46 protein-coding genes and 3 pseudogenes (2 of these 49 only partly in view) are annotated in these 57,671 nt (G+C 63.4%); 21 read left to right on the forward strand and 28 right to left on the reverse strand.

Annotated features, from left to right (window positions below; genetic code table 11):
* The 8 genes and pseudogenes from ACFRJ8_RS15480 to ACFRJ8_RS15515 form a co-directional block, all read right to left on the reverse strand.
* On the reverse strand, positions 1-1,350 hold the 5' portion of the coding sequence (locus ACFRJ8_RS15480; protein WP_377987038.1) for an FAD-binding oxidoreductase. Its footprint begins 57 nt before the window's first position; the window shows 1,350 of its 1,407 coding nt (coding positions 1-1,350); it begins with the start codon at positions 1,348-1,350; the stop codon falls past the left edge of the window.
* 75 nt (positions 1,351-1,425) lie between these two features.
* Entirely contained in the window at positions 1,426-4,692 is a 3,267-nt protein-coding gene (locus ACFRJ8_RS15485) for an ATP-binding protein (protein WP_377987039.1), read from the reverse strand.
* 549 nt (positions 4,693-5,241) lie between these two features.
* A complete protein-coding gene (locus ACFRJ8_RS15490; RefSeq protein ID WP_377987040.1) occupies positions 5,242-5,787 on the reverse strand; it encodes a heme-degrading domain-containing protein in 546 nt (181 codons plus the stop codon).
* Between the two features lie 65 nt (positions 5,788-5,852).
* Positions 5,853-6,521, reverse strand: coding sequence for a substrate-binding domain-containing protein (locus ACFRJ8_RS15495; RefSeq protein ID WP_377987041.1), 669 nt, complete (start codon positions 6,519-6,521; stop codon positions 5,853-5,855).
* 320 nt (positions 6,522-6,841) lie between these two features.
* Positions 6,842-7,196 (reverse strand): annotated as a pseudogene (locus ACFRJ8_RS15500) (nucleoside deaminase).
* Between the two features lie 537 nt (positions 7,197-7,733).
* Complete coding sequence (locus tag ACFRJ8_RS15505) at positions 7,734-7,994, reverse strand: hypothetical protein (RefSeq protein WP_377987042.1); 261 nt, start codon at positions 7,992-7,994, stop codon at positions 7,734-7,736.
* 321 nt (positions 7,995-8,315) lie between these two features.
* A complete protein-coding gene (locus ACFRJ8_RS15510) occupies positions 8,316-9,764 on the reverse strand; it encodes an SLC13 family permease (protein ID WP_377987043.1) in 1,449 nt (482 codons plus the stop codon).
* A gap of 12 nt (positions 9,765-9,776) precedes the next feature.
* Positions 9,777-10,895 (reverse strand): PrpF domain-containing protein, encoded by a 1,119-nt coding sequence (locus ACFRJ8_RS15515; protein WP_377987044.1) that lies wholly within the window; start codon positions 10,893-10,895, stop codon positions 9,777-9,779.
* 240 nt (positions 10,896-11,135) lie between these two features.
* Between ACFRJ8_RS15515 and ACFRJ8_RS15520 the strand changes: the two genes are divergently transcribed.
* The gene (locus ACFRJ8_RS15520) at positions 11,136-12,074 is read left to right on the forward strand and encodes a LysR substrate-binding domain-containing protein (protein ID WP_377987045.1); all 939 of its coding nucleotides are present in this window, start codon (positions 11,136-11,138) and stop codon (positions 12,072-12,074) included.
* A 146-nt stretch (positions 12,075-12,220) separates the two neighbouring features.
* The gene (locus ACFRJ8_RS15525) at positions 12,221-12,640 is read left to right on the forward strand and encodes a Crp/Fnr family transcriptional regulator (protein ID WP_377987046.1); all 420 of its coding nucleotides are present in this window, start codon (positions 12,221-12,223) and stop codon (positions 12,638-12,640) included.
* Positions 12,641-12,656: 16 nt separating this feature from the next.
* Here the strand turns inward: ACFRJ8_RS15525 and ACFRJ8_RS15530 are convergent.
* The 3 genes and pseudogenes from ACFRJ8_RS15530 to ACFRJ8_RS15540 all read right to left on the reverse strand — a co-directional run.
* Positions 12,657-12,842, reverse strand: a pseudogene (locus tag ACFRJ8_RS15530) (FAD-binding protein); the annotation flags it as partial.
* 223 nt (positions 12,843-13,065) lie between these two features.
* A complete protein-coding gene (locus ACFRJ8_RS15535; RefSeq protein WP_377987047.1) occupies positions 13,066-13,443 on the reverse strand; it encodes a hypothetical protein in 378 nt (125 codons plus the stop codon).
* 77 nt (positions 13,444-13,520) lie between these two features.
* A complete protein-coding gene (locus ACFRJ8_RS15540; protein WP_377987048.1) occupies positions 13,521-13,946 on the reverse strand; it encodes an Hsp20/alpha crystallin family protein in 426 nt (141 codons plus the stop codon).
* Positions 13,947-14,054: 108 nt separating this feature from the next.
* Between ACFRJ8_RS15540 and ACFRJ8_RS15545 the strand changes: the two genes are divergently transcribed.
* Positions 14,055-14,375, forward strand: coding sequence for a MerR family transcriptional regulator (locus ACFRJ8_RS15545; protein ID WP_377987049.1), 321 nt, complete (start codon positions 14,055-14,057; stop codon positions 14,373-14,375).
* 437 nt (positions 14,376-14,812) lie between these two features.
* Here the strand turns inward: ACFRJ8_RS15545 and ACFRJ8_RS15550 are convergent, their stop codons facing one another.
* The 6 genes from ACFRJ8_RS15550 to ACFRJ8_RS15575 form a co-directional block, all read right to left on the reverse strand.
* Positions 14,813-15,115, reverse strand: coding sequence for a hypothetical protein (locus ACFRJ8_RS15550; RefSeq protein ID WP_377987050.1), 303 nt, complete (start codon positions 15,113-15,115; stop codon positions 14,813-14,815).
* 125 nt (positions 15,116-15,240) lie between these two features.
* Positions 15,241-16,104 (reverse strand): amino acid ABC transporter permease, encoded by an 864-nt coding sequence (locus ACFRJ8_RS15555; RefSeq protein WP_377987051.1) that lies wholly within the window; start codon positions 16,102-16,104, stop codon positions 15,241-15,243.
* Positions 16,101-16,745: an amino acid ABC transporter permease gene (locus ACFRJ8_RS15560; protein ID WP_377987052.1), complete on the reverse strand. Its 645-nt coding sequence runs from the start codon at positions 16,743-16,745 to the stop codon at positions 16,101-16,103. The genes ACFRJ8_RS15555 and ACFRJ8_RS15560 overlap by 4 nt, the downstream gene beginning before the upstream one ends.
* Positions 16,746-16,754: 9 nt before the next feature.
* Complete coding sequence (locus tag ACFRJ8_RS15565; protein WP_377987053.1) at positions 16,755-17,618, reverse strand: glutamate ABC transporter substrate-binding protein; 864 nt, start codon at positions 17,616-17,618, stop codon at positions 16,755-16,757.
* Between the two features lie 53 nt (positions 17,619-17,671).
* The gene (locus tag ACFRJ8_RS15570; protein ID WP_377987054.1) at positions 17,672-18,436 is read right to left on the reverse strand and encodes an amino acid ABC transporter ATP-binding protein; all 765 of its coding nucleotides are present in this window, start codon (positions 18,434-18,436) and stop codon (positions 17,672-17,674) included.
* Between the two features lie 78 nt (positions 18,437-18,514).
* On the reverse strand, positions 18,515-19,483 hold the full coding sequence (locus ACFRJ8_RS15575) for a Bug family tripartite tricarboxylate transporter substrate binding protein (RefSeq protein ID WP_377987055.1): 969 nt from the start codon (positions 19,481-19,483) through the stop codon (positions 18,515-18,517).
* Between the two features lie 157 nt (positions 19,484-19,640).
* Between ACFRJ8_RS15575 and ACFRJ8_RS15580 the strand changes: the two genes are divergently transcribed.
* The 3 genes from ACFRJ8_RS15580 to ACFRJ8_RS15590 all read left to right on the forward strand — a co-directional run bounded on the left by ACFRJ8_RS15580 (position 19,641) and on the right by ACFRJ8_RS15590 (position 23,823).
* Positions 19,641-21,203: an ATP-binding protein gene (locus ACFRJ8_RS15580; RefSeq protein ID WP_377987056.1), complete on the forward strand. Its 1,563-nt coding sequence runs from the start codon at positions 19,641-19,643 to the stop codon at positions 21,201-21,203.
* Positions 21,200-21,874 carry a response regulator gene (locus tag ACFRJ8_RS15585; RefSeq protein ID WP_377987057.1) on the forward strand — a complete coding sequence of 225 codons (675 nt, stop codon included), beginning with the start codon at positions 21,200-21,202 and terminating at the stop codon, positions 21,872-21,874. The genes ACFRJ8_RS15580 and ACFRJ8_RS15585 overlap by 4 nt, the downstream gene beginning before the upstream one ends.
* A gap of 980 nt (positions 21,875-22,854) precedes the next feature.
* On the forward strand, positions 22,855-23,823 hold the full coding sequence (locus ACFRJ8_RS15590; RefSeq protein WP_377987058.1) for a hypothetical protein: 969 nt from the start codon (positions 22,855-22,857) through the stop codon (positions 23,821-23,823).
* Positions 23,824-24,362: 539 nt separating this feature from the next.
* Here the strand turns inward: ACFRJ8_RS15590 and ACFRJ8_RS15595 are convergent.
* A complete protein-coding gene (locus tag ACFRJ8_RS15595) occupies positions 24,363-24,803 on the reverse strand; it encodes a CBS domain-containing protein (protein WP_377987059.1) in 441 nt (146 codons plus the stop codon).
* 195 nt (positions 24,804-24,998) lie between these two features.
* Between ACFRJ8_RS15595 and ACFRJ8_RS15600 the strand changes: the two are divergent.
* A pseudogene (locus tag ACFRJ8_RS15600) lies at positions 24,999-25,183 on the forward strand (carbonic anhydrase); the annotation flags it as partial.
* 14 nt (positions 25,184-25,197) lie between these two features.
* On the opposite strand, the gene ACFRJ8_RS15605 reads toward ACFRJ8_RS15600, so the two are convergent.
* The 3 genes from ACFRJ8_RS15605 to ACFRJ8_RS15615 all read right to left on the reverse strand — a co-directional run bounded on the left by ACFRJ8_RS15605 (position 25,198) and on the right by ACFRJ8_RS15615 (position 27,055).
* On the reverse strand, positions 25,198-25,755 hold the full coding sequence (locus ACFRJ8_RS15605) for a putative immunity protein (RefSeq protein WP_377987060.1): 558 nt from the start codon (positions 25,753-25,755) through the stop codon (positions 25,198-25,200).
* 695 nt (positions 25,756-26,450) lie between these two features.
* Positions 26,451-26,624, reverse strand: a complete 174-nt coding sequence (locus ACFRJ8_RS15610) for a hypothetical protein (protein ID WP_377987061.1) — start codon at positions 26,622-26,624, stop codon at positions 26,451-26,453.
* Positions 26,625-26,800: 176 nt separating this feature from the next.
* Positions 26,801-27,055: a hypothetical protein gene (locus ACFRJ8_RS15615; protein WP_377987062.1), complete on the reverse strand. Its 255-nt coding sequence runs from the start codon at positions 27,053-27,055 to the stop codon at positions 26,801-26,803.
* Positions 27,056-27,600: 545 nt separating this feature from the next.
* Between ACFRJ8_RS15615 and ACFRJ8_RS15620 the strand changes: the two genes are divergently transcribed.
* Entirely contained in the window at positions 27,601-28,392 is a 792-nt protein-coding gene (locus ACFRJ8_RS15620; protein WP_377987063.1) for a ZIP family metal transporter, read from the forward strand.
* A gap of 719 nt (positions 28,393-29,111) precedes the next feature.
* Positions 29,112-29,771, forward strand: a complete 660-nt coding sequence (locus ACFRJ8_RS15625; RefSeq protein WP_377987064.1) for an SDR family oxidoreductase — start codon at positions 29,112-29,114, stop codon at positions 29,769-29,771.
* A gap of 228 nt (positions 29,772-29,999) precedes the next feature.
* Here the strand turns inward: ACFRJ8_RS15625 and ACFRJ8_RS15630 are convergent, their stop codons facing one another.
* The 3 genes from ACFRJ8_RS15630 to ACFRJ8_RS15640 form a co-directional block, all read right to left on the reverse strand.
* Positions 30,000-32,579 (reverse strand): ATP-dependent Clp protease ATP-binding subunit, encoded by a 2,580-nt coding sequence (locus ACFRJ8_RS15630; RefSeq protein WP_377987065.1) that lies wholly within the window; start codon positions 32,577-32,579, stop codon positions 30,000-30,002.
* Between the two features lie 523 nt (positions 32,580-33,102).
* Positions 33,103-34,125 (reverse strand): helix-turn-helix domain-containing protein, encoded by a 1,023-nt coding sequence (locus tag ACFRJ8_RS15635; protein WP_377987066.1) that lies wholly within the window; start codon positions 34,123-34,125, stop codon positions 33,103-33,105.
* A gap of 309 nt (positions 34,126-34,434) precedes the next feature.
* Entirely contained in the window at positions 34,435-35,706 is a 1,272-nt protein-coding gene (locus tag ACFRJ8_RS15640) for an ROK family protein (RefSeq protein WP_377987067.1), read from the reverse strand.
* Between the two features lie 253 nt (positions 35,707-35,959).
* On the opposite strand from ACFRJ8_RS15640, the gene ACFRJ8_RS15645 reads away from it, so the two are divergent.
* The 11 genes from ACFRJ8_RS15645 (at position 35,960) to ACFRJ8_RS15695 (ending at position 48,396) form a co-directional block, all read left to right on the forward strand.
* Positions 35,960-37,096, forward strand: a complete 1,137-nt coding sequence (locus tag ACFRJ8_RS15645) for a Gfo/Idh/MocA family protein (RefSeq protein WP_377987068.1) — start codon at positions 35,960-35,962, stop codon at positions 37,094-37,096.
* Positions 37,093-38,136, forward strand: coding sequence for a Gfo/Idh/MocA family protein (locus ACFRJ8_RS15650; RefSeq protein WP_377987069.1), 1,044 nt, complete (start codon positions 37,093-37,095; stop codon positions 38,134-38,136). Before ACFRJ8_RS15645 ends, ACFRJ8_RS15650 begins: the two co-directional genes overlap by 4 nt.
* Before the next feature lie 26 nt (positions 38,137-38,162).
* Positions 38,163-39,320, forward strand: coding sequence for an ABC transporter permease (locus tag ACFRJ8_RS15655; protein ID WP_377987070.1), 1,158 nt, complete (start codon positions 38,163-38,165; stop codon positions 39,318-39,320).
* Between the two features lie 81 nt (positions 39,321-39,401).
* Positions 39,402-40,397, forward strand: a complete 996-nt coding sequence (locus tag ACFRJ8_RS15660) for a sugar ABC transporter substrate-binding protein (protein WP_377987071.1) — start codon at positions 39,402-39,404, stop codon at positions 40,395-40,397.
* An 84-nt stretch (positions 40,398-40,481) separates the two neighbouring features.
* Entirely contained in the window at positions 40,482-41,333 is an 852-nt protein-coding gene (locus ACFRJ8_RS15665) for a TIM barrel protein (RefSeq protein ID WP_377987072.1), read from the forward strand.
* Positions 41,326-42,180: a sugar phosphate isomerase/epimerase family protein gene (locus tag ACFRJ8_RS15670; protein WP_377987073.1), complete on the forward strand. Its 855-nt coding sequence runs from the start codon at positions 41,326-41,328 to the stop codon at positions 42,178-42,180. The genes ACFRJ8_RS15665 and ACFRJ8_RS15670 overlap by 8 nt, the downstream gene beginning before the upstream one ends.
* Positions 42,177-43,673 (forward strand): sugar ABC transporter ATP-binding protein, encoded by a 1,497-nt coding sequence (locus tag ACFRJ8_RS15675; protein ID WP_377987074.1) that lies wholly within the window; start codon positions 42,177-42,179, stop codon positions 43,671-43,673. Before ACFRJ8_RS15670 ends, ACFRJ8_RS15675 begins: the two co-directional genes overlap by 4 nt.
* Positions 43,674-43,700: 27 nt before the next feature.
* Complete coding sequence (locus tag ACFRJ8_RS15680; RefSeq protein WP_377987075.1) at positions 43,701-44,714, forward strand: sugar phosphate isomerase/epimerase family protein; 1,014 nt, start codon at positions 43,701-43,703, stop codon at positions 44,712-44,714.
* A gap of 990 nt (positions 44,715-45,704) precedes the next feature.
* On the forward strand, positions 45,705-45,923 hold the full coding sequence (locus ACFRJ8_RS15685) for a hypothetical protein (protein WP_377987076.1): 219 nt from the start codon (positions 45,705-45,707) through the stop codon (positions 45,921-45,923).
* A 296-nt stretch (positions 45,924-46,219) separates the two neighbouring features.
* Positions 46,220-47,554, forward strand: coding sequence for an EAL domain-containing protein (locus tag ACFRJ8_RS15690; protein ID WP_377987077.1), 1,335 nt, complete (start codon positions 46,220-46,222; stop codon positions 47,552-47,554).
* 146 nt (positions 47,555-47,700) lie between these two features.
* Positions 47,701-48,396, forward strand: a complete 696-nt coding sequence (locus tag ACFRJ8_RS15695; protein WP_377987078.1) for a hypothetical protein — start codon at positions 47,701-47,703, stop codon at positions 48,394-48,396.
* Between the two features lie 133 nt (positions 48,397-48,529).
* Here the strand turns inward: ACFRJ8_RS15695 and ACFRJ8_RS15700 are convergent, their stop codons facing one another.
* From ACFRJ8_RS15700 to ACFRJ8_RS15715, 4 genes are all read right to left on the reverse strand, one after another.
* Positions 48,530-49,576, reverse strand: coding sequence for a helix-turn-helix domain-containing protein (locus ACFRJ8_RS15700; protein WP_377987079.1), 1,047 nt, complete (start codon positions 49,574-49,576; stop codon positions 48,530-48,532).
* Positions 49,577-49,935: 359 nt separating this feature from the next.
* Positions 49,936-51,045 (reverse strand): hypothetical protein, encoded by a 1,110-nt coding sequence (locus ACFRJ8_RS15705; RefSeq protein ID WP_377987080.1) that lies wholly within the window; start codon positions 51,043-51,045, stop codon positions 49,936-49,938.
* A 295-nt stretch (positions 51,046-51,340) separates the two neighbouring features.
* Complete coding sequence (locus ACFRJ8_RS15710; protein ID WP_377987081.1) at positions 51,341-52,969, reverse strand: PucR family transcriptional regulator; 1,629 nt, start codon at positions 52,967-52,969, stop codon at positions 51,341-51,343.
* A gap of 623 nt (positions 52,970-53,592) precedes the next feature.
* A complete protein-coding gene (locus ACFRJ8_RS15715; RefSeq protein ID WP_377987082.1) occupies positions 53,593-55,362 on the reverse strand; it encodes an FAD-dependent oxidoreductase in 1,770 nt (589 codons plus the stop codon).
* An 845-nt stretch (positions 55,363-56,207) separates the two neighbouring features.
* Here ACFRJ8_RS15715 and dnaK point away from each other — a divergent pair.
* Positions 56,208-57,671, forward strand: partial view of a molecular chaperone DnaK gene (gene dnaK / locus ACFRJ8_RS15720; RefSeq protein ID WP_377987083.1) — the 5' portion only. It continues 435 nt past the right edge of the window; 1,464 of the gene's 1,899 nt are visible here — the first part of the coding sequence; the start codon lies at positions 56,208-56,210; the stop codon falls past the right edge of the window.

Below are 57,671 nucleotides of genomic sequence, written 5' to 3' on the forward strand. Positions count from 1 at the left end.
GTTCTTCAGTTCCACGAGCCGCCGGTATGTATCCGCCGGGTACGACGCCCGGACGAGCGTCGTATTCGCTTCCCCCGTGAAATTCACGTAGGCCGCCACATCCGGACCGAGCGCGGACGTCACGCCTCGGGCCCATTCGACGACATCCGCGAAGCCTTCCGCCGTCGGCGTGCGCGCAATAACATTGACGATGAATTCTTGGTCGCGGAGTGCGAAGGCCGTTGCTTCGGCAGGAACCCGGCTTACCGCGCCGCCTAGGTGGTGCAGGTGAATTTCCGTCATGGCATTGGGCGATGCTGCAAACGAGTTCAGTAGCACGCGCACGGACGCGTCGTCGGCGGCGCGCAGAAATGCCGAGCGGAAATAGTTGTGCACGCCCCGCGGGTACAGCGGATCGAGCGCCTGCTGCCACCCCGCGTACGGGTTGGCCGCGAACACATCGGCGATGACCGTGCCCAATGACCGGAAGGGCGCGGTGGCGGCCTCGCCGGCATCGAGATCGCCGGACCAGCACCCTCCCACAGCGATGACCGGCTTGCCGTGCACTGATTCTGGCAGGAACGGGACCGGCGGCGCCGTGGTCATGTTGACCAGCGTGGTCAGCTCATCGGGGGCCGCCGCACAGGCTGCCCGATAGCCGCGCAACACCTGCTCTGCCTCTTCTGCGGGGTAGAAAACCAGGCCGGAAAGGACGATGGGCCCCACTTCGTGCAATTGATAGTCGAAGGACGTCACCACACCGAAATTGCCGCCGCCGCCGCGCAGTCCCCAAAACAAATCGGGGTGCTCGTCGGCACTGGCATGAATAAACTGCCCGTCAGCGGTCACGACGTCGGCGCCGACCAGGTTGTCGCTGGCCAGCCCGAGCTTGCGCACGAGCCAGCCGATGCCGCCGCCGGTGGTGAAGCCGGCGACGCCAGTCGAGGACACCAGGCCGCCGGTCACCGCAAGCCCGAATTGCTGGGTCTCTGCATCCACGTCCTTCCACGTACACCCTGCCTGTGCCGCCACGCGGCGGCGGGCAGGGTCCACCTGGACCCCCTTCATCAGCGAAAGGTCCAGCACGATACCGTCGTCGACGGTGGAAAACCCGGGGATCGAATGGCCACCGCCGCGAACCGACAACGGCAACCCCTCGCTGCGCGCGAGATCGACCGTGCGGATTACATCTGCCACACCCGCACAGCGTGCGATAAGCGTCGGGCGGCAGTCGTGGGCCCCGTTCCAGATGCTGCGTTCGCGGTCGTAGTCCGCGTCCCCTGGCCGGACGACCGTGCCGCGCAGGCCCGCGGCGAACTCGGCGATGGTGGCCTCACCGATGCGGGTCGGCCCAGTCTGCGTCGTTGTCACGATGCGTTCCTCCTGATTGCTGTTTGTTTGTTAGATCCATTTGCCAGATCCAGGAATAACGCTAGTGAACCGTCCTCAACGAGCACTCAACGCCGACTCAACATCATCATCCGAGTCCCGCCTGCGCAGTGCGGCCAGCCGCTGACCGGCGATGAGGCATCTCGTTCGGTCGAAAATCGCCCCTGCCCTGTCAATTTCGCGGGCCGCCCGATGTGGATCGCGGAGCTCGTTGGATAGTTCTGCCACCATCAACCGCTGCCAGCCAGTGTGTCGCCACCAGGGGGCGACTCTTTCCGCTGCCTGCCTGTACATTTCCCGCGCCGCCCGGACCTCCCCGGAGATCAGTTCGGCGGCGCCGAGAATGGTCAGCGTGGCGCCCATCCCCACCTGATCTCCCGCGGACTCGAACCCTGAAAGGCAAAGCCGAGCGTCTTTCAGGCCGCGGTCGATGTCACCACCCATGGCGCGGAGCAAGGCGATATTAATCTCGGTCAGCAGCTCGCCGCGCCGGTCGCCCAGGCCGAGCCGAAGCTCCCGCGCCAAGGACAGGGCCTCATCGGCCGCGCTGTAGTCGCCACAATCGCGCAGAATGCAGCCAAGTTGGTGAAGTGTTTGCGCCCTGGCCAGGTCATCTCCTAAGTCGGCGAAATGTTCGGCTGCATCCGTGATGACGGATATTGCAGACTGCGTGTCTCTCGAAAGCCTGGCCGCGTAGCCGATCGCGGACAGCACGTAGCCTTTGGCTTGGACGACGCCAACCCGCCGGCCCAACAGCAGGGTCTCCTCGACGCAGGGGACCAACCGTCCGGCGATCGGGACCAGTTGCAGGCTGGGCGTGATCACCGGCAGGAAGGGTGGAGCGCTGGTGTCAGACTGTGCGAGTTCGCTCAGGCAGGTGTTTAGGTGACGGGCGGCGAGTGGCCCGTCCTCCCGGGACAACGCACACTGGCCGAGCAGCCAACTGCTGGCAGCGCAATGTTCGGGTCTGCCACCCTCGACTGCCTCGGTGTGCACGTCGGCTGCCAGCTGTTCGGCCTCTTCCAAGTCGAAAGTGCTCCAGGCGAGCGAGGTCTCAATGAGCCGGGCCATCGCCACCTCGTCGGGGTTACCGATCTCCCGCATAATTGCCAGGGCCTCCGCGCCGAGCGCGCGATGCCGATCTGCGCGGCCCTGCCGGCTGTCCAGTCCGGTCAGGCCGATCAGGGCGGCCGCGCGGGGCCGGGTCGGTTCGGGAGCCACCGCCAAGGCACGCTCGACCCAACGGGCTCCCTCGACCGCGTGACCGCGGACGAACCAGAACCGCCACAGGCTGGCGGCGAGCCGGAGCGCGGTCTCGGGCTCGCGGGCGCACGAGAAGCGCAGCGCAGCGCGCAGGTTGTCGTGCTCGCGGTCGAGCACCTTCGGCTGTTCGATGACCACACCTGTGGCCCGTTCGGGATTGTGGGATTCGGCGACGGCAAGGAAGTAGGCGCAATGCGCAGCCGCCAATTGAGCAGCCTCACCTGCATGATCGAGATTCTCGTGGCCAAACTGGCGGACCGTCTCCAATTGCCGGTATCGGGTCCCGGCGCCCCTCCTTTCGGTGACCACCAAAGACTTGTCCACCAGCTTCGCCAACAGGTCAAGCATTTCGATCTGCTGGAGGGGCACGTCGGCGCAGACTGCGACCACAGCGTCGAGGGTGAAACCACCCGCGAACACAGACAGCCGGCGCAGCAGAACCTGCTCCGGTTTGGTCAGCAGTTCGTGGCTCCATTCCAAAGTGCCACGCAGCGTCTGGTGCCGCGTGACGCCGCTGGTTCCCCCGCCGAGCATGGACAAAGCATCGCCCAGTCTCTGGACGATCTCGGCGGGTTCGAGTACGGCGGTTCTGGCCGCGGCCAATTCCAGGGCCAGCGGCATCCCGTCGAGCCGTCGGCACAACTCTGTCACCCCCTGCGCGTTGTCGGCGTCGAGCGCGAAACCCGGCCGGACTTGCGCTGCCCGCTCAACGAAAAGCCGGACAGAGGGCATACGGCCCAGCACGGCCAGGTCGAGAGCATCGGTCCGCAGGGGCGGGGGCAGGGGCAACGACGGCACCCGGTAGGTGTACTCCCCGTCGGCATGGAGTGGCTCCCGGCTGGTGGCCAGCACTTTAACCCCAGGGGATCCGTCGAGTAGCGCGACGGCGAGTTGTGCACAGGCCGCGAGCAGGTGTTCGCAGTTATCCAGCACGAGGAGCAGCGAGCGTCGCCGCAGTTGGTCGACCAGTGCTTGCACGCGGCTTGGTGCCGCGCCGGAATCCAACCCGATGACCTCGGCTACGGCATCGGCCACCAGCAGCGACTCCCCAACGGCCGCGAGGTCGACGAACCAGACTCCGTCCGCGTACTCAGGACGAACTGTCTTCGCGGCCTCCAATGCCAGTCTGGTCTTGCCGCTGCCGCCAGCCCCGGTGAGGGTGAGTAGGCGAGCATGGCCCATCAGCCGCTCGACGTCGACGAGCTCACGCTCGCGCCCGATGAAACTTGTCAACGGGGATGGCAGATAACCGATTGCATCGTCTTTGCCGGTCACACCGGCGGGCTGGTGGAGGCGCTCCTCGGGCGGCGAGCCGGTCAACAACTCGCGAAACAGCCCCATCGTCCGGGTGTCCGGGTCGGTCCCGAACGCGTCGAGGAGTTCGTCGACCAGCCGCTCATATCGGGCCAATGCTTCCGACCGCCGGCCCATTCCCGCCAGCACCTCCATCTGCGCGCGCACGGCTCCCTCGTGAACGGGATCGGATTCGAGCGCATGGGTGAGGATGACCAACGCTTCCTCCGGTGCGCGCTGCGCCACCATGGACGCCAGTTTCACCAGTACTTCGCGATAGATTTCCCGGAGCTCATCGCGGCGTGTCGTCAGCCAATCCGCATCCGGCAGTTCCGGCAGAAGATCACCACTGTACAAGTCAGTCGCATCGCGCAGGCTTGCCTCGACACCTGCAGCCAACGCTGCCACGGCAGAACGCTCGAACTGCAGGACATCGACATCGACCGGGCCCGTGTCATCCAGCACGACCACTTCACCGCGGATGGCGAGCAGCCCGTCGCTGCCGGCTCCAGCGCCAGCGAGCGTACGGCGGGCTACGTACAGGGTCTGATGCAGATTCCGTGCGGCGGCCACCGGCTCCATGTCAGGCCACAGGCGGTCCAGTACCTGCTCGCGACGGCCACGCTGACCACGCTCCAAGGCCAGCATCGCCACCACGGCCTTTGCCTTCTGCAGCCGCCAGCGGCTGTTCTCGACGGCGTTCCCGTTGACGTACACGATGAACGAGCCGAGAAGCTGGATGCGCAACCCGCTTTGGGTAGGCTTCATGGTTCTTCAGTATCCGCTCGCCAACCGGCGTTGTCGAACAACGAAATTTCCCGCACGCTAGCTGCCTTGGCTGCCCACCAGCCGCTGGACGACGGTCTATAGCTAAGGCAAACGTCCGCAAGCCGAACGGCGGGCGCTTCCGAACGAGGGGCATATCGTCGCAGCGCAGGAAGGGCCGGATCCGACGCCGATACGAACGACGGCTCGGGGGACGCCTGAGGGCGACGCAGGGGAGCCGCCTCGCAATCCGACGAACCTCGACGCGCAAGGAGATAGATTGCCGCCAGAGATTGCTGCAACACCCTGTTCGCTGTGCTGTCTCACAAGATGCTGATCCGCCGACCTAACGACAGCGCGTTACGAGACAGAGCCAGCCTTGTCACCGCTGGGATCCATCACTCCTAATTTCTGGTGACTTCGTCAGGGAGGCACCAGCCGCTGAGACAAGTCGGCCGAGCGAGTACCGCCTTGTTGGGGCGCTTGTCCCCGGGCTCAAGCGTGTGGGCTTAGGCCAACACGGGCCTGGATTATTGGCTGGCGGGTGCCTTCTCAGGCCTTGTTGCGGTCCCGGATCAAAGTCAGGGCCTCCACGACCAGGTCGTGGTCGGCTTTTTGCGGGAGTCCGGACACGGTCGCTGTGGCGACATGCCCGGTGTCCTTCACATATATCGGGAAGGCTCCGCCGTGCGAGGCGAAGCGTGTCTGGTCGAACCATCCGTTGTCTTCGAGGCGTCCGCCGCCGAGCCGGCCCTTAAGGCCCACAAGGAGTGACGGTTCGGCGTACCGCTCCGTTGTACTGCTCTTTCTCTGAACCCAGATGTCATTGTCGGGAGTCGCTCCAGGCAGAGAGACGTGAAAGAGGATGTGACTGTTTCGGCGGATATCGATGGCGACCGGGAGGTTCCTCTGTGTGGCAAGGTCAACGAGCAGGAGACCCAGCGCGAGAGCGTCCGCTTGGCTGAAGCTGTTCGGGTGCAGGGCGTCGACTTCGTTTTCGAGGCGTTGAATGAGGGATTGCAGCGCGGCTACAGGCTGCTCGTCCTGCGAGTCCGGGTCGAATTCTGTCTCGGATGCGAGGTTCTTTTCGTGGAGCATGAGTTTCCTGTCTGCTGGACCGGCTGGGCACCGGGCCTCAAGGCCGCACCCCACGCATGGTGTGATCAGGTCCGGGGGCGCCAGGTGGCGGTGGAGGATCGGATCTTCAGCTGGGGCTCGATGAGGGCCAGTTGGTTTTGTATTTCGGCGTTTCCGTCGGCCAGGCGGTTCATCAGCAATTCGGTGCCCTTGGCGCCGATCTGCTGAGGGAATCCTGCCACGGACGTGAGCGGGGGGATCTGGCTGGCTGCAATGCGCGTGTCGTCGAAAGAGGCGACGGCGATGTCGCGGCCGGGTTCGAGTCCGCGGCGGCGCAGTTCGTCGTAGATTCCTTGCGCCACGGCGTCGTTATAGGCGATGAGCGCGTCCGGCAGGCGGCCTTGGTCGAGGAGCCGGCCCACAGCAGCGGTGCCTCCTTCCGGAGTGATGGCGCTTCGGAGCTCGTCCGTGCTCCACACCTCACACCCGTGGGGCTCGAGCGACGTGCGGAGGCCCTCCTCCCGTTCGGCGAGGGAAGACGCAGGGACACCGGGACGCCTTGTACGCCGACCGGGTTTCAGCGTAGAAAAAATCAAACGCTTCCCCTGTGGCGGACACGAGCCGCCGCAGGGGAAGACACCATCGGCCACGGTCAAAGAACCCGAGCCAGCAGTGCACCTCACAGCAGGGCCATCGAAGGACGGAGACAACAAAATGACTCCAACTCCAAGCGGCGCTTTTCCTGATCGCGACACCTTTACCAGCCCGGCGACAGCCCACCTCGGACAGGGACGCCGGACCGCGAAGGGGGAGTGGATGGCTGTGGACAATTACGGCAGGCCGGTAGCCACGATTTGGTCGCCCTACCTTGGGCACCCGCACACCTTCCGCTGCGATCCACTGCCCCACGCGCGATACGTCGACGCCGTAGAGGCTGACGACTTCTCAGTTGGCCTCGACTACGCGCTAAGTAACTTCAGTCCGGCACAGTAACGCTGCCGAGCGTTGTTACGCGCCTCTGGAGGGAAAGAAATCGCAGCGGATCAGCGTCGCATTCGTCAGGCGAGCGGTTCCGTCACGTGATCACGGCCCCCGGGTCGACGACGCACCGGGCATCATTCAACACCAGCACTTCGACGCCACGTGAGCGCAGAAGATCGAATTCGCCGGGGAACGTCTCGGCGTCGCCCACCACCACGCGCGGAATCTTGAACTGGATGATGGTCCCGGTACACATCGCACACGGCGCCAGGGTGGTGTAGAGGGTCGTGTCCCTGTAACTCTTCTGGCGTCCGGCAGCCCGCAGCCAGCGCAGACATCTCGCCGTGGGCGATTGGATCACCATGCTGCACACGCTCGTTGCGGCCGCTGGCAATCACTTCCCCGCCGCGGGCCAAGGCAGCGCTGATCGGGATGCCGCCCTCTCGCAGACTCTTTTGTGCGGCCTCGTAGTCAAGACCGCATCTGTGGTGATTCGTTCAGTTTGGGACTTGTGTGCAGTCTAAATTGCGCCCCAAAGAATTGTTTATGGCCGCCAACGGCTTGGCATCGAAGCTCTGTGAGCGAGCCCTGGCCAACGGGAACACCGGCCTTTGCAAGGCACATGTCGGCCCGTGCGCCGGGTCTGGTTACAACCCGAACCTGCCGCTCACCATAGAGCGTGATGCTGAACCAAGACGAAGGAAATAAGTCCTGACATAGTGACTACTTGAAATCATCTTCGCTGCCAGCTTGTTCTTCAATCGATCGAAGGCGCTAGGACAGGCTCGCTGCGCAACAGGTCGGCGCAGCGCTCCCATGCCCGCGGTGCAATAGCCACCATGGCGGTTCGTGTTTGAGGCAGTATTAGCCGTCCCGCGCACCAGCTGCACCTGCTATCCATTGCCCGGAACCCCACATTGAGTGCCAAGAGATCAACGGGGGCTGCCTAATTAGGCGCTCAGTCGCCGCAGTCGAGTCCTCGACTCCTAATTCTTGCTAATTCTCTGTCGTCGGTAAACGCGCACTCCGTCGCTATTTAGAAATAGCGCCCGGCCCTTTCCATCGTTTTGCTGAAGCCAGAGGACGCTGCCGTCCAGGGCAAGCATGTCGATAAGGCCTGAGGTTATGGCCCGTCCGTGACCGTGGATCTCCACTTCCTCGGCTCGGGAGAGCTTGGACCAGTTGGGAACGGGTTCAGTGGCGAGGATCCCCGTGTGCTGCTTTCCCTTGAATTGGCTGGAGTTCATGCGGTTTGTCCTTGAGGTAGGCGTGTCGGATGGGTGGATCGTCCGGAACTTAAAGGGAGGAGGCATGGCAACTTTGTGGCCGCCATGCCTCCTTGCATGATGCGTAGTTCTCGCGCCCGTCTTTCGGGCTACCTGTTGCGATGGAGTGCGGGAACTGCGCAGCATGCGTGCCGGACGTTAAGTCCGGCAGCATGTTGCGCGTCCTCGGGGCTTGTCCGTCGTGGACGTGCGGTGGCCGTGGACGCTTTAATTGGTTCGCCGGGACGGGCAACGGCCCGTCTGCTGTTGCTGACCGGCCGTTGCCCGAGGCGGGGGCTCCGGTTACATGATGCCGGTGGGAACCAGCAGGACCCAGGCCAGGGCGGGAGCCACGAGTACCACTCCGCCGGCGTACATCATCAGCTGCTTGTAGACGCGTTGGCGGTCGTTTTCCCGGGCGTTGGCGACGATGAGGGCGCCGTCGGTGGAGAAGGGGGAGACGTCCACGACGGTGGCGGCGATGGCGAGTGCCGCGACGGTTCCGGAGGCGCTCAGCGTACTGGAGGCGAGCAGCGGACCGGCAAGGGGGATGAATGCGGTCAGCAGTGCAGTGGAGGAGGCGAAGGCCGAGCCGACGCCGATCACGTAGCACAGGACCAGTGCGATCAGCAGGGGTGCACCCAGTGCCAGCGCTTGCTCGGCGAGGGTGTCGATGACGCCGACGTGCTGGAGCAGCGAGACGTAGGTGATCATGCCGGCTACCAGCAGGACGGTGGACCAGGAGATGCCGCCGATGAAGGTCTTATGTTCCTTGATGTTGATCAGCGCCAGGATGAGGCCGGCGGAGAGGGCGACGAAGCCGATCGGCATGTGGAAGCCCAGGGTGCAGACAAGCATCGCAGCGATCAGACTGAGGGTAAGGATTTGCTGGCCGTGGGGACGGCTGGTGCGGGGCGCATCGAGATCGGCGTACTCGTTTGCGTGCTTGTCGTGCAGCTTGCCCAGGAGGGCGAAGAGCACGATGGTCAGTACCGAAAGGATGAGATTGATGGCGAAGCTGGCGGCGAAGAGTGCGCCCTGGGAGATGGGGAAGCCGTTTTCCAGCGCAATGTTGTGCACCAGCACGCCGGCGACGGACAGCGGGGAGAACCCGCCGGCGTGGGCTCCGTTGATGATGAAAGCCCCCATCAGCACGGGGTGGATGCGCGATTCGTACGCGAAACCGATCGCAGCAGGCGCGAGAAGTGCGACGGCTGCGGGGGAGAACGTGCCCAACGAAGTCAGCGCGGCAGCCAAGAGGAAGAACACCCAGGGGAGCAGCAGCGTTTTACCCCTGACGAGGCGCACACAGGTCTGCACGATGATATCGATTGTGCCGTTCCGCTGGGCCATGCTGAAGAAGTAGGTGACCCCGATGATCGTCAGGACGATACTGGCAGGGAAATCCGCGAGGATTTCCTTGTCGCTCATTCCGAGCATGAAGTACCCGACGCCGAATGATGCCACCAAGCCCATCACCCCGATGTTCAGTGGCCATTTCGTGGCGACGACGAACATCACGACAAGTATGACCAGCGGGATGATCTGGATGGCGGTCATGGGCGGCTCCGATTCCGGGGTGGCCGCCGGGTTGAAAATGGTACCCCCGAACACGAGGGCGACCAGACCGAGGATCGCGATCGCGGCTACCGATATCAGAAGGATACGGTGCCGACGTTTGGGGCCCTTGGGGCCGTCTTCCCGGATTTCGCTCTCTGTCTTGGGAGCGGGTTGGTAAATAGTCTTAGTCATGATCGTGGCTCCTCATTGAGTGGCTGATGCTAGGGAGGCTTCGACGGCGCTGCCGAGAGCTTCCGGGAGGTGGATGATGGTGGTGGCGATGGTGCGGGCCGTTCGGTCGACGCCGACCAGCAGGGACCCGTCGCGCTCCTCGGTCCAGGTTTCGATCACTCCCGCGGGAGTGCGTAGTCTCAGCGTGGGCCGCGGTGTGTCGCCTGTGATGCCGTTGAGTACGGTGCCCGGGGTGCGGGCGGCGAGTGTAAGGGCGATGCTGCCGGTGATGGCCAGGGCGGGGTGGGGCTTTCCCATCGAGAGCATCATGACGTTGACGTCGCAGTCCGGGCCCGACTGGGTGGGGGAGGCGACGATCGCCAGCTTGGGGATGGCTCGGGCTGCTTCTGCGATTGTTGGTGCCAGCCCCATCCTGACGGCGGCCTGTCGGCGGATGTGATCCAGTGTTTCCAGCTGTAAATCCACTCCGGCGGCCCAGCTGTCGTATCGGGCGGTGTTCAGACCCAACTCCTCGGCGCGGACGATGACAACAGGCGCTCCGGCGTCGACCATCGATACATTCCAGCGTGTTCCGCCGGCAAGTATCGTGTCGGTCGCCTCGCCGGTGGGCAGCAATTTTCCGGTGGTCTTGCCGGCTGGATCCTGGAAGCCGAGACCGACCCGGTAGCCGGGGAAAACAACCCCGGGCATCTGCGCATCCGGAACGATGGGCAGGGCGCCTGCGGGAGTTGCGACCCGCTGGATGATGATCTGCCCGGTGTTGGTGTTGCGGGTGACGATGCGGGTGTTATCGCCCTTGGGGATCACCCAACCCTTTTCGATCGCGTAGAGGCCGACTACCGCGGAGCAGTTCCCGCAGTTGCTGCCCCAGTCCACTGCTGCCTCTTCGATGCCGACCTGTGCGAAGGTGAACTCAACGTCAACGTCGTCCTCGGCGGCCCGGCGAAGGATCATGGCCTTGCTGGTTGTCGACGTTGCTCCGCCGACACCGTCAATCTGCCGGGAGTCCGGGCTTCCGAAGAGCCGGGGCAGCAGCTCATCGAGGCTGGTGCGGGTCTCGTCCAGGTGCTCCGTTTCGAAGACCCAGCACTTGCTGGTCCCTCCCCGCATCCATTCAGCTTCAATCTTCATCGTGTTCCCTACATCTCCTAGTGCCGCGCATCTGTTCAGGGCCTGATAACAGAATGAGCCGGATCACAATTGAAGACAATGTACAATAATTAATGGGGGCTGTAGAGATGCTTAATTCATTGGCATTGACAGGATTGCAGCCCCATTCATTGCCCTCGTGCAGGTGAAAAGCGGGCCCGGCATCACGCACATTTATCCGGGATTGCATAGAATGAACCAAAAGGACAGAAGGGTGAACCATTGCTTAACGACGAAGGTCAAGATTTATTCGACATCCGCCGGTTGGCCCTGCTGGTGGAGGTCGTCGAGCAGGGATCGATCACCGCGGCGGCTGACCTGATGATGTACACCCCGTCGGCGGTCTCCCAGCAGCTGCGGAAGCTTGAACAGGAAGTCGGGCAGCCCCTGCTCAACCGCCGCTCCCGTGGGGTTGCGCCCACAGAGGCTGGCCAAGTGCTCGCCGGACACGCCCGCAAGATCATAGGTCAGATGCGGGCAGCCCGGTCCGACCTGGACCAGATCGCCGGCCTTAGACGCGGCTCGTTGACCGTTGGTACCTTCCCAACCCTCGCCGGATCATTCTTGCCCCTTGTCATCCGCGCCTTCAAGAAGCGCTACCCCGCAATCGGCCTCTCCGTCCGCAGCGCACGCTTTGACGAACTTGTCTCAGACCTCGAGTCCGGAGTCACCGGACTGTGCCTGCTCTGGGACTACCCCTGGAACCGGTTCCACGACGATGCCATCCGGGTCACGGAGGTCTTCCAGGAGAGCACTGTCATCCTGGTAGCCCGCGGGCACCCACTCGCCGACCGGGATGAGGTGAAGATGGAGGATCTGCGGAAGGAGTCGTGGATAGTTCGCGCGGAGGCCCATCCGGTGGTCGAGGTACTGCAGCGTTCCGCCCACGACGCCGGGTTCGAGCCGACCATTGCCTTCCTGGCCAACGACTACCAAGAGGCCCAGGCCATGGTCAGTGTCGGCATGGGCGTGGCCATGGTGCCCAAAACCGCAGTAGCCCTTCAACACCCCGATGTAAGGGTACTCAGCCTCGGTGCGGCCGCACCCATGCGGCGGGTATTGCTGGCCCAGCGCCAAGACAAGGTCTACGCCCCGGCAGAGGTCGCCTTCCACTCCACCCTCCTGGAAATCGCCCGCGAACATACCGAGGACTACCTCTAGGCCGAGGTTGGGAAAGGATCCGGGCTACCTTTACGCCGAGACGCATGCTGCTCGCGTTCGCGGGTCTCTACGAGTCCTGGCCGGACCCTGCCCTGCCCGGAGATGATCCCGGTCGCTGGGAACTTGCGCTGACCGCGTAGCCGGCCATGGTTCTCATCGTCGGCGGGCTGGTAGAGGCACCAACCTTCGCCGTGTCACTGACGATCAGACGCCTCTGGAGTTACGCCGTCGTGCAAGACGTTGCCGTCGGCGACACCGTGTTCCGGGCGGGCGACGAAACATACGATCTCATCGTCATTGAGCGGGGAGCGGTGGATCTGATCCGGGCCGCCACCCACGATGCACCCGAGGAGGTCGTGGTCAGCCATGGGCCGGGCCGTTTCATCGGTGAGTTGAGCTTGCTCACCGGTCAAGCCGTGTACCTGACGGGGCTGGTGGTACAAGCGGGACGAATTCATAGGATTCCACCGGCCCAGTTTCGTCGGCTGATGGCTGAAGACGCCGAGCTTTCCACCCCGTCAGGTCCGTCCCGCTTATGCCGGTGGGGAAACCGAGATAGTTCTTGATGCGCGAACTTGCCGCAGCTTGTCCGCCAGGACCGACCTTGTCGAACACGACGGTTGCGAGCCCCTCGGATGCGCCGTAGACCGCCGCGGCAAGTCCCGCCGGGCCTGCGCCAATCACTGCCAGATCCACCTTTTGGTTGGCCGTTCGACGGTATGAGAGTCCGAGTTCGCGGGCCATGATCTCTGCGGTCGCGCGGCGCATCACCTTGTCGGGAGTGATGACGACGGGGAGGTCCCCGTCTCGACCTGCTCGGCCCGCATGAGCGCCTGCCCGGCAATGGAATCGGCCTCATAATAGAGATGGGCAAGCCGTAACCGCGACGCGAAACGAGCCAAACGCCCTCCCGGTCGCCCAAAAGGAAGCGGTCCCGGACAACCCAACCCGGGACCGCTTCCCCACGCCCTTGATAGGCGATCACGGCATATCAGGGCTGGGTGCCGTATATGAATTCTTTCGCATGGCTGACGGCTTTTCTGAAGGCGTCGTTGCGGAGGGAGAGCTGTTCCTGGGTGCTTTCGCTGCCGTCCTCTGTGTAGGCGGTGATTCCGGGCCGCAACACCCAGATATCGCCGGCGGGTGGGAGATAAAAAACTCCGAAGGAGCGGTGCTGCGGGTCGTCGGTCCAGATGGGGACGACCGCGAGGGCAGCACCCGTGTCCGGGTTGATCCACTGGGCGCGCGGGAGAGGCTGCTCGTGTACCTCCGGATCCAGAAAAGGTGCCGTTCCCTTTCCCCAGCGTTGTTCAAACCGCTCGTAGAATGCCGGCAACAGCTGGCTATCATACGGGCGCCAAGCGCTCATATCGGGCTCCTTTCCCGGGCTGAGTAGGGGTTGGTCCCCGGTTCCGCGACGAACCGGGGACCAACGGTACGGGTCAGTCAGGCGCTGATTTCCTGGCGCTGGTTTCTGTCGGTGTCGATCGGGATCCGGCGGGGTTTGGCCTTTTCGGCCATCGGGATCCGCAGCGTGAGTACCCCCGCGTCGTAGCCTGCCTTCACGGCGTCGGCGTTAAGGGCATCGCCGAGGATGAGTTGGCGGCTGAAAACCCCGCGAGGACGCTCGGAGGCGATCAGCTCCGTGGTCTCGCCCGTCGGGTTCTTGCGTTCGGCTTTGACCGTCAAGACATTGCGTTCGACGTCGATGTCCACCGAGTCGACGTCCACCCCTGGCAGGTCGAATGCGACGATGAATTCTTCCCCGTCCTGCCAGGCGTCCATGGGCATCGCGGCGGGCCTGGCAGTCGTCCCGAGGACCTGCTGGGTGAGCCGGTCGAGCTCACGGAAAGGGTCGGTTCGCATCAGCATGGTCTTCTCACTCCTTGCATCTCGGTATCACTGATCCAGCCAGGTTATCTGCTGTGGCTGGCATAGATTTTTTATAGCATCGGTGCCACACTGGTGCAAGAGGGCATTTTGAGTTTTTTGGAGGATGCGATGGAGCCGGATGCCGGCAGGGCCGCGGGGGTCTACGCCATCTCCGTGGCGGCCGAACTCGTGGGAATGGGGCAGCAGAACCTGCGCCTGTACGAGCGCAAGGGCCTGCTGGAGCCGGGCCGCACCCTGGGTGGCACCCGCCTGTACAGCGAACAGGACCTCGCGACCCTGCGCCGGATCAGCACCTTGCTTCAGGCCGGTCTCAACCTGGCCGGCATCCGCGCCGTCCTCGAACTCGAGGCCGCCAACCGGCGCCTGGAACGGGAACTCGCCGCAGCCAAGGCGCGGCGCAAACTCTGACCCGAGTCAGCGCTCGAATGGGCGCCCCGTTATATGCTTTCCTTCCGCACCGGAACTGCTTCTCACCGCTATGAATAATCCCATCACGCCCGGGTTCGCAGGTCGGCTGGTCGAGCCGGACGGCTCAGTGACCGGTTTGTGTACGTTAAGCGTAGAAGGTTGCACTTTGCTCGCCGATGGGCAGCGTGCTCAATGACGGTGAGCAGGAGCACCGGGGGAGCGGCGTCATCCAAAGGCCGGGTGACGATCTGCGTGCTGAGTTCCCGCATCCGACAGCAACGCTCCTGCTGGTTGCGGAAGGCGGCTGCCAACTTCGAAGGTTGCTGGACGGAGCTAGCGGCAATAGCGTTCCCCATGATGGTCCGCATGTCCTACTCAGGAGTTGGGCGCCACATGCGTGGATTATTGCTACTGGTGGCGGAATGTGCGGATTTGGATCATGTCGCATCCCGAAGGAAAATCGCGGTGTGCGGGGTCCTGCGTGGCTGTTCTGTTGTGGCAGTTGCGGTGGGACGTCGAAAGACTTTCGGGCCGTCGCTGTGCAGGAACAGGGCGCGTCCGCGCCCTTGGTCCTGGATGAGCCAAAGCACACTGCCATCCGGTGAGAGCATGTCGACGTGACCCGAGGCGATTTCTTCGCCGTGCTGGTAGATGGCTACTTGATCGGCGCGGGCTAACTTTGTCCAGTTTGGGACCGGGGCCGGGAACGGAGCTTCTGGGTGCTTGCGGTGGATGGTCATGGGTGGTCCTTGGGGATGGGGGGCTGCCGGATGCTCGGTTCGGGGCTGCGGGAAGACGGTGCGCCGGGATGTGCCGCGGGGACCGCCGAAAGACGGTCCCCGCGCACATCTGACTTGCTGGTTGGCTACCGTGGTGCGAGTTCGGCTGTTACCTCTGCGGCGCGAGGCGCTGCCGGGGCCGCAAGGTTGCGGCGCCGTTCGCGGCGTTCCATGGCATTGGCCAGTAGTCCGAGGGCGATGTTGACGATCATGAAGCCCAGCGCCGCGACGATCTGTGCCTGGAGCAGTGAACGGCTGTAGTACGTGCCGATCACTGTGGCGCTGCGAAGCAGTTCAAGGTAGCCACCGAGCACGAAGGCCAAGGCGGTGCCCTTGAAGAGGATCACCATCTGGCTCACGAGGGCCGGGCTCATGGACCGCAGCGCTTGGGGCAGGAGCACCAGCTGCATGGTCCGGACCCCGGAGAACCCCAAGGCGTGAGCGGCCTCAGTCTGTCCGGCGGGAATGGCCCTTATTCCTGAGCGGAGGAGATCTCCCACGACGGCGCTGCTGAAGAGCGTCAGGGCGATGACGAGGAACCAGAAGTCGGAGAGCTTCAGCCCGTAGGAGGGCAGGACCAGGGACGTGAAGTAGAGCAGCAGCAGGAGCGGCACGCTGGCGAAGACGTCGGTAAACACCCGGCAGGCGACGCGGATGGCTTTGCGGCGCGAAAGCAGACCGAAGGCGAGCAACGAACCAAAGAGCAGGGACAGGGCCATGCCGACTGCCGCTGCGCGCAGGTTGTTGGCAAGTCCTTCTCCCAGGAGCGCCCACAGCCCCCATTGCGTGAACGGTTTCCAGGCCGCGGCGCTGAATTCCCCGTGTGACTCGAGTACCTGGTACACCGTGTACGCGCCGAGGGCCAGAGCGGCAACGCAGATAATTTCGATAACAGTGTGGCGGCGCCGAGCCCGGGGGCCCGGCGTGTCGAAGAGCGTTTTGGAAGTCATCGGCTGAACGCCGCCTTTCGGTCAATGATGGCCACGAGCCGGCCGACGATGAGCCCGATCAGCAGGTAGCTGACCGCCGCCCCGCTGAAGACCAGAAACGGCTGGGCCTGGTCCACGGCTGCTTTGTTGGTGGCGAATGTCAGATCCGCCACGCCGACCAAGGCGGCGACGGAGGTGTTTTTGATCATGGTGATCAGCACGTTTCCCAGGGGCTGGACCACGGTCCCAAAGGCTTGGGGCAATATCAGGTGCTGCATGGCGGGTCGCGGGCCGAACCCGAGGGCGCGGAGGGCTTCCAGTTCACCGGAGGCGACGGTGTTGAGCCCGGACCTGAGTGTTTCGCTGACGAACGGGGCGGTGTAGAGGATCAGGACAATCGCCGCCGAGGCGAAAAGAGAGTACTGGATGCCCAGGAGCGGGAGCCCGAAGACGAACAGAACCATTTGGACGGGCAGCGGAATGTTGCGGAAGACGGTGACGTAGGCGGCTGCGGCAACGTTGAGCGTGCGGATCGGGCTGACCCGCATTGCCGTCAGCATGGTTCCAAGTATCAACGCCCCGGTCCAGCCCAGCACGGTGAGTCCGAGGGTGACCAGGACTCCGCTGGTGAAGTCGGCGGCATAGCCGGAGAAGAAGGACATGAGGATTGCCTAGAGGGTGATGTGCGGAGCGGTGACGTCTGAAGGGCGCACGGCTCCGATGGTGTTGTCGTAGGCCTTCTTCCACTCGCCGTTGTCGGCGATCTTCTTGAGGAAGCCGTCGAGGTAGTCGTGCCACGCGGTGTCGTCCTTGGCGGATCCGATCGCGTATTCCTCGGTTGCGAGGTAGTCTCCGACGACCTTGAAGTCGCCCTTGTTCTGCTCGATCAGGCCCAGGAGGAGGGACTCGTTGGTGACGACGGCGTCGACCCGCTTTTGCTTCAGCGCCTGCGCGCATTCGCTGTAGGTTCCGAAGAGGGTGAGTTTGGCTTGGGGGGCCAGAGTGGGGAGGAGCTGGGCGGCCCGTGCACCGGTGGTGGTGCAGACGGGTTTGCCGTTGAGGTCATCCTTGGTGGAGATGGATGATTCGTCGTTGCGGACCATCATGGACACGCCGCTTTCCAGATAGGGGCCCGCAAAGGCGACCACCTTTTTCCGCTCGTCGGTGACGGCGTAAGAGGCCAGGATCAGGTCGACTTTGTTCTGCTGGAGAAAGGCCTCGCGGTTGGCCGTTACGGCTTCGACGTATTCGATGTTGTCCTCGCTGCCGGTCAGGTCTTTGGCGATGCGCTTTGCCAGTTCGATGTCCAGGCCTTCCATCTCACCGCTGACCGGGTTTTTGACGCCGAACATGGGCTGATCGAATTTCACTCCGACAATGACTTTGCCGCGCTGCTGGATCTTGCTCATGGTCGTTCCGGCGGCGAAGCTCTGGGACGGGGCGCTGGCGGGCGAGGGGGAGCTGCCGCAAGCGGTGGCGCCGAGGGCGAGGGTTGCGGCGATCGCGACGGGGGCGAGGATGCGGAGGGTTTTCATGATTGTCCTTTTGGTGTGGGCGTCGGCGTCGGTGCCGAGGCTCGTTGGGTGGGTTAGTGCACGGAGGAGAGGAAGCTGCGGGCGCGGTCGCTCTCGGGGGCGGAGAAGAAGGTTTCGGGGTCTGCTGTTTCAACGATGGCGCCGTCGGCCATGAAGATGATGCGGTCTGCGCAGGAGCGCGCGAAGGACATTTCATGGGTGACTACGAGCATGGTGGTGCCGCGTTCGGCGAGCTGGCGCATGGTGGCAAGGACGTCCTGGGTGGACTCCGGGTCCAGGGCTGAGGTGGGTTCGTCGAAGAGGATTACTTTGGGGTCCATGGCGAGGGCCCTGGCAATGGCGGCTCGTTGGGATTGTCCGCCGGAGAGCTGCGCGGGGAACGAGTTGGCTTTGGCCCCGATGCCCACCATGTCCAAAAGTTCGCGGGCGCGCTGTTCGGCTGCGGCTTTGCTCTGGCCCAGGATCTTCCTTGGGGCAAGCGTGATGTTGTCCAGGATGGTCCGGTTGGAGAACAGATTGAATGACTGGAACACCATGCCGACTTCGGTGCGGAATTTGAACAGTTCCCGCCCTTCGGCCGGCTGTGGTGCGCCGTCGACGAGGATCTGTCCGCTGTCGATGGTTTCTAGCCGGTTGATGGTCCGGCACAGTGTGGATTTACCGGAGCCTGAGGGGCCGAGGACGACGACGACTTCTCCACGCCTGACGCTGAGGTTGATGTTTCGCAGAGCGTGCAGGGTGCCGAAGTGTTTTTCCACTGACCGGAATTCGACGACGACGTCGTTTTCCGCCGGCAGTGTTGAGTTGGTTTCGGGCATGGGGTATTCCTGTCTTGGGTTGCGGTGACGAGGTCTCCTGAACGAAAACCTGTTGACTAGAGAGGTTGTGCGGGCCGGTCAGGGGAGGCCGAGCTCCCGAAGGGTGTTTGCCACCCGGTTTTCCTGCTGCCTGAGGAAGGTGCGGAAGGCTTCGCCGGTGGTGAAGGCGTCCTCCCAGCCGTTGTCGGACAGCGCCTGTTTCCAGGAAGGGGAATCATGGAGCCGGGTCAGCGCCTCGATGAGTTTGTTCTGGTCCGCCTCCGGCAGGCCAGGAGGTGCGAGGACTCCGCGCCAGTTCATGAAGACCAGGTCGATCCCGGATTCGCGGAGGGTGGGCGCTGGGATCCGTGCCTGGCGGTTTTGACCTGAGACGGCCAGTACGCGCAGCTGACCGGAAGCGATCTGCTCCGCGTACTCAGCCAGACCCGAGGTTCCGAAGGTGACCTTCTTCTCCAGCAGCGCCGGCAACAGCTCGCCCCCGCCGGCAAAGGGGCGGTAGTTCACGTCTCTGATCCGGATGCCCGCAGTGCGTGCCAGTTCCATCGGGAAGAGATGATCCGGGCCGCCGACGGCCGAGCCGCCCCCCACCGTGATGGTTGCGGGTGAGGCCTTCCAGGCTGCCACCAGGTCCCTGACCGTCCGGTAGGGCGAGTCCGAGCGGACCAGAATGCCTTCGGGCTCCTCCAGCATTTTGGCCACGGGGGTGGCGTCGGAGACGCTGATTTTGGAGCCGGTTGCGTAGCCGGAGCCGACAACACCCAGCCCCATCATCATCATGAGGCTGGGGTTTCCTGCCTCGTTCATCAGCCGGGCCATGGCAACCGTGCCGCCTGACCCGGTGACGTTGAAGATTTCGATGTGGCCGGCGATTCCGGAATCCTCCATGACCCGGGCCGCGATCCGGGCGGTGATGTCGTACCCGCCGCCGGGACTGTTCGGGACCATCAAGCGGGTGGCGGATATCGTCTCGGTTGCCGGGGCGGACGATCCACAGGCGCTCAAAGTCAGGACCAGCGCAACGGCTGCCGCTCGAGCATACTTAGACATCGTCATCCTGCTCCTCACCTCCTTGTGGTGTCCGCCGGGCCTTGGTGGCGTGGCTACTATCAAAGAGTGACTCACGTCATGTCCGATGTCACTGTTAGCGAATCAATGGAGGTTGTGGTCTTTGTGGTCACGTTCACTGCCGGGTAGACGCCTCACTTTGTCGGGGCAGTTTCTGCTTCTGCAGCTTGGCGTGATCACCGCGGTTCTGCTGGCGGTCACGATGGTCTCGGTTACGCAGTCGCGGGCGGAGTTCGTCGACGTCCGCGGGCAGCGGATGTTGGCGATCGCAGAAAATCTGGCGTCGACGCCGCTGGTCCGGGACGATATCACTGCGTCTCAGGCGTCCATCATGCTGGCGCCGGATGTGGACAAGTCCCGCGCCCTCTCCGGGGCGTCGGTCGTCGCGGTGACAAATGCGAAGGGGGTCGTGATTGCTTCCTCGGATCCGCAAACAGTGGGGGACACCTTGGATCTGGCCGCGGACCGTGCACCTCTTGGACGGTCGTGGACCGGGGACCTGACGCTGGGCGGCCGGCAGACCATCAGTGCCCGGGTCCCGGTCCTGCAGGCAGACGGGACAGTTAGCGGCGTCGCCCTGGTGGCCGAAGACTACCCTCCCTACGGCAGTGCGCTGGCTGCGGCCGTGCCGGATTTGATGTTCTTCCTCGGAATGGGCGCCGCGCTGGGCCTTGCCGGCTCCTGGCTCCTGTCGCGCCTGATCCGCAGACGCACCAGAGGGCTGGAACCGGACGAAATTGCCGAACTGGCCGACAACCGTGAAGCGCTGCTTTACAGCATCCGCGAAGGCGTGATCGGCGTCGGCCTGGACGGCAAAATCACCCTGCTGAATCAGACTGCGACCGACCTGCTGGGACTCCCGCCCGACGCCGCCGGGACGCCCGTCAGTGAGCTGCCGCTGGACGCGCACCTTCGGAACCTGCTGCTGGAGACGACCAATGGTGAGGAAACAACTGCAGTCAGCGGATCGCGGTTGCTTGTACTCAACCGCCGCACCGTGGGAAGCCACGGCCGCCCGATGGGAACTGTCACCACCCTGCGTGACCGGACCGAACTGGCCGAACTGGAAAGCCGGCTCGCGGCGAACCAGAGCATCACCGAGACGCTCCGGGCCCAGACGCACGAGTTCCTGAACCAGCTCCATACCGTGTCAGGGCTGGTCCAGCTGGGCGAATTCCGTGAAGTCAGAACCTTCATCGGGACTCTGACACGCCGCCGCGCGGAGATCAACGATGAAATAGCCCAGCGGATCAAAGACCCCTCCGTCGCCGCGCTCCTGGTGGCCAAAACCAGCCTCGCCGCCGAATCTGGCATCGTACTTCGACTTTCCAGCGAATCGCATCTGGGTCCGCTGGAGCCCTCTCTGGCCGCTGACGTCATCACCGTCCTGGGGAACTTCATAGACAACGCGGTAGACGCCATCGCGGGCCTGAACGACGTCACGGTCCTCGTCGACTTCAGCGACAATGATTCCATGATCACCATCCGAGTCAGTGACCCGGGCCCCGGAGTTCCGGAGGACCTCGAGCAACGCGTCTTCACCCGCGGCTTCAGCACCAAACCGGCACCTGCCGCCGGACGAGGCGTCGGCCTGGCCCTGGTCCGACTCGTATGCTCCAAGCGGCAAGGCTCCGTGACGGTACACAACGACGCCGGGGCCGTCTTCGAAGCCACGCTGCCCTACACCGCCGTCAGCCCATGATTGGCGTACTTGTCGTCGAGGACGACTTCATGGTGGCACGGATCCACACCCGGTTCGTTGAGAAGACTTCAGGCTTCCAGGTCGTTGGAACCGCTTCAACCGGCAAAGACGCAAGAGACGCCGTCCAAGAGCTCCACCCGGACCTGGTCCTCCTGGATGTCCATCTGCCAGACATCAGCGGCCTTGACCTGCTCCGGGAGCTGCGCGCGGCGCGGGTGCCGGTCGGCGTCATCATCATCACCGCCGCCACGGAGGCCCACAGCGTGCGGGATGCCCTCGAAGGCGGCGCGGCCCACTACATCATCAAACCCTTCGAATACGAGGACCTCGTCGCCCAGCTTCGGCGATTCCAGGAACGCCACGAGGCATTGAACCAGGCCCAAGCGACCGGACAGGAAGACATCAATAAGATATTCGGGTACTCGGCTCGGCCAATGGCCGACGCCATCCAGCGCCTGCCAAAGGGCTTGAGCACTGAAACGGCCACACTCGTCGCCGCAGCGCTTGAAGCCGGCAACGAAATTTCTGCCTCTGACTGCGCGGATACGACTGGACTCTCCCGCGTGAGCGTCAGACGCTACCTCGAATATTTCGTGGAAACGGGACAGGCTGCCGTCCGTCTGGAATACGGCCGCGCAGGACGCCCGGAGAGAAAATACCGGCGTCATTGAGCGGTGAATAGAGCAGCACATATCGGCCGCTACCGGCGAGACCGCGCAGCCGCAGCGAGACTGGGTAAGCGGTTCGGCGGGCCGATCTGGGACTGAATCCGCAAGTAGATTTGTTGCCGCGACCTGGAAGTTTGCCTACGGGCTTGCTGATTGCCCGCGCCGCGCAACGGCGTCTGCCGCATTAGGGGTGATCATGCCGGGTGCCGAGGCGCCATATTTTGTCTGCGCAAAGAAGAGCTGCACCCTGTGCTGCGTGGGTGCGGTCGAGGGCTGCAATACTTTGAACTGGCCAATTTGGGGGTATGTATATTGTGCACACTTTGGGCTTCGGATCGGGTCGGATTCCGCATGTTTCCGCGGGAGTCCAGTGGTTGCGGGCGAGGGAATGCAGTTCGAGTCCCACCTCGCGCACGTGTTTTCCCTGTTCAGGGGCTTGCGAGCCGCTGAATGTGGACAAATCTCCTTCTATGGGCCCCCTGCGGGGCCCATTTTTGTTGGTTGTGACCGGTCTGGCGACTCGTTCTCTTGGCCGGGACGGCGGTGTTGCTCTGTACTCCTTCATGGGCGGGGAGCGCCTGGAACTGCATGACTTGAGATCAAATCCTTGTGGCCATCCCTGTCGGGTATTGCGGGCGGGGTATATGCGAATCCCTGATACCTGTATCGGTATCGGATTTCTCGCAGCGCCATTGCGGGCGGATGGTGTCTCGGTGGGGGACCGGCTTGCGTGTGGCAGATTTAGCTGGAGGGGGCAGGCTGATCGGGGCGGGCCAAGTTGGCCTGGAGCGCGCGGATGAATCGGCCATTGGCCGACCGGGACGAGACGAAATAGATCGGCCATGCCTCTCAAGGCATCTGGGTTCCCGTCCTGAAGTCCTCTGACAGTGCGGGAAGGGTCTACTCTCGGACGTATGGGCAGCGATCCCGTGCCGGGGAGGAGGTTCCCGGACGCTCCGACTTACGATGTGCACCGCCGCGTCGTGGAGACGTACGCTCGCGACCTCCTGAGTGGCAACAGCCTGCTGGACGCCCTCGCCAAGCGGACGAGCCGCGGGGGCCGGAAGGCCGAGTTCGAGTTCAGGGCCACTCCATACAACTTCTGCGAGGTCCTCTGCGTGGCATCCCCGGAGACTGCCGTGGCCCTACTCGACGCGGGGATCACCACGGCGGACGAGGCCGTCACGTTCCTCGAAGAGCAAGGGTTCGATGATCTCGTCGAGGACAACCACGACGCCGCGGAGGCCGCGCTACGCTGCGCGGCGATGCCTTCTGAGGTGCTCGACCGCTTCCAGCACTCCCCCCTGTCCTTCTATGAGGACCCGGAGGGCTTCGGGGAGAAGCTGGGGGAGGACCTGCTCGGCAAGCTCCGGAGGAACAAAACGGTTTGGGCCGCCGTGCAGGAGCGCAGGATCGATCTGCGAGACATCCTCCAGATCGGCATCTCACGGTTCCTCGACGCCGAGGACGACGAGGGTACCCTGAGTGGGCTGCTGGTCAGCCTGAAGTCGGGCGCAGGCCAGCCAGTCCGGGCCGAGGACATCAGCGGCTGGATCGAGCATTTCGGGATCGGCCCGGCGACCCCGAACGAGGTCAAGACAGGGGTCTACCGGCTCGCTGTACGGCACGGCGGCGACTTCGCCGCGCAGATTCCACGGGATGCCCGCACAATGAGGCTTGCCAACGGCCTCTCGCGTGTCGCCGACGATGAGAGGCGCGGTCTCGACGTCGAGCGTCGCCTGATCCTATTCGGGGCGCAGGTCATGGCCGGGACCTCGCGGGCGGCAGGGCTGTCAGCCTTGCCGGACAAGCACGACCTCATGAGGCTCGTCGACGCGGGGATCACGGCCGCGCAGGCAGCCGAGGGGTACCTGAGGGGGATGAGCGCAGCCCAGATGGTCGCGGTGCAACGGGACGGCACAGTCCCGGGCGTTTCAGACGACTGGATCTGAAGCCATCCCCGCATGTGAAGGGGCCCGAACGCCGTGCCCGGTGGGAGACAGGGGCCGCGGTGGGCACGTGAATGAGGGCTTCGAGCATTACATGTGCACGAAAAAGTCGGCCGATGGCTACCTGACCCGGACCGGTCTGGACTGCGGCCGCGCTGCATAATCCGGCGCTCAACCGGACCCTTGTTGAAATGCGCTGTTTGGAGTTGCTTGGAGTGCGGCCAATTCGGGGTGCGTACATTTGCGCACATTTTGGGCTGTGGATCGGGTCGTAGATGGTGAGATCGGGGGCTTTGCTGCTTCTTCATGGTGGGTCCTGGGGAGGGCGACATGACTTGTGCCCACCCGCTAGGGAATCGGTGCTGGCCCGTAATTCTTCAAGAGGCTCTCCTTCTGGCGTTGTTGTAGGCGCGTAGCGTGGCCGCCTTGGAAAGCACGGGCCAGGAACTGGGAATAGTCTTGGTAGACCGGGTCCTGCGGGCACAGAATAGCGCCACGGAAACCTGCTCCGTGGCGCTTGTTTGCGGATGAATTGCTTGACTTTATGAACTGCTCGACTGCATTCGGCTGCGTTCCGAAATGTGCTCCACCAGTTCGCCCACACGCTCCTCTGAGTAGTTGCGCGCGATGTCACCCTGGCTGATGATGCCGACCAACTTGTGGTCAGCAATGACCGGGAGCCGCCGGACCTGGTACTTCTCCATCATTTCGATGGCGGCGTCAACGTTCGAGTCGGCGTCAATCCAGTGGGGTGTACCGGTGGCGAGGTCGCGGGCCATCATCTCGCGTGGATCACGGCCCACGGCAACGCACTTGAGCACGATGTCCCGGTCAGTGATCATGCCGTTCAACTTGCCGTCGTCACCACAGATTGGCAACGATCCGCAGTCCAGATCCAGCATCATCCGTGCGGCATCTACGAGGGACTGGTTCTCCTTAATGCACTGTGCATCCGTACTCATGAACTCACGTACGGCACTCATTGGTCCTCCTTCATCGATTGAGGTATCGACGCAGAGTCACCGGGCACATGCGCCGATGCTGCCAGCCTACGCCGGGGCCAGCGCCGATGTCGACGGCGGTTCCGAACGTTCAGGGACGGGAGCGCGGAGGCCCGCACGACTAGCTTCGCCAGCACGGTTGGGGACCTCACCCCGCCAGACGACCCGGCCGCACACATGCAGGCCTACGACCGTTTCGTCTCGGGAGATTCGATGCACCCGTACTAGAACGCCTCCGACGCAGAGAGCTGGTGAGCAGCCAAACCCCGTTCGCAGTCATCGTTGGCTGCGCGGACTCCCGCCTGGCCGCGGAGATCATTTTCGACGTTGGCCTTGGCGACGTTTTGGTTGTGCGCACAGCCTTGGGGTGGCAGATTCAGCTGGAGGAGGCAGGCTGGTCAGGGCGAGCCAAGTCGGTCTGGATCGCGCGGATGATCGAGGCGAGGATTCCGGACGCGAGAAGTCCTGGCCCCAGCGGACCGGCGGAATTCTCCCCGAGCGGTGGCAAGCGCCGAAGCGCGGACCGGGCTTCGGCGCTCATGTGCTCGAGTTGCCAGTGGACCTCGTCGTCGACCGTCTGGGGTCGATCGGGCGCCGCCAGTCCCGCCGCTTTCGCGGCATACGCGGCTGCCCCCAAGGCGTGCGCGCCCATGTGGGCGACGGCGGCGGCTTGTGTGGCAGACCGGGCGGCAGCCACCGCAGCGGGGCTGTTCACCTCGCGTGCGGCACGGCCAGCAACAAACCGGCGGCGGATCTCTTCGGCGGCACTGAGCTCACCGCGAGCGAAGGCCCGGGCTCGGGCGATGGCGTCGCGGGGGCGATCATCTGCCGGCGCCTCTGCCTCAAATAAGGCTACGACCCGCTCAGCGCAGTCTGCTGCCCAAGCCGCGACGACGCGGCGCTCGGCCTCGCATAGCGTCTGCGGAGAAGCCATACCAGTACCGTACACACGGCTAGCAGACTGATCCTTCTTATACGGGCCTCCTTTCTTGCTGTTTGTGTCGGGCGTGGTTGGCCTTGTATCTATTCTTCTTCCGGCGTTGTGGTGTCGACATGACCTAAGGATGATTTCTCGGAGATCTTCGGCGAGATTCGCTCCTTCGTGTGGGTTTGGAAGAAGTTGGCGGCCGTTTGTCCGGCCAAGGTGGTGTGCACAGAGTCCACACCTGTGTACACAGGTTCTGGTGGGTGATCCCCTCTCTGCCCTATTTTCTGGTGACACGAGTTCATGCGGCCGCGAGTTCTGTATGACATGACTTTCGGGTGGTGTCTTGGATTCTTGTTGCTGGCGTGCGCTCAGGCGACCGAGGCTGCCCGCAGACAAGTCCGAGCGCTCCGCCGCGGGGCCAGCTGCGGGGCATGGTTGGGCTTTGAAGCCGTCGATGGTGACGGACGTTGTTCCACATTGGAACATCGTGACAACCTGCGCTTGAATGAGCGCCGGGGCCTGCTGGAACCGGACCGGACGGGCGGCGGAACACCCCGGTACAGCGTGCAGGACCTGGACACCCAAAGGTTTTTCAGGCTGCCGATGAGCCCGGCCGCGGCGGACAGAGATCGAGTGCCGAAGCGCTGCGCCCACTCCCGCCTGCCGCCGGTTCCGGCGTGGGGATTGGGGCTGCCGCCTCACTACTCCCTGGCTTCACGGACAGAGTCGGCGGCCGGGTCCGCTGGCAACATCCCGTCGACCGGGCCGCTCGTGTCATTGAAGTATCCGTCGTTCTCGCCATCGGGGAAAACAGCGTCTTCGTAGAAGTGGTCGTCAACACTGCGGTTAGAAGCGGGAATTTCCGTTTGATTCACGGGTTCAGGAGCAGGCACGCAATCTCCCGGTTGCCGATCGGCACTGAGGTACGCCCATTTGTCATGCCGATAGCAGGTCCAGATCGGGGCTATTTCACTCCCGGCCGCCCGGGGACCTCAATTTGGAGCAGAACGTTTGTAGCGGGCGCGGGCCCCTGAAGGTCGACGGAACATGGTCAGCCCGTGGCGGGGTAGCTGGCCAGGATACAGTCGGTTGCGGCCTGTCCTGTCATCCGTCGACGGCTGCTGCGCAGATCGACGCCGCAGCGTTGCATGGCTGACCGGAAGGTGATGTCCTCCACCGGGGTGATGTTGTGGAGCAGACACCAGCTTGTGTACAGGCCGTAGAGACAATCCGGCCCCAATGGCCAATGCGTTTCATCCGGGGCGGTGGCTTCAAGAAGGAATCGTTCGAAGTGCGAGGTGGCCATCAGGGGCTCTTCTCCACGGGTGCATCCTTTCGCCACCGTTCGGCTACAGCGGCTTCTTTGCGGCCGTGCACCCGACGGCAAAGGGTCCCAACCCGGAAGGGTTGATGAGGACTTATCCGAATCTACGGGGCTCCGGCGCCCCTATCCAGAGCACGGTCCAGACCCTTTCGACGAAGAGCCTGCACTTCGGCGATTTGGCACGCATTACGAACTTTAGGGGAGTGGTCAGCGACGCAATCTTCGCTATCAGCCTGCAGGAACTGACTCGCAGACCCGGTAGTGACAGACTCCCAGTCCTAGGCTCCATCGGTCAGCTATGGAGTTGTTCATCGAACTCGACAGGGTTGAATACGAAGCCACCAAAATGCCATTTGATGGCCTGGGCCACGCCGCGGCCGGTTTGGTGGAGGGATGCCGCGATGCTGGAGAGAAGTCCCGGCAACGCAACCGAAAGTGATGTCCTTCCCCAAGTACACGACAACGTCCGATCTCCGCAGATTGTGTAGCTGTTGTCTTCACTTCCGCCTGCCATACATACTGTCGATGTGGGTGTGGCGCTGCTCTTCGGTGTCGTGACTTCCAGTGCCTTGCTGCTGGGGGCCTTCGTGGGTGTGCGTTTCGAGTTGCCTAAGCGCGTCCTGGCTATGATCCTGTCGTTCGCGGCGGGCGCCCTGATCACCGCACTGACGTTCGAGTTATTTCAGGATGCCTACGAACGCGGCGGAATCTGGCTCGCAGCGACCGGTCTGTTCATCGGTGCCGTGGTGTTCACGGTCTTGAGCGCGCTGCTCGACCGCTGGGCCCAAGCAGGTTCGCGCCCGATTCCCGCGGATGAATACCGGGGCAGTCCCAAGCTCGACACCGACGCCGCTGCCACGGGGCGGGCGCCGTCGGCGGCTTCCACCCGGGGCGCGGCGGGTCTGGCGCTGCTGGCCGCCGCCACACTTGATGGGGTGCCGGAGAACCTCGCGCTCGGTGTCTCGCTGGGCGAGGGTACCGGCGGCCTGGCGCTGCTGGCCGCGATCTTCGTCTCCAACCTGCCCGAGGCCCTCGTCGGATCAGCGTCAATGCGCAGCCAAGGCATGTCCACTTCCGCCATCATCAGGCTGTGGGGGCTGTGTTCGGTGGTGCTGGTCATCGCAGTGGTGATCGGTGCCGGCCCACTCTCCGGCAGCAATCCCGAGACGATCTCGTTGCCCCTTGCGTTCGCGGCCGGAGCGGTGATCGCCGCGTTGGCTGACACTCTCGTGCCGGAGGCTTTCGAGCATGGAGGACCGGCAGTGGCCTTGAGCACCGCGGCCGGTTTCGTGCTCTCATTTGTGTTGTCCCTGGCCTGAGGACCTTGGTACGTTTCGTGGGGGCAGGCTCGACTACAGAGGCGACGTGATCCTTCCCACTTTCCCGGTCGCCGAAACGGATCTGACGCTGATGGTCGCTTCACCCCGCGTTATCGGGGTTTTTCAAACGCCGATAACGGATTCCGTTCGCCGCCGTAGAGGGCGCCTGATGCCACGGCTGACCAGAATTCCGTTCCGGGAGTCTTCTGGCTCAGAAACCAGAAGAGCCTCCGCTCTGCGACGCACGTGCTGCTGGTGGCTGCACTGCCTTGAACTGGCTAATTTTGGGGGGTCTACATTGTCCACACTTTGGGCATCTGATCGGGTCGTATGTGGGCCGGATCGGGCCGGAGTCCGTATGTTGCCGGGGGAGTCCAGTGTTTGCGGGGGAGAGAATGCAGTTCGAGTCCCACCTCGGGCACGTGTTTTCCCTGTTCAGTGGCTTGTAGGCCGCCGAATGTGTGTATAAACCACCTCTTATGGGCCCCTCGGGGGGGCTGCAGAAAGCCCTCGACCTGTCCGGGGACCTGCCAACGGTGCCGCCTCCAACACGCAGGTCTGGTTCGACGGCAAGCTCCTCTACTCCAGCCACCGGGTCGGGACCGGGTGCACGACCCCGACCTTCGTGCAACTGGGCGCGGAGCACCCTCGGCAGGTGGGCGACACCTCTGATAGCGCAAAGGGTGCCGGGATGTCGGGACGTGGGACAGAATGGGTCTATGACCCGAATCGCAATCATCGGCGGCCATGGAAAAGTGGCTAGGGAACTCTCTAAAGTCCTGGCTACGGACGGGCAGGAGGTCACCGCCATCTTCCGGAACCCCGAACACGCGTCCGACGTCGCGGCAACCGGCGCCACCCCAGTCGTCCTGGACGTGGAGAATGCGACGACGGCGGAAATCGCCGAGGCGCTCTCGGGTCACGACGCCGTCGTATGGTCGGCCGGTGCCGGCGGCGGAAACCCCGGGAGGACCTACGCCGTGGACCGTGACGCCGCGATCCGCTCGATGGACGCTGCTGCCCAGTCTGGCGTCGGCCGCTACGTCATGGTGTCCTATCTTGGAGCCGGACCGGACCACGGAGTGCCCCGGGACAATCCCTTCTTCCACTACGCGGAGGCCAAGGCCGCCGCTGACTCCTACCTGCGCGGCACCAGCCTGGACTGGACCATCCTCGGCCCCGGCGCGCTCACGGACAAGCCGGGCAGCGGTCTGATAGACGTCCACGTCAACGAGCCCTGGCAGGCTGCCAAAACCGCCCGCGCCAACGTCGCCCTCGTCGCTGCGGCAGTCCTGGAGCTGCCCGCCGCAATCGGCCGGACTATCGGGTTCCGCGACGGCAGCCAGCCCATCGCTGCGGCCCTGGAGGCGGTGGGCTAGCCCGCTCGGGGAAAGTGGGCGCAAGGAGCAGCTGGCACTCAGCGGGGGCGCGGAAGAAAAGGACCGTGCGAGGCAATTCTTCCCGGCTCGCCGCAACACGTAAATGTCTCCGCCCGGTCATAGCCGGCGAGCTCCTCGGCGACACCCGACGGCTTTGGCCGGGCACACAGGGTGGGCCTGTGTACCCGGCCGTGTACCGGATCCGCCCGCTGGGGATCCGGAGGTGGCTTACGCCGCCAGCGGCATCGCCTCATGGCGGGCCTCGACGACGATCGACTGCCCGTCGACCGAGACGGCCACCTGGCCGCCAGACTGAAGGTCGGACGCCACGAACAGATCCGCGATCCGGTCGTCCAGCTCGCGCTGGATCACGCGGCGCATCGGCCGGGCTCCGTATTCGGGCTCGTAGCCGCGTTCGGCGATCCAGTCGACAGCCGTTTCGCTGACCTCGAGAGTGATGCCCTGGGACTGCAGGCGGGCTTCGGTCTGGTTCAGCATCAGCCGAACGATCCGGCGCAGCTGCGCCTGGTCCAGCTTGCGGAACAGGACGATCTCGTCGATCCGGTTGAGGAACTCCGGCCGCATCGTCTCGCGCAGCCGGCCCAGCACCCGGTCCCGCAGCGCCTTCTCCGAGCCGAAGCCGTTGCCCTCGTCGGCCTTGGATACAAAGCCCATCGCGCCGCCCTTGCTGGCCAGGAACTCCGAGCCGAGGTTGGAGGTCATGATGATCACGGTGTTGCGGAAGTCCACCATGCGGCCCTGTCCGTCGGTCAGCCGCCCGTCGTCGAGCACCTGGAGCAGCAGGTTGAACACATCCGGGTGGGCCTTCTCCACTTCGTCGAGCAACACCACGGAGTAGGGGCTACGACGGACGCGTTCGGTCAACTGCCCGGCTTCGCCATAGCCGACATAGCCCGGAGGGGCTCCGACCAGCCGGCTTACGGTGTGCCGTTCGCCGAACTCGCTCATGTCGAAGCGCACCATTGCATTTTCATCCCCGAACAACGACCCGGCCAGCGCCTTGGCGAGTTCGGTCTTGCCCACACCCGTCGGGCCGAGGAACAGGAAGCTGCCGACAGGCCTGTCCGCGTCCCCCATGCCGGTGCGGCTACGCCGGACCGCCTTCGCGATCAGCGTCACGGCGTCGTCCTGCCCGACGATCCTCTGATGCAGTTCCTCCTCGAGCCTGGCCAGGCGTTCCCGGTCGTCTTCTGTGAGCCGGCTGGTTGGGATTCCGGTGGACCGGGAGATGATCCCTGCGATATCCGCTTCGCTGATGACGGCCTCGGCGCCTTCGGAAGCCTCAGGTGCACTGGAAATCGCAGCGGAGAGCTTCCCGTTTACTGCTTCGATCTCATCCCGCAGCCGCGAGGCCTCTTCATAGCGTTCCGTGGTGGCGGCGTCGTTCTTGGACTTTTCCAGGATTGCGAGCTGTTCGCGAAGAACAGCCACATCGGTCTGTGAGCCGAGTTTGATGCTCAGCCGCGCACCTGCCTGGTCGATGAGGTCGATGGCCTTGTCGGGCAGGAAACGGTCCGTCACGTAGCGTGCGGAGAGTTCGACGGCGGCGCGGATCGCCTCGTCGGTGTAGCGGACGCCGTGGTGTTCCTCGTACCGTCCGCGCAGGCCGTCGAGGATCTGCACGGCGTCCTCGATGCTCGGCTCGCCGACCTGTACGGGCTGGAAGCGGCGTTCCAGTGCCGCGTCCTTCTCCACCTTTCGGTATTCGTTCAGGGTGGTGGCGCCGACGAGATGAAGTTCACCACGGGCCAGGCGCGGCTTCAGGATGTTTCCTGCGTCCATGCCTTCCCCCGCGCCGCCGGCTCCGACGACCGTGTGGAGTTCGTCGATAAACAGGATGATTTCTCCGGCGCGTGAACCGACCTCGTCCATCGCCTTGGTCAGGCGCTCCTCGAAGTCACCGCGGTACCGCGTTCCGGCCAACATGGCCGGGAGATCCAGGGCAATGATGCGCTTGCCGCGGAGCTGTTCAGGCACGGCGCCTGCGATGATCGCCTGGGCGAGCCCTTCGATGATCGCGGTCTTGCCCACGCCGGCTTCCCCGACTAGGACAGGGTTGTTCTTGGTGCGCCGGGCCAGGATCTCGATGGTCTGCTCGATCTCGGCGCTCCGGCCGATCACCGGGTCCAGGCTGCCTTCGCGCGCATGTGCCGTGAGGTCGCTGCCGTAGGTGTCCAGGGTCGGGGTGTCAGACCCGGCGGCAGCTGCCTGCGACAGTCCGGGCTCCGCGCCGGTCGGCGTGGCCCCACGCCGAGCGGACTGCTCGCGCGGACCGGACTGCAGGGACTCCGGCGTCACCCCGGCCGCGGCGAGCACCTGCCCAGCCGGGGCCTCCTGGTTGACGACGAGCGCGAAGAACACGTGTTCGGGATCGATGTAGGTTGAGCCGAATGCCCGGGCAACCTGGTAGGCGTCGAGTAGGGCTCGCTGGGCCGACGGCGTCAGGGCCGGCGTCGTTTCCGCCCTGGCGGTTGCCTGCTCCGGGAGACGCTCCTCGGCCGCCGTGGCGATGGCAGCAGGTTCCGCGCCTGCGTGGCGGATGTAGTCGGCGGCCGGTTCCCTCTCGACCATGACACGCAGGATGTGCAGCGCGTCCACATGGATATGACCGTGCTTCGCCGCGAACTGTGCGGCACCCGCGAGCACGTCATGGGTGCGCCGGCTCAGCAGCCGGGTGATGTCCATCGGGTGCCCGGGGCCGGCCGCGCGCTGGCCCTGCAGGTAACGGGCAAGGAATTCGTCGAACGAGCCGTGGCCGGACTCCGCCGGCCCAAAAAATTCAGCCATGAAACCTCCGTAAGAGAGTTGAGTGTACTTGACTCAACGTTGGAAAAACGGATTTATTCCCGGGCGGCAGTGGGCAGGGTGCGGACCCGGGGGAATCGGGGGCGCCCCCGGTGCCTGGGCGCTGCTCAGGCTAAGGGCGCAACCCCGAGCGAGATCACTTCTGGTCATCGTCCCGGTGGGGAACGGCGGCCCTGCTGACCGGCCCCCTCGGCGGCTTGTTCGGGAACATGACTACTGGGCCATCTCCGCCTGGGTCCTGATCCTGCACAAAGGGCTAGCTCCGCCCCACAAGATCTAGCGTGGTCTGGAGCAACTGACCGGAACACGGGTCGGGCTGGGCCGCTGCAACGACAGCACCCATCCGCGCGCGCTGTGGCTTGTGGGAGCCATAAGGCCCCCAAGTTGCCGAAGGTTCGCAGCTTTGAGTAGCATGCCGAGTCGCTGACCCCCATGTTCGACAGGACAAGGCGTCTGGCGGGCGGCGCGTCCAATAGCAGGAAAGCACAATTCCCTCGGTCACGCGCTAGGGGATCAGCGACTCCCGCAGCTGTTGCAGCGCAACACGAACGACGGTCTCGGATCGGTGTATCTCCCTCACATTCATCCCGGTAAACTCCTTCACCGCGCGGCGCATGCTTTGCGCGTTGGTGAATCCGGACGATGCCGCAATTTCTGAGTAGGTTACCCCTTGCGCGTCGGCCTGAAGGAGGAGCTCCAGGGCTCTGCGTGTTCTCAAGGCGCGTATACGCTCACCCAAGTGGAGCTCTTCATTTTCGAAAAAATAGAACAGAGAGCGACGGGAGAGATTGAACCTTTCGGCGACCATTGCCACGTCCAGATTGGGGTTGCCATAGCTGGCATCAAGGTATTTCTTTACCGCCCGACTTAGGGCCGGTTTCTGCGCCTCATCGGCGACCGGCGTTTCAAGCAAGGAGCCCACCAGTGTTGCCATCACGGATCGGAGGATGTCTGCGGTTCCCGATGCCTCCCGGTCGATGCCGGGCCGCTTCCAACTCAACAGCGCAGGAATCACGAAAGTGCCCACGATCGGATGCTTTGCGAGGTCAGGCAGGCGAAGCAGGGAGCCTAGTCCGGCCTCGCTCACATCTAGGCTGCTGCGGTCGATGTTGATCTGCAAGGCGTGAAAGCCCTCGGGGGCATCGAAACTGCCGCTCAGAGAGGTATCGATGAACCTGACGGAGCCCGCTGCTACTGGCTCAGGCACGCCGTTGAGAGTCAGGGTTAGGGCCGGCGCTTTCCGGAAGTAGGCCAGGCGCAGATCCCTGGTGTCGGGATTCGGCGCCCACGAGCCCGATGCGGGGGCATTGTAGATTTCTATGAGGCTAAAACCTGGGCCGGCAAGACTAATGGCCGAAGGAGTGAAAGGCACGGGAGCAGCATGTGCCGACCTTTCCAACCGCATCGGAGCTTCGACAGCACTGCCGTACCAGGTTCGCCAATGTTCAAACCTTTGTTCGGGAGTAAGCCCCTCCGGCACTGCATAGCGTCGCAGATGACCGCTGTTCTCGGAAGCAGATTGAGGCATGCCATCCTCCTTTTCGCCAGCTGAACCTTTCTGGCCGTCCTGGGGGTGGCTCCGACTTCTGTGGAAGCGGTTGCGGTAGTTCGTAGGGCTGACCAGAAAGGACCTCAGCTATTAGGTCAATCTTACCTGTGTACGTTTTCGATTCGTGTGTCGATGCGTTTAGTGCCGGCGCCCCACACAACCGGTATGGGCCACCGTCTTGGCCTGGGCGAGTCTGCCGTTGGATAGGCACAGACTGGGAGGAACGACGCTATTCGCGTCCCCACACCCTGGCGTGCCTGTCTTCGACAATTTCGTTGGGAGACGTGGTCAAGGTAATGCGGGGTGCATTTGTTCGGCCGCGGCGTCACGGAGCGGCTTGGATGTCTGGGCGATGTGTTCCACGCTATCCAGACTGTCGGTATTTCGGTGTCCGCCGGGAGGCTGCCTGGTCGCGAAATCGTGGACTCGTTGAGGGGCGAGAGCATGCTCGATTGCCATGATGCCGGCCCCGACAACTCCTGCTTCAGCGCCCGTCTTGGACTGGGTGACATTGAGGTGCTGCGTGGCCAGGGGGGTGGACCTTGTGTAGACGGTTTCACGGATTCCGGCGATGAGATGTTCCCCCGACTGCGCCAGCGAACCGCCGACGACGATGAGTGAGGGGTTGATGATGCTCACACACATGTTGAGCATCTCGCCGATGTCGCGTCCGGCCTGCCGGACGGCTTGAATGGCGGCCAGGTTGCCGGATCGGACCAGGGATATGACGTCCGAGCCGGTAGTTGCCTGCAACCCTTTTTCGCGAAGGCTGGCTGCTAGTGCGGGGGCTCCCGCGATCGCTTCAAGGCATGCGGTATTCCCGCAGCGGCACTGGACTCCCGCCCCACGCGAAACGGCTATATGACCGACGTCGCCGGCCGCGCCGTCCGCGCCGCGCTGTAGCGTGCCGCCGCTGATAATGCCGGAGCCGATGCCTGTCGCGACCTTGAGGAAAATCATGTTGTCCTCGCCAGGCCAGCATGTTGCCCGTTCCCCAAGGGCCATGATGTTGACATCGTTGTCCACCAGCACCGGAACGTCGAACGTCTGCTGTACGTACGCCGGTACGTTAAAGCCGTCCCAGCCGGGCATGATTGGGGGGCTGGTCGGTTTTCCGGTGGAGTGTTCAACGGGACCGGGCAGCCCGATGCCAACAGCGACGATGTCCGTTGCCGGACGCTTGACCGTCTCCAAATGACCCTGCAGCGTCATCGCTAACCAGCCCAGAACAGCTTCCGGTCCGCACGAAATCTCAAGTCGTTCAGTGGTTTCCACGAGAATTCTTCCCGACAGGTCCGTGAGAGCCACGGTCGCGTGTGTGGCGCCGACGTCGGCCGCAGCGGCCAGCCTTGCACCGGGGTTGAAGGCTAGTCGCGCCGAGGGTCGGCCTCCAGTGGAAGCCGCATCCGACACGGGTACAACTAGCCCAAGTTCCAGGAGTGCTTCGAGGCGAGTACTGATGGCAGCTCGCCCCAAGCCCGTTATCCCGGCCAGGTCGGCCCTGGTTCGCGGGCGTCCGTCCCGCAGGATACGCAAAAGTTCGCCGGCACCGTTGTCCATGTCTCTCCGTTTCGGGGGCTCAAAAGAGGTGAATGGGGAGCATGAGGTCTTGACACCTCGCGCTCACAGGACCCCGAGGGGGACCTCATCTCCACTCAGTGTCAAGGTGCCCACTCGTTCCCGTCCACTCGTCGATGCCCATAGCATCAAAAAGTGCAACTTCGGTGTGCATTCAATCGCCAACAGCGTCAAAAGGTGCAGACTTTTGCTGGCTGTCTGACCAAAGCCACGTGGGGCGTGTCACTGTTTCGGCATGGAAAACGACAGAACCACGACAGCCCCCTCCCGGTTACGGGCCGGGTTCGTCGGTGCCGGGTTCATGGCTGAGGTGCATAGCAGAGCCGCCCGTGCCGCAGGGGTGGAAATCGCCGGTATCGCGTCCTCGAACCCTGCCAGTGCCGCCCGCGCCAAAGACCGCCTGGGCGTCGACCGGGCTTACGCCTCCGTTCAGGACCTGGTCCAGGACGACAAGATCGACGTCATCCACGTCTGCACCCCGAACGCTACCCACGTCGCACTGGCCGAGGCAGCGCTGAAGGCAGGCAAGCACGTTGTCTGTGAGAAGCCTCTGGCTACCAACGTGCTGGATGCCACCCATCTGGTGGAGCTGGCCTCTACGGCCGGGACGGTCGGGACCGTTCCCTTCGTCTACCGGTTCCATCCAATGGTCCGGGAGGCCCGGGAGCGCATCGCGTCAGGGCAGACCGGAAGGATTTCAACGATCCAGGGTTCCTATCTTCAGGACTGGCTGTTGTCCCGGGACGACGATAACTGGCGGGTTGACGCCGGAATCGGCGGGCCTTCCAGGGCATTTGCCGACATCGGATCCCACCTGTGTGACTTGATCGAATTCGTGACCGGGGACCGGATTTCACGCGTCGGCGCACTGAGCCGCACTCTTTTCACGGGCAGGGCAAACCACAAAAACGTCCAGACCGAGGACCTCGTTTCGGCTGTTTTCGCAACTGAGAACGGAGCCGTGGGAAATCTTCTGGTCAGTCAGGTTGCGCCCGGTCGGAAGAACCGCCTGATGATCGAGATTTCCGGTTCTGAAAGCACACTCCAGTTCGACCAGGAAGCACCCGAAACGCTGTGGCTGGGCAAACGGACCGGATCCCAGCTTCTTGTCCGCGACCCGGCTGCCTTGTCGCCAGATGCGGCACGGTTGTCTGTTGTGCCGGCGGGCCATCCGCAGGGTTACCAGGATGCGTTCAACGCATTCGTCGCCGATACTTACGCGGCAATCAGCGGAGATATCCGCGAGGGCCTGCCCACATTCCGCGACGGACTCAGGGCAGCCATTCTTACCGAGAGCATTATCGAATCGAGCAACAGCGGTCAGTGGATCGACGTCCCAGGCGTGAAACAACTAGAAGGAGTCCAGCAATGAAAATCATCCAGGTAGGCCTCGGCGCATGGGGCACGTCATGGCTCAACGTAATTCACCAGAGCAAGACATGGGAACTGTCCGGTGTCGTGGACGTCAATGCAGACGCTGCGCGGGCAGCAGGTGAACAATACGGAATCCCCGCTTACGCAAATATCCAGGAAGCCCTCAACCACAAGGAATCCTTCGACGCTGTCCTGGTCATCGTTCCACCCGAATACCACGCCGCTGTGGCCGTCCCTGCCCTCGAAGCCGGTGTGCATGTGCTGATCGAGAAGCCTCTGGCCCACACCCTCGAGGACGGTATCCGCATCATCACCGCCGCCGAGAAATCCGGCAAGCAGGCGATGGTGTCCCAGAACTACCGCTTCAAGCGCGCGGCACGGACCGTTCAGCGCCTCATCAGCGAAGGGGTCATCGGTGATCTGGAGCAGGTGTTCATCGACTACAAGAAGAACCCGCCGTTCGAAGGATTCCGGCTCGAAATGGATGAGCCCCTCATCGTCGATGCGATGATCCACCACCTGGACCAGCTTCGCGGGATCGTCGGCGTAGAACCAACCGCGGTCCGTGCACGGTCATGGAACACGGCAACCTCCCGGTTCAAGGGCAACTCCTCCGCCGTCGTGCAGTTCGACTGTGACAACGGTGCGAGGGTCATTTATACCGGCTCATGGAGCTCCTACGGCCCGCAGACCAGCTGGGACGGTGACTGGGAAATCCAGGGCAGCAAAGGCGCCATCACCTGGAAGAACAACGAGGTCACGATCGACTTCGCGTCGCTGTTTGACACGGTGTTCCTAGCCGGTGCGGTGGAACGCTCCGGCGTCATGCACGTCGACCTGGATCCGTTGCCGGTCGAGGAACGCCTGGGAACACTGGCTGCGTTCCGCCAAGCCATCGAGACCGGCCAGAAGGCTGAAACGGACGTCACGGACAACATCCAGAGCCTGCAGCTGGTCATGGCCACCGCCGACTCCGCCCGCCAGGACGGGGCACCCATCCCTTTGAAGACCAACGCCGAACTCTTCGGCAGCAACTAGCACTTCCGACCCGAGGAAGTGTCGAAATGACTGGAGAAACAACCATGCAGCCACAATCAACCACCGGCGCAGCCGGCACGGTTAACAGGAAGGCTGGCCCCAGCAAGTCCGGGGACGAGACCCGATCAAAGCTTTCCGGCGTCGGCAGCTTCATCGGCGCGCAGGGTTTGCTCGTCGTTGTCCTGCTCTTCGGTGTACTGCTGACCTTTCTCAGCCCGGTGTTTCTGACACCGGTGAACCTGGTGAACCTGCTCTACCAGTGCACCATCCTGGGCGTATTCGCCATCGGCATGACCTTCGTGATCCTGACAGGGGGCATCGACGTTTCAGTAGGTTCCACCGCGGCCTTGGCCTCCGTGCTGTCCATGGGCGTCATCGTGAAAATGAACATGCCCGCCGAAATCGGCCTCCTTACCGGCCTGGCCGTTGGTGGGGTAGTGGGGGCCCTGAACGGGCTGATGGTCACGAAACTGGGCATATCCCCGCTGATCGCCACGCTCGCCACCTTGTCGGCCGGATCCGGCATCGCCTTCGCCTACACCGATGGGGGAAACATCACCCCGGTTCCGAAGCTGCTGACCAACATGGTCAGCGCAAAGATCGCAGGCATCCCCTTGCTCATCCCGGCGGTTCTGTTGCTGGCCTACCTGGCGCACCTCGCGCTGACGCGCACCACGTACGGGCGCTCCATCTATGCCGTCGGCGGCAACAAGGAAGCCGCGCTGCTGGCCGGCATCCGGGTTGACCGTGTGACGATGAACGCCTACGTCATCGCCGGCCTCTCAGCCGGAATGGCGGGCCTTCTGCTCACCGGCCGTCTGGCCTCGGGGAGCCCGCGTGCCGGGGACGGCATCGAACTGACCATCATCGCCGCCGTCGTGATCGGCGGCACCAGCCTCTTTGGCGGCCAAGGCAACATCAAGGGGACGCTCCTGGGCGTGCTGCTGATCGCTATGGTCTCCAACGCCGTCAACCTTCTCGGCATCCCGTCCTCCTACGACAAGATCGTCCAAGGCGTGGTCATCTTCGCTGCCGCCGCCCTGGACGTCTACCGCTACAAGTACGTCAAGCGGAACCTCTCGAGGAAACGAAAAATCGGACCCCTTCCCGCTGCAGACCTGAAAACCGTGAGCCCCACCATCACGGAATCCGGACAAGACCATCCCGCCGGGACACCTGCCTAGCCACCTCCTCACGACGGCAGGACATGCACACCCGCGTGCAGGCCGGTGAAACGTCGAATAACTAACAGAAAGAGTAAGTCAATGAAGACCTCACCCAAATTGGCGATCCTTGCGGCTGTCTCCGCCGCCACCATCGCCCTCAGCGGTTGCGGCGCAACTCCCTCTTCGTCGCCCCAGGACGCCAGCGGTGCACCCAAGCCAAAGAAGATCGCGGTACTGCTCTACAGCCAGAGCTTTGAATTCATGGTCGCCCTCGGACAGGGCATTAAGGACAGAGCCAAGGAACTCAACGTCGAAGTGACGCTCCTGGACGCTAAGGGTGATTCCAGCACGCAGATCAGCCAGATCCAGGACCAGCTCGCCAAGGGCGTGGACGGCATCGTCCTGAGCCCGAACAACTCGGCTGAACTGGCTCCCGGGGTCCAGATGATCCACGACGCCGGTAAGACGGTCACCACGGTCGACTCGGTGATTCCCGGCGACGTCGCCGACGCGGCCGTGGCCTTCGACAACAAGAAAGCCGGAAAGCTCGGCGCCGAGGCACTGGCCAAGCTGATGGGGAAGAAGGGAACGGTACTCGAATACCAGGGAGCGAAGGGTGCCTACCACGCCATTCTCCGCGGCGAGGGCTTCACCGAAGGCATCAAGCAGCACCCCGACATCAAGGTCATTTCCCGCGACGCCCAGTGGACAGCCGACAACGCCCTGTCCCTGACGGTGGACAACTTCACCTCGGATCCGAGCATCAACGGCCTCTTTAGCCACAACGACGAAATGGTCCGCGGCATCGTCTCCGGCCTCTCCCAGATCAACAAGGCCGCCCCGGTCGGAGCCGCTGGCCACATCCCGCTCGTCGGAGTGGACGGCACACCGCTGGCACTGGAGCGGATCCGCAAGGGCGTCCAGGACGCCACTATGGACCAGAACCCGTTCGAGATGGGAGCACTGGCCCTTCAAGCCCAAGTTGATCTGCTTGACGGCAAGCAGGTCCCGAAGATGCAGCTGACCGACACTCAGCTCATCACTAAGGAGAACGTCGATGACCCTAAGCTCTGGGGCAACATCTTCAAGGACTAGAGCCCCAAAGCCATAAACGGCCGGGCCTGGCACCACTGCCCGGCCCGGCCAGCCCGAACAGTAATGTGATTCAAGGAGAAAACAGTGTCCCGCTTCAAGTATTCCTACAACGCCATCGTTTACTACCAGGAAGAAATCGCGAAGGGAATCGACCGCGTCGCCCGCTACGGCTACGACGCCATCGAACTCGTCGGAGAACCGGCAACCCATAACGTCGAAGAAATCAACAAACTGACGGACGACGCCGGCATCGACGTCAGCTCCATCTGCAGCATTTGGTTCGGCGAGGAACGCGACCTGATCAATCCCAGCGCCGCCAACCGGCAGAAGGCCCTGGACTACGGCAAGTCTGTCGCCGACTTCGCCGCCGGCGTCGGAGCCCCGACCATCATCGTCGGACCGTCGCCGGTCGGCAAGACCGAGGCGTTGGCCAGCGACGAACAGGAATGGGAATGGGCGGTGGAGAACGTCCGTACGCTCGGTGAATACGCCGCCAGCGTGGGCGTGAACATCACCCTCGAGCCGTGGAACCGCTACGAGACGCACTTCCTGAACCGCCTCGACCGTGCCGTTGATCTCCTGGACGCGACGGGGCTGACGAACGGTGGTGTCCACGGCGACCTCTTCCACATGAACATTGAGGAAGACACCATCCACGGCGCCTTCTCCCGTGCCGGCAGCAAGGTCAACCACGTCCACCTCGCGGATTCAAACCGTGCAGCCCCCGGTGTAGGACATATCGACTTCCGTCCGACGCTGCAAACGATGAAGGACATTAACTTCGACGGCTACCTGACCTTCGAACTCCTGCCCGCCGCGTCGAACCCCTTCGCGATGATGGCACGCGGCGGCCACCTGGAGTTCCTGGACCCTTACACCGAAAAGGCCATTAACGAAATGAAGAAGCTGGAAGAGGAGCTGTGGCCCAATGAGTAAGTACGAATTCGGCGTCAGCACGTTCATCCTCGTCTCGCCCTTCACCGATCAGGACGTTGACCAGTTCGACGTTGCCAAGGAGATGGGATACGACCTCATCGAGGTCTGCATTGAAGATCCCGGTGTCGTGAGCGCCGACGCGCTCAAGAAAGCCTCCGAGCGCACCGGACTGCCAGTGTCCATTTGCGGGGCCTTCGGACCGGACCGGGACGTCTCCCACGAGGACCCCGAGAAGCGGCAGTTGGGCATCGACTACCTGAAGCTGTGCGTCGACATCGCCCAAGCAGTCGGATCTCCGCACGTGGCTGGTCCCATGTACTCCGCCACAGGCAAAGCACGGTTGCTTCCCCCGGAGGAACGACGCCAGCAGCGCCAGTGGGCTGCGGACAGCCTCCGCGAAGTGGCAGACTATGCGGCCGAACGCGGCGTCAACCTTGCCATCGAACCTCTCAACCGTTTCGAAACCGACCTGGTCAACACCGTTGAACAGGGACTGGAACTGTGCGAGCTCGTCGGCCGGGACAACGTCGGACTGATGCTGGACACCTTCCATATGAACATCGAAGAGAAGCACATCGGTGCAGCAATCACCTCAGCCGGTGACAAGGTTTTCCATTTCCAGGTTTCTGAGAACGACCGCGGAACGCCCGGCAGCGGCCACGTCCCTTGGTCCGAAACCTTTGAGGCGCTGAAGTCCATCGATTACCAAGGCTCCATCGTCGTCGAGTCTTTCCTGCCCACTGTTGAGGAAATTGCCAAAGCCGTGTCCCTGTGGCGCCCTGTAGCGTCGTCCATGGACGCACTGGCCCGTGACGGACTCACGTTCCTGAGGAGGGAATTGCCGTGACCGAGAAGCCCGGAGGTGCTCCGGCCATTGTCGAAGCACGCAATCTTGTAAAACTGTTTCCGGGCGTTGTCGCCCTCTCCGGCATGAACTTTGAGCTTCATGCCGGAGAGGTGCACTGCGTTGTCGGCGAAAACGGCGCCGGCAAATCGACGCTGATCAAGACACTGAGCGGTTTTTACACTCCTGACGAAGGCGGCGTCTACGTCGACGGCCACCTCATGCACGCCAGCACCGTGGCATCCAAGGCCGCCGGTATCGCCACCATCTACCAGGAGCACAACCTCGTGCCGGACCTCTCCGTGGCGGAAAACATCCTTCTTGGCAACTGGGGCGGTAAAAAAGGATTCCTCTCCCGGCGCGATATTCGCAAACGTGCCCGGAAAGCACTCGAACAGGTCGCCCCGCACCTCAACCTCGACACCCCAGCCATGGCCCTGTCCACGGTCGACGGGCAGATGGTCGAAATCGCCCGCGCCATGGCCCAGGACGCCAGGGTCATCATCATGGACGAACCCACCACCGCCCTGACAGAGCACGACGTCGAGAAACTTTACAAACTGGTCAACGAGCTCCGTGCCAACGGCATGGCCATCCTGTACGTGTCCCACAAGCTGGAGGAAGTCTTCACCCTTGCCGACAAGATCACCGTGATCCGCGAAGGCAAAACCGTCGCGTCCTCCCTCCCGGCGGACCAGCTCGACGCCCGCTCCGTCGTGCAGCTCATGGTCGGCAAGGACGTCGATCTCTATGAGCATATTCCCCGCGAACGCGGCGATCTGGTTCTGGAGGCGCGCGGCCTGAGTCGTGCTGGCGCTTTCGCGGACGTGGATCTGCAGCTCCATGCCGGCGAAATCGTCGGGTTGGCCGGACTCGTGGGCGCCGGGCGTACCGAGGTCGCTCGGTGCATCTACGGAGTGGACAGGGCCGATGCAGGTACCGTCGAGATGGGCGGTCGTAAGGTGCGTCTTCACGGTGCCACAGCGGGGATCGCTGCGGGAATCGCCCTCGTCCCCGAGGAGCGAAAGCTGCAGGCGATCATCCCGATGCTGTCCATCCGGGAAAACACCACGCTGACACTCCTGAAGCAGGTCAGTCGGTGGGGTGTGCTGAAGCTCGGCTATGAAAAGAAAATGGTTGGAAAATACATCAAGGAACTTGATGTCAGGACTCCCTCTGCGGAGACCCCGATCCAGTCCCTATCCGGCGGAAACCAGCAAAAGGTTATCATCGCGCGGTGCCTGGCTAGCAATCCCAAGGTTCTCATCCTGGACGAGCCAACAAAGGGTATCGACATCGGTGCGAAGGCCGAGATCCACCGTCTGATCGAACAGCTTGCCCGTAAAGGTGTGGCTGTGCTCGTGATCTCCAGCGAGCTCCCCGAGCTCCTTGAGCTCTCCGACCGGGTGATGGTCATGCGAGCCGGTCGGGTCGTGGCCGCACTGGACAAGGCCCAAGCAACCAAAGAAAACGTCATCGCTTACGCCGCGGCGTAGGCGGTACCCACCGGAAGAGAAGGAACCATGACAGACCAACAGACCCGGCCTTTCACCCTGTTCACCGGCCAGTGGGCCGACCTGCCGTTCGAGGAAGTCGCGCGCCTGGCCTCCGGCTGGGGCTACGACGGCCTGGAAATCGCGGTTTCCGGCGACCACCTGGACGCGTGGCGCTGGGACGAGCCCGGCTACGTCGAGTCCAAGCTGGCCGTGCTTCAGAAGTACAACCTCAAGGTCTGGGCCATCTCCAACCACCTCAAGGGCCAGGCCGTGTGCGATGACCCGATCGACTTCCGGCACGAGGCGATCGTCGGGTCCAGGGTGTGGGGCGACGGGGACCCCGAGGGCGTCCGCACCCGCGCCGCGGAGGAAATGCAGCACACCGCACGGCTCGCCAAAGCCCTTGGCGTCGACACCGTCGTCGGGTTCACCGGCTCCTCCATCTGGCAGTACGTCGCGATGTTCCCGCCGGTGCCACAAAAGGTGATCGAGGCCGGCTACCAGGACTTCGCCGACCGATGGAACCCGATCCTGGATGTCTTCGACGAATGCGGGGTCCGCTTCGCGCACGAGGTCCATCCCTCCGAGATCGCCTACGACTACTGGACCACCGTCCGGACCCTTGAGGCGATCGGGCACCGGGAGGCGTTCGGCCTGAACTGGGACCCGTCCCACTTCATGTGGCAGGGCATCGACCCGGTCTCCTTCATCTGGGACTTCAAGGACCGGATTTACCACGTGGACTGCAAGGACACCAAGCTTCGGCCCACCGGCCGCAACACCGTCATGGGCTCGCACCTGCCCTGGGGCGACCCGCGCCGCGGCTGGGACTTCGTCTCCGCCGGTCGCGGGGACGTGCCGTGGGAATCGTCCTTCCGAGCCCTGGCCGCGATCGGCTACGACGGGCCCATCTCGGTCGAGTGGGAGGACGCCGGCATGGACCGGCTCCATGGCGCCCCCGAGGCCCTCGCCGCGCTCAAGAAGTTCGACTTCCCGGCGTCGAACACCTCCTTCGACGCAGCCTTCAGCAGCACGGACTGAGACAGGGACAGCCGGCGAAGGGTGCCCGGGCGCTATTGCACGCAGGTGTACATTCGCCTGCGTCCCTTCGTCAGAGCACGGACACAAGTCTTCGCGGTTAGGGGCGTGGATTTCGAAACCACAAATTTGGGGGCGCCGCGGGCCGTCGCCGCGCCCTTGCGCCGCCGGGCGCCGTGTCGTTTGTGGTGACGGTGCCGATCAGTAAGTTTAGGCCTTTGACTCCGGAGTATCCGTAGCCGGCGCGTTGCTTCTTGTATCGATAGCTAGCCTTGCTTGTGTCATCAATATCGACCAGGGCCATCATCGATCCCCGCGGTGATCGGCGCCGCCGCGGCCAGGTCGGCCGGCCGCCTCCCCGCTGCCGTGTCAATTCACGTACGTGCCCGTACGTGAATTGACATAGGAAGTCGCCGAGAGCACGCGGAGGGGCGCTCCAAGGCGAGTTTGCGTGTCGCCAGAGATTGGGTTTACCGGCCCGCATCGCGGACCGGCGCACCGCGGCCCCGGACTAGGCCGACGGACCGAGGGGGCATAGACCGGCCGTCGACCGTGGGCAACGTCTGAGTCATCCGCCTCGGCTATGTGGCGTGCAGCCAAGGCACTGTCCAGTCTGCGACCAGAATCCCAAAGTGGCCGGAGGCCCCGGGCTCAGGCGACTTCCCTTGAGATCGAATCCAGGGCACATGGATGCACACTGACGCAGGCTCGGTTGACGAGACTCCTGCACGAAGTGATTGGTCCGGGACCAAAGAATGCACACTTTGGAACAATGCCCCCCTTACGTGAACGACCATCAACCGTAGGATTTTTGAAGCGGTCAGACAGCTTTCGACCGGGCAACTCCGGGGGAAGGGTTGGGCCGTTCGTGCCGCCAGGGCCCGGCCCCGCGATCCATAAAGACCTTTCCATGCCGCACGCATGGCTCCGGTCCGGGGACACCGGCCCGCGAGAGCGAAATGCATATGAGTGCTACCAGAACAGGAATGACCCATGATCACCGCCGCCACCGGGCCTACTTATCACGTCACGGCAGACGAGCCCCCGGTGATCGCCGAATGCCTCGATGCCGCTGAGAATTTGGCTCGGGAACGGGCTCTCCGGGAGGGCAGTCACGGAATTCTCGTGAGCCGCAATGGACCGACCTCGTTGACAGTACATCTGAGCCCGTACGTTCCCTACGGAATCACTCAGGAACGCGATCTCGCCTAAGACCGGGAGAGTGCTGGCAAGAACGATGTCCGGCCAGCCTGATCCTGGACATACCCTGCCGCGTCACGGCGTGCCGTGTGCGGACATCTGCCGATGCTGACCCCAGCTGACCTAGTACCGATTCGAGCACGGAAGAAGACTTGCATGTCACCAGACACGATGCATCAGCACATTGCCCTCACGACTGAGGCGGCATAAACGCGGTCTTGGAAACATCACTTTGGCGACGTCCGTCGTTCACGTCTCCAGCGCCGACTGATAACGGCCAAGCTAGGACAACACCAGGCGGTCGATGGTTGCTGGCCGTTCTGTCCCTCGAGTTGGTATCGGCGTTGTCAATTCTCCTGCCTCTCCTGTTTGGTCTTGAGCCGTGGAGCGGGCGCGAGGTCCCCGCCAGATTGTCCATCCTCGCCTCGATCCTGCTCCTTCCGGTCCTCCTTTATGCGGCTTGGCGCCTTATTCGGCAGCAGCGCCGCGATCGGATTGAGGCGTCAATTACGGCCGGCCTCATGGACACTGTCCTAAGCACAACCCGGGAATGGCTTTGGGCCATAGGAGCAGACGGCCGGTTTACCTTCTCCAGCCGCGCAAGTCGGGAATTACTGGGCTATGAGCCCTCCGACCTGGTGGGACGCCCGTGCACTCTCATCATCGACCTTGCTGACCTCAAGACCGCACGGAAACCAGATGCACGCGCGGGCCGGGCAGGGCTCGTGCTTTCCGCCCGCCACCGGGGCGGGCGGCGACTGAGCATCGAGGTCGTCGGCCGGCGCCGGTCCGAAGGGGGCGGCGGAAGGTCAGGATTTGAGGGAATCGCGCGCCCGCTGGCTGACTGCGCGGCGCAGAGCCCGGCGAACCAGGAAATCAGCGCGCGCCTGGATCACCTGCTCACCACCCGGACATTGATCACGGCGTTTCAGCCGATCCGAGATTTGGGAGCCGGCGAGATTGTCGGTGCCGAAGCGCTCACTCGGTTCGTCAGCTCTCCCTTCAGGTCTCCGGACCAATGGTTCGACGAGGCGGATTCAATCGGGCGGGGCCTCGAACTCGAATTCCTTGCCTTGGAAACTGCGTTGCTTGCAGCAGCTGATCTTCCTGCCCATCTCTATATTGCGGTCAATCTCTCGCCGGCGGCCTGCCTTGATCCGAGGCTATGTGACATCGTGAGGGATTCCGGTCTGAAACCCGGGCGAATCGTCGTGGAGCTGACTGAGCGCTCAGCCGTAGCTGACTATGTACGTCTCGCAGCAGCGCTGGCCCCGCTTAGAAGCGCTGGGCTACGCATAGCTATCGACGACGTCGGCGCAGGGTTCTCGTCCATGCGCCACATCCTGAGGCTCAGCCCAGAACTGATCAAACTTGACCGGACAGTCGTGGCGGGAATCGACAACGACCCTAACCAGAGAGCTCTGTGCGCGGCGATGGTCAGCTTCTCGTCACAAATCGGGGCAAGTCTTGTCGCCGAGGGAATCGAAACCAATTCAGAACTGGCCACGGTTACTGAGCTGGGAGTCAACACCGGGCAAGGCTACTTCTTGGGACGACCATCTGTGCTTCCGGCGGACTGGTCCCATTGGCGGCAGCGGAACCGGTCGTCAACGAGTGGGAATGACAATTGTCATGATACGTAGGGCCCGATCCCTCGGAGCCGGCCAGTCTCCCGAGCAGTGTTCCTGCCTGGCGCGAGTTGCGCGCTTTACTGGGCTCGGAGAACCAACTCCACGACTGTGCGGAAAGTAGTCAGATGACATCAGCTCCCGAAACCGTCCTTTGGACGATGCGTACAGGTGTAGGCGCCGCCCGTGACCACATCCGCGGTGCCGCGGTTGAATCAGGTTTCAGGGCTACGTCCAGCGATGAGGAATGTATCGATATCGAGGTACCATTTTCCCTCCGCAAGCGACGCCGAGCCGCGAGGCTTACCGCTGCCGTATGGCCATCCGCGCGCGGGGCAGACGTAGCCTGGACAGCAGATCCCGGGCCGCTGAACTATGAGCACCTGGCCAGTATCGAGGAAAAGCTGCCCGAGGGGATCATGCATTACCACGGGATTGAGGACGCCGCGTTGAGGGCAGGGCTCTCCTTGGGCGGGCGGACTGAGTTACGTGTCATCGTCCGTGCGCTGGCTCGAGACGAAACCGTCCGGGCTATCGGCAGGGGGTACCTGAACGAGACCGCAGGGTACGTCGTCCTTACGACCCGGCGCCTCCTCGTCCTCGCAGCGTCGGGCCTCGGATCAGAGACCCTCGTCGATGCCCCCTGCGAGTCCATCGAGGCACTTTCGCTGGGCAAGAGAACCACCGGAGAGACCCTGCGCGTCGCCCTGCCCCCAGGCCCGATCATGATTTCACGACTCGGCCACGGCGAAGGCCACGGCATCGTCAAGAGTTATAGGGAAGAAAAGAAAGAGCGGGCCCGCTTCGCCCCCTCCTCGGCGGGGCACAGCCTGGCCCCTGGTCCCCGGAGTCCATGACGGCAGAGTCATCTCCGAAGTCATCTCCGAAGCAAACGAGTCGTGTGGAACGCGTCAGATATTGAGGCAGAAGGGAGGACCGGCGAAAGGCTTGGCACGGACTACCGGCCAGGCGAGATTCTGGCCGGCCAGTTCACAGCTCGGTCAGTTTCCTTAGTTCGGCGGCTCGAGTCCGCAGGAGTTCTGGTTTCTCCTGCGCGTCCCTAAGCGAGAGCCCCGTAAGTTCCCTGACGGCCCGCCGCATGGCTTGCAGGCTTGTGAACCCGCTGGCGGCCGCTATGTCGGTTAGAGAGCGTTTCCAGGCGGTTGCGTCGGCGAGGAGCTCGAGGGCTTCCAAGGTCCGCAGGGCGCGGATGTGTCCGCTGACCTGGAGCGCTTCGTCTTCGAACAGGTAGTAAAGGGCGCGGCGTGAAAGAAATGAGTAGGCCACGACCTCGTCAACAGTGAGGGCAGGGTTTCTGAAGTTTTTGCGCACGAATTTCTTGATCGCTGCGATGCGGGCCAGTTTTAGATCGCCGGGATCGGCCGTGGTTTCGAGCAACGAGCTGACCAGGGCCGTCATCATCGACCGGACGACCGGCTGGAGGCGCTGTATCTCCTGCGCTAGGCCCGTCCGCTGCCAGCCAGACAGGGCTGGCATAATCAGCCCACGCATAATGGGGTTTTCTCTGATGTCGGCCAACCCCTGTAGCCGTTTAACTGATCTGTCGTCTAGGCCCAGCAGGCCTCGATCGAAATGGACCCGCACCGCGCTTAAGCCGGCCGGCGCATAGAAGTTGCCCGGCAACGAAAGATCAAAGAACCTGACTGTTCCGGGAGAGACGGCCTCGGAGCGCCCCGAGAAGCTGAACTTGTCACATGAAGTCCTGAAATACACGAGCCAGTCGCTGGGATTCGTATCCCCGTTCCAGTAGCAACTGGCGGGTTCATTCGTGACATCAACAAGACTGAACCCTGGACCGTCGAGGCTCAGGGCGGTTGGATTGAAACCCGGACGAACTAGCTTTTCGGTTTTTTCCAACCGAACGGGAGCGTCAATGGCGCTGCCGTACCAGCTCCGCCAATGTTCGAATTTTTCTTCGGGGCTCAGCCCGGCCGGAACACTGTAGCGATTGATCTGGTCCTGCGGTGACCCGTCCGGACCGCCGGCAACGACGCTGTCGGGAGATATGTATTCCATGGGGTCGGGACCTCCTGGCTGAGCCGAGATTCAATGTGCACACTCTGCAACAGGAAGAGTGTCCGTGTTGTAGGGGTTGTCGATCGCCAGTAGATTCTACCCTCGGCCGGTCAGCTGGGGCGCCCGCTGGCAGGCGGTAGAAGTGCGCGATGCTGGCCGACGGATCTGTTGTCCGCTGAGGCTAGGCGGAGCCCGCAGCAAGCGGTCCACTGGTTCCACCGTGGTCTGGACGGACAGGCAGACGCTACCTTCGCGTTGTTACCCCTCGCTGCTCCTGGCACGGACTCCCGTGTCTCGCCAATACCAGCCCGCGGCGGAGGCTTCCCGGTGCAGTTAAGGCCGGCTCCGGCAAGGCCGGATTATTCGCCTTCGTCGACCGACTGGCGACGATGGCGTTCCCGTTGGCCGTACGCCGCCCGAAGAATGTCGTCCTTTGACTCGAATCCCGAGCCCAACGCACCACCGATGAGCGCCGCCGATGTCGTCATCCAGGCGACTTCCACAAAGTCCCAAACAGTCACGGGATGTTGCAGGGTCAGCGCCAATAAGACATCGTCGATAGTGAACGCCGCGGCCAGCAGCACGGCCACGAACAGCAGGACGTAGCTGATCACGACGCCGATCATCAACGACCACACTGTAGAAGTGTTATACAAGGAAGCCTTGTATCGTTCGAGGCGATCGTCGCGCCGGGGGCTTTCCCACAGGTCGTGTTGGGTGATGATCCACAACACCATCGAACTGATCGAAAGAACCATCAGCAACGTCAGTCTCGGCGCGCCCAGCAGGTCTGCGAGTTGCCAGATTGTGTTCGTGACAAGCGCGAAGGCGCCTGTGGCGATCGCGGCGGCCATTGCGCTTCTCAATCCGAGGGCCAGCCGCCACGGACGGTTCGCCCGCAGCATGCCCGCCAGCAACCGTCCGCGACCAACGCGGGTTGCTGAGACGTAGCGGAACCCAATCGGCCCGTGGTCGAGAACGGCGGTCTCGATGTGCCGCGATTGGTGCAGCGAGGGCGGACCGAATTCCCCGGCGTCATCCTCGGGATCGAAGTGGCGGTGCATCGCCCAGCCGAGGTCGGCGACGGCAGTGCGGACCCGGCGGTCGATGTTGACGGCACCGAGCGCGGGCAAGGAAACAAGGGAGATCGGCTCCCCAAGCGCAACTTCCGCGACCACAGTCCGGCCCTCGAAACGAATCGGAAGATCGGTCAGGCAGACCATGACATCCCATGCGCGGCGAATCCGGTGCTTCGCCATTGAGTCCAGCATCGGCGCCAACCCATTGCCAGCAGTAAAATCCTGGTACTCGATCGCCACGGACCAGTCGTGGCGCTCATCGGCAAGGTTGAGGAGATGGACCACTTCACGGCCGTTGCGCTCGGCAAACTCGGCGGTGACCTCTGGTTCGGCGAGCACGCCCAGTGTACGGGCACTGATGCGGTTTACCTCGCCCGAACTGTCCGGCACGCCCGGCCTCCTAAGGTTCAGTGTCTATGACCAGCGAACTGGATGTCACCGTTGACGTGGACACAGGTTCCCGATGCCTGGCTCCGTCGGGTGTGCTCCGGGCCGCCGCGGTTCGTGGTGCTGCCGGCTTCCCGTGCTCGCTCGGTCATGGCCTACCGGCCGCGGCGTCACCTGAGAGTTCCTCTGCCCGCCATGGATGCCGCATTGCCCCGCCTGCCCGGAAGCTGCCCGTATTCGAATCCGGCGGGTCAACCGACACCGCGCTGACCGCGGCTATTCGGCCGATTAGGCCTGGCTATGGGACGTGAAAAGGGGCGCCGTGCGGTCGGAGGCGCCATGCGCGCGTTGCGACGTGCAGGTTTAGTCGGGTCTCGGGATCGGCAAGGTCGAGGCCGGTGATCTGCCGGATGGACTTCAAGCGGTAACGCAGAGTGCTCCGATGGATGGCCAGGCTCTGGGCTGTACAGTCATAGTTGCCGCCGTGGTCCAGATACTGGGCCAAGGTCTGCACCAGGTCAGACCCCCGGCTGTCGTCGGCGCGTTGCAGGGTACCGAGCCACTCGTCGATATAGCCGGCCAGATCCGGTTCGCCCCCAGCTGGGTCCAAGATGCGGTAGATCCCCAGTTGATCAAAGCGGGTGACACCGTAGCGATCGATGGAACCGGCCCGGATGTGCAGCGCGTGCAGGGCTTCCGAGAAGGAGCGCGGAATGTGTGCGACATCCAGGCTTGGACCGCCGATGCCCATGGCGCCGGTGGCGCTTCGCAGGGTCTTGGCGACAACGGAAAAGACCTCGGCACCCAACGGAGCTCCACACACCACGGCAACAGCCATGTCCGCGCGCCGTGAAACGAGCGCGGATGAACGGAGTTCCAGGAACGTCCTGCGCAGTGCGACCACGACAGTGTCGTCAGTTCTCGGCGGCTGCCACTCCGCCACGATGACGTGCTGCGGACCACTGATGTCATATCCCAATGCCTCGGTACGAACGCCTGCGGTCGCGCCATCCATTCCGGACACGAGTTCGTCCACGAGGTCGCGCCCCAGCCTTAGTTCCAGCCGGGCCAGGCTGCGGCGGTGCGACAACTCGACCTCCAAGAGCCGCGTTGCGTACTTCAAAGCGAAGACGTTGCCGGCTGTGATCGGACTGTCGGTTTCCAGCATGCAAATAGCCCCCAACACCTCGCCGTGCGACAGGGCAAGGGCAACGAGCCTTCGCGGTTCGCGGACTGGTGAGCCGGAGGCAAGCCAGAGCTGCGCATTCCGCGACCTGGCCGCCGCGCCAAGCCTGGGGTAGGGTCGTTTGGATCCGGTCCCAGCCGCCGCGCTGATATGCCCGAACGCGTCCTCAATACAGATGGGCCGCCCCGTCAGCCGTGAAAGTGCCTCCGCCAGAAGTCCCTCCCTGGAGTCACTGTCCCCGAGGTCGGGGGTCGCGCCCTGGTCCAAGGCATCCCGGATCCTGGCGTGTTCTTCAAGCTCAAGTACTGTCGCCGAGAGGGACAGGAGACGCTGGTCTCTGTCGTCACGGCGGAGCATCTGACCGGTTGCGTCATTCGGGAGTTCCTGGTGGGATCCCCTAGCGTGAGTCGTTCCCGTTGTCCCCGCAGTTGTCCGGAGCTGCATCAGCTGAGGGAGATCCGGAGGGTCGGCGGCGGACAGCACCAGACACCCGTTCAGCTCGGCATCGTCGCCAACGGTGAACAGCGCGTATCGCCAGCCCGGCCTGGCGCACGGGAGAACGGAGTCCCTGCCATTGAGGCGCCGGACGTCCTGATCCTGAGGCAATGCCGCGCGTTCGGGGACGGGGTTCAACTGGCCATTCACCGCGAGGTAACGATCTTTGACCTCACAGAACGACATGTCCGACACCGCCTGCGCGGCCGTGTTGAGGATTTCCTCTGCCACACGTCGATCAAACATATTGATCCTCGTCTCCGTCCACAGCAAGGGGGATCCTACAGGGGATACAAGCCTGGGCAGACCGTAATCCGTTTCCCTCTGTGATCGAGACTCGGCTCAAGCCGCTTGTCCCGATCACGGAGTCTAGAATCGACCATTTTCGGGTCGCACGGTATGCCGTCCTGAAAATGAACCTCGACGCAGGCTATCCAACGCCGTACTTGGCCGGGACACCGGCGAGTGGTCTCCGGCCGGCCCGGCCAACTCTGCGGCCGATGCGGCAAGGCCGGGATCGGCATACCAACACCATCAAAACTACGCCCGTATGTCGCCGTTGTTAAGCTCCTGTCATGTCCCTGCGGTTGGCCGTCAGTGCTGGTCGCTCAACGGCATTCCGGACGTAATCGACGCTTCCGCGGCGCCGGCCGGTGTGCGCGCAGTAGGGACGGCTGAGGCCCCCTGCGGTCGACGGGCCCTATATACGGCACTGTATCTCTAGCCGGAGGCACGCGAGGCAGATAGTGCCAGACAAAGGCTTTCTTAGCGCCCAGCCGGATCTGCGTTTCGGTCGTCCATATCAACGAAACACAACTTAATGGCCGCGGCGACTTGATTGAACATCGCGAAATTTGTGCCGTCGTCCGTCACAGCCTGGGGGATCCTCCTGCTGGACTTTCACTGTCCCTCGCTCCAACGCGCACCCGTCCATCCCGGAGGAGGCGCAGGTGCTCGTGGATCATTGCCACGGCTGTTGAGCCTTCACCGGCGGCAGCCGTTACGCGCTTCACCGATCCATGCCGAACATCGCCGGCCGCGAACATCCCGGGAACGCTGGTTTCCAGGGGCAGCCGTCTGCGCCCCAGATGGCTGAACTCAGGAGGAAGGTCCTCGAGATCAGCCCCGGTGAGGACAAAGCCGTGATCATCCAGGGCGAGAGTACCCTGCAGCCATTCTGTGTGCGGTTTGGCCCCGATGAAAATGAAGAGGTATCGGGAGTCGAAGATGCGCTGTTCGCCTGTGGCTCGCAGATCGACGACGATCCGTTCGAGGGCGCCTGAACCGTCTACGCCCACGATGGTGGCCCCCAACAGTACCTCTATGCCCGGTTGCTCTTCGATCCGTTCCGCGAGGTATCTCGACATATCCGCGCGGAGGTCCGCCCCCCGGACCACCAGCCGCACTGGTGATCCCGTGCCAGCCAGGAAAAGCGCGGCCTGCCCCGCGGAGTTTCCACCGCCGACGACGCTCACCGGCTGCAATCCGCAGAGCCTGGCTTCATGGACAGTGGCGGCGTAGAAGACACTGATTCCCTCGAATTCCTCCAGCCCGGGGACCGGCAGCCGGCGGTAGCGGACCCCAGTTGCTAGCAGGGCGGCCCGTGAGGATGCAGGGCCGCTCTCGTTGAACTCGGCGCGGAACTCGCCGTCCCTCAACTCGATGGTGCGTGCCCGGCAGGCGACGTTGATCTGGACTCTGAACTTTCGGGCCTGAAGGATCGCTCTTTCAGTCAGTTCCCCGCCGGAGATTCCGGCGGGGAAGCCGAGAAAGTTCTCGATCCGCGGCGACGTGCCGGCCTGCCCACCTAACCCGAAGCCTTCCTTAAGGACGACCGACAACCCGTCGGACGCTGCGTAGACGGCGGCCGCCAGGCCGGCCGGACCGGCCCCGATCACCATGAGATCGTACGTGGCCGGATGCTCTTTCATTGCCCGCAGCCCCATGGCGAGGGCCAGGTCTGCGTTGGATGGGTTTCTGAGGACCTGCGAAGCGTTGAGCACCACTGCGGGCAGGTCACTTGCGAGGATCCCAGCCCGGTCCAGGATGGCCTGCGCCTGCTCGTCTTCCTCCAGATCTACCAGCCGGTGAGGCAGGCGGTTGGCGGCTGAAAATTCCAGTAGGCGAAGGGTGTCACGGCTGAAGCGGGATCCAACGATGCGGATGCCCGCGCCCGCGCTGATCAGCAGGATTCGGCGCTGAAGATATGCCCGCAGGATGGTCTCGCCCACTGCGGCGTCCGTCAGAACCACGCGGCGCAGATCGTCCCCGCTGATCTGAAGCACTTCACACGCCTCGAAGGACACAGCGCTGACATAGGCCGGCTGCCCCTCGACCAGGCCCAATTCCCCGAGGAACCGTCCCGGACCGTGAACTTCGAGGATCCGCGTGCCCGGGCCCAGCTCAGCAGGCTGTCTGCTACCGGCGTCATGCAGCCCCTCCACGACCAGCACCGTGCCCTGCAGTATGACGAAGAAGTCACTGTCGAAGTTTCCCTCCTGTATGAGGACTTCTCCGGCGGGCGTAGCCCGGCTGGTGCCGGCACGGCCCAACAATTCGATCTGGGCTTGGCCGAGCCGTGGATAGGCGCCGGAGACATCCGGCGTTTCGATCAGCGTCGAGTCTCCGATAGGTTCCATCAGAGACACAAACGCAAATGAACCCACGGAGTGCCCAAAGACAGACAATCCTTGCAGCCCTCCGGCGTGCGTACCCGCACCGGACGAATCTGCGCGAGATGCGGATCAGGAATTCCAGGAATCATGTTGGCTCCTATGTCGGTCCGGCCATGAAGCCGGCCTCGCCGCGACAGCCGGCAGTAAGGGCTGCGTCTCTACTGACCGGCGGCATGGGCACCGTCATGGGGCGGGGCGATTGGATGCACGGGTTAAGGCACAGTAGTAGACCCGGCTCATTGGCCTGTCAAGTGGTGCATCCGGGAAATCCGCGTCGAGCAGGAAGGTCGACGACTGCGGGACCCTCCCGTCGTCGTCGTCGTCGTGCCCTGTGTACCGGAGTTGCAGTGAATCCCATACCCGAGTGAACAAGCAGCCCACTCCTCGAAAATTCGCGTACTGGCGAGGGTCAGTTGTTCCGGTCCTTGCGCGTAGCTCGATCATCCGGGACGGAACCCGAGCCTTGCCGGCATGCAAGACCAGGCACCCGTTCAGTCCTACGCTGTCGCCAACGCGGGAGCGACTCATTCGTGGGCGAGATGTGAGGCGGTCGATCCCCAAACTCTCAGCGTCTTCGAGGACACGCCTGTGGACCCCTAGTCCTGGCAGGTCAATTCCCTGGAGCATATTTGACCCTAGAGGATCATGCCGTCGCTCCCCTCAAGGGGCAGACTCAACCCTATAAGGCCCCATGACAACGCCCTTGAGCCTGGTGGCCCAGCGGCCGGCACAGGGCGTGCGTCATGCGGTGCAACCTCGGGCGGACGTCGCCACAGGGCCGGTCGCGCCCTCTAGGACCGGAGTGAGTCATGGCCAAAGCAGTAGGAATTGATCTTGGAACAACGAACTCGGTGATCGCCGTCTGGGAAGGCGGGGAAGCCCGCGTCATACCCAACGCGGAAGGAGCCCGGACCACTCCGTCAGTCGTGGCGTACACGGACAGCGGCGAACGCCTTGTGGGGCAACTGGCCCGGCGGCAGGCGATTCTGAACCCCAAGGGGACCATCACGTCGGCCAAGCGGTTTATCGGCCGGCACTATGATGAGATCTCGGATGAGGCCAAGGCCGTGAGTTTTGACGTCGTAGCGGACGACAACGGCGTGGCGCGTTTTCAGGTTCAGGGCAAGAAGGTCGCGCCCGAAGAGGTGAGCGCGCTCGTCCTCCGCAAGCTGGTGGACGACGCCGCGAAGCAGTTGGGCGAAAAGGTGACGGAGGCCGTTATTACGGTTCCCGCGTACTTTAACGACGCACAGCGAACCGCGACCAAGGACGCGGGCAAGATTGCCGGGCTGGAAGTTCTGCGCATCATCAACGAACCCACTGCCGCGGCGCTGGCCTACGGCATTGACAAGCGTGAGCATGAGACGGTGCTGGTGTTCGACCTGGGCGGCGGAACCTTCGATGTGAGCCTCTTGGACGTCGGCGACGGGGTAGTGGAGGTCCGCTCGACCGCGGGCGACTCACACCTCGGTGGCGACGATTTTGACCGCCGCCTTGTCGACTACCTCGCCGATGACTTCCAGAAGGAGTCCGGCATCGACCTCCGAACGGACCCCCAGGCATTGCAGCGCCTGTTTGAAGCGGCCGAGAAGGCCAAGGTTGAACTCAGTTCGGTCGCCCAGACGCAGGTCAATCTTCCCTTTGTTACGGCCGACGCGACGGGCCCCAAGCACCTGACCACCACCATCCGGCGGTCCGTCTTCGAGGACCTTACCCACGACCTCGTCGAGCGCACGATGGGGCCGGTGCAGCAGGCGATGACGGACGCCAAAGTCTCGGCTAATGACATCGACGAAGTGATTCTGGTGGGCGGCTCCACCCGCATTCCTGCGGTACAGAACCTCGTTCGGCGGCTGACGGGCGGCAAAGAGCCGAATATGAGCGTCAATCCAGACGAAGTGGTGGCCATCGGTGCGGCGATCCAGGCCGGCGTGCTCAAGGGCGAGGTGTCCGATGTCCTGCTGCTGGATGTTGTACCGCTTTCCCTGGGTGTTGAGACCCGCGGCGGCGTCATGACCAAGATCATCGAACGCAACACCACCATCCCCGCCCGGCGCAGTGAAGTCTTCTCCACGGCGGAGGACAACCAGCCCGCCGTTGACGTGGTGGTTCTTCAGGGCGAGCGTGAGCTGGCGGCGGATAATCGGGTGCTGGGACGGTTCCAGCTGAGCGATATCCGTCCGGCGCCTCGCGGGGAACCGCAAGTGGAGGTCACGTTCGACGTCGATGCCAACGGCATCCTGAATGTCACCGCGCGCGACAAGGACACGGGC

The organism is Arthrobacter sp. NPDC056886, assembly GCF_042788715.1.
Classification (GTDB): Bacteria; Actinomycetota; Actinomycetes; order Actinomycetales; family Micrococcaceae; genus Arthrobacter.

Coding starts and splice junctions, on each gene's coding strand:
- ACFRJ8_RS15570 (WP_377987054.1), bottom strand. CDS start 18,436: ATGCCCGAAACCAACTCAACACTGCCGGCGGAAAACGACGTCGTCGTC.
- ACFRJ8_RS15640 (WP_377987067.1), bottom strand. CDS start 35,706: ATGGACAACGGTGCCGGCGAACTTTTGCGTATCCTGCGGGACGGACGC.
- ACFRJ8_RS15645 (WP_377987068.1), top strand. CDS start 35,960: ATGGAAAACGACAGAACCACGACAGCCCCCTCCCGGTTACGGGCCGGG.
- ACFRJ8_RS15585 (WP_377987057.1), top strand. CDS start 21,200: ATGATTGGCGTACTTGTCGTCGAGGACGACTTCATGGTGGCACGGATC.
- ACFRJ8_RS15575 (WP_377987055.1), bottom strand. CDS start 19,483: ATGTCTAAGTATGCTCGAGCGGCAGCCGTTGCGCTGGTCCTGACTTTG.
- ACFRJ8_RS15680 (WP_377987075.1), top strand. CDS start 43,701: ATGACAGACCAACAGACCCGGCCTTTCACCCTGTTCACCGGCCAGTGG.
- ACFRJ8_RS15560 (WP_377987052.1), bottom strand. CDS start 16,745: ATGTCCTTCTTCTCCGGCTATGCCGCCGACTTCACCAGCGGAGTCCTG.
- ACFRJ8_RS15505 (WP_377987042.1), bottom strand. CDS start 7,994: ATGAACTCCAGCCAATTCAAGGGAAAGCAGCACACGGGGATCCTCGCC.
- ACFRJ8_RS15685 (WP_377987076.1), top strand. CDS start 45,705: ATGATCACCGCCGCCACCGGGCCTACTTATCACGTCACGGCAGACGAG.
- ACFRJ8_RS15515 (WP_377987044.1), bottom strand. CDS start 10,895: ATGAAGATTGAAGCTGAATGGATGCGGGGAGGGACCAGCAAGTGCTGG.
- ACFRJ8_RS15510 (WP_377987043.1), bottom strand. CDS start 9,764: ATGACTAAGACTATTTACCAACCCGCTCCCAAGACAGAGAGCGAAATC.
- ACFRJ8_RS15525 (WP_377987046.1), top strand. CDS start 12,221: ATGGTTCTCATCGTCGGCGGGCTGGTAGAGGCACCAACCTTCGCCGTG.
- ACFRJ8_RS15490 (WP_377987040.1), bottom strand. CDS start 5,787: ATGCTCCACGAAAAGAACCTCGCATCCGAGACAGAATTCGACCCGGAC.
- ACFRJ8_RS15650 (WP_377987069.1), top strand. CDS start 37,093: ATGAAAATCATCCAGGTAGGCCTCGGCGCATGGGGCACGTCATGGCTC.
- ACFRJ8_RS15540 (WP_377987048.1), bottom strand. CDS start 13,946: ATGCTGATGCGAACCGACCCTTTCCGTGAGCTCGACCGGCTCACCCAG.
- ACFRJ8_RS15695 (WP_377987078.1), top strand. CDS start 47,701: ATGCGTACAGGTGTAGGCGCCGCCCGTGACCACATCCGCGGTGCCGCG.
- ACFRJ8_RS15595 (WP_377987059.1), bottom strand. CDS start 24,803: ATGAGTGCCGTACGTGAGTTCATGAGTACGGATGCACAGTGCATTAAG.
- ACFRJ8_RS15660 (WP_377987071.1), top strand. CDS start 39,402: ATGAAGACCTCACCCAAATTGGCGATCCTTGCGGCTGTCTCCGCCGCC.
- ACFRJ8_RS15625 (WP_377987064.1), top strand. CDS start 29,112: ATGACCCGAATCGCAATCATCGGCGGCCATGGAAAAGTGGCTAGGGAA.
- ACFRJ8_RS15485 (WP_377987039.1), bottom strand. CDS start 4,692: ATGAAGCCTACCCAAAGCGGGTTGCGCATCCAGCTTCTCGGCTCGTTC.
- ACFRJ8_RS15535 (WP_377987047.1), bottom strand. CDS start 13,443: ATGAGCGCTTGGCGCCCGTATGATAGCCAGCTGTTGCCGGCATTCTAC.
- ACFRJ8_RS15550 (WP_377987050.1), bottom strand. CDS start 15,115: ATGACCATCCACCGCAAGCACCCAGAAGCTCCGTTCCCGGCCCCGGTC.
- ACFRJ8_RS15565 (WP_377987053.1), bottom strand. CDS start 17,618: ATGAAAACCCTCCGCATCCTCGCCCCCGTCGCGATCGCCGCAACCCTC.
- ACFRJ8_RS15630 (WP_377987065.1), bottom strand. CDS start 32,579: ATGGCTGAATTTTTTGGGCCGGCGGAGTCCGGCCACGGCTCGTTCGAC.
- ACFRJ8_RS15700 (WP_377987079.1), bottom strand. CDS start 49,576: ATGGAATACATATCTCCCGACAGCGTCGTTGCCGGCGGTCCGGACGGG.
- ACFRJ8_RS15710 (WP_377987081.1), bottom strand. CDS start 52,969: ATGTTTGATCGACGTGTGGCAGAGGAAATCCTCAACACGGCCGCGCAG.
- ACFRJ8_RS15555 (WP_377987051.1), bottom strand. CDS start 16,104: ATGACTTCCAAAACGCTCTTCGACACGCCGGGCCCCCGGGCTCGGCGC.
- ACFRJ8_RS15670 (WP_377987073.1), top strand. CDS start 41,326: ATGAGTAAGTACGAATTCGGCGTCAGCACGTTCATCCTCGTCTCGCCC.
- ACFRJ8_RS15635 (WP_377987066.1), bottom strand. CDS start 34,125: ATGCCTCAATCTGCTTCCGAGAACAGCGGTCATCTGCGACGCTATGCA.
- ACFRJ8_RS15605 (WP_377987060.1), bottom strand. CDS start 25,755: ATGGCTTCTCCGCAGACGCTATGCGAGGCCGAGCGCCGCGTCGTCGCG.
- ACFRJ8_RS15615 (WP_377987062.1), bottom strand. CDS start 27,055: ATGGCCACCTCGCACTTCGAACGATTCCTTCTTGAAGCCACCGCCCCG.
- ACFRJ8_RS15655 (WP_377987070.1), top strand. CDS start 38,163: ATGACTGGAGAAACAACCATGCAGCCACAATCAACCACCGGCGCAGCC.
- ACFRJ8_RS15715 (WP_377987082.1), bottom strand. CDS start 55,362: ATGGAACCTATCGGAGACTCGACGCTGATCGAAACGCCGGATGTCTCC.